Raw genomic sequence first — 57,671 nt, 5'->3', positions numbered from 1 at the left:
CTTTAACGTACTCTTGGTAGATTTGCGCGGGCACGGTAAATCCAATACCTTGTTCCAAGATATCATCAGTAAGCGTTATACCTTTGAGTCAGTGACCAAAGATATTTTGCACGTTTTGGATCATCTTAAAATCAAATCCGCACACTTTGTGGGAATGTCTTTAGGCACCATTATTGTACGCACATTGGCAGAGCTTGCCTCAGAGCGTGTTAAGTCTATGGTGCTTGGCGGCGCTGTGACGCGCTTTAATACGCGTTCGCAAATCTTAGTGAAAATGGGCGATTTGTGTAAGAATATTATCCCGTACATGTGGTTATATAGTTTGTTTGCTTGGATTGTGATGCCGCAAAAAGGGCAAGTTGAATCTCGGTTGATGTTTGTACGAGAAGCCAGAAAGTTATGTCAAAAAGAGTTCAAACGTTGGTTTAAGCTGGCAGCCGATGTTAACCCGCTAATGCGCTACTTTAGAGACAAAGAGCTTGATATTCCGACTCTATATTTAATGGGTGACAAGGACTACATGTTCATCAAGCCGGTAAAAGAGATGGTCTCGGTTCACCAAAATAGCCAGTTGGTAGAAATAGAAAATTGTGGCCATGTGTGTAACGTGGAAAAGCCTCAAGAGTTCAATGACAAATCTATCGAATTTATTCGTTCACAAAGCTAGATGTCGCAAAGTTAGAGGTATCAAAGTTAGAGGTATCAAAGCTAAATATTGTACTCAATAATTAGAATACTAAACCAATATCGCTTCATCAGTGGTGCTAGCGCCACATTGCCAGCATAAGGCAAACTGCCCCTCATTTATTTCCCCACAATCATCACAGCGCCAATTTGAGCTGTGATTGTGTCTATCTTCAAATTCTGCAATCAGGGCTTTGGCTTGTTGTTGCTTGTGCTCGTCGACTAACCACAAATAGGGCAGGCTAGAGTCATCCATTGGCAGTTCTCCTTGCAGGCCAAACAACCCTTCTCCGCGCACTTCTACCTGAATGCGATGACTACGCAAAAGCTCACATAAAATATGAGCTTGAGGCGGATTTTGCGCAACGTATAACTTCATGAATATCCTTTATATTGCGATGATGGATTAAGCAGGGCTAGAGCCGTTTTGTGGTCGAATCTTACCCATGATCCATTTAGCAATGAGCGGGAATAAACCTAACAGAGCAAAAGAGGCCAATACGGTAGGCGAAACAATGCCGGATAAGCTGTCTATTTCTGCCAGTTGCGTCCCGGCGTTTAGATACACCATAGTCCCTGCTAGCATGCCAAGTTGGCTAAATACATAGTATTTCACAACCGAGATAGGGGTTAGCCCCATTAATAGGTTAATCAGGAAAAACGGAAATACGGGTATTAAACGCAATGAGAATAGATAAAAGGCGCCGTCACGCTCTACGCCTTTGTTAATGGCATCAAGTTTAGCTCCAAACTTAGCTTGTACCCAGTCACGCAGAAGGTAGCGACTACTTAAAAAGGCTAAGGTTGCGCCAATGGTGCTGGCAAATGAGACCAATAGTAAGCTCGTCCAGAAGCCAAACAGTGCCGCGCCAAGTAAAGTCACCACAGCAGCGCCAGGAATGGAAAAGGCCGTAACAAATACGTAGCCAATAAAGTAGATAGCCGCTGACAATACGAAATTATTTTCAATATGCGTATTGAGCGCTAATTGCTGAGCTTTGGCGTTTTCTAAAGTGAAGTACTGACCGAAGTTGATGCCGAGTAATACAATCGCTGCAACTAAAATTAGCCCGATTATCAATTTCTTATTCATGAGTGCGTCCTTATCATCCTGAGTAAGTATAGAGACAGGATCAATAATAGGAAACTTTCATCACTTGCGTATTTTATTTGATTTATTCTCAGCAGGTACAAATAAAAAAGGCTAGAAATCATTAAGATATCTAGCCTTATTCAATTAAATGGTCATGTTAACTAGCGTTTAGGTTTCTCACGCTTGAGCGCTCTACCAACTCTGGGTGCATTTCAAAAATGCGGCGGTCATGCTCTTTGTTTTTAATGCGCTCTAGCAAGATCTCAAAGGCGGTTTTACCCACGCGACGTTTTGGCTGATGTATCGTGGTAAGAGGCGGCGCAAAATAGCCGGCTAAATCGATATTATCGTAACCAATTACAGAGATATCTTCTGGAACGGCAATGCCATGTTGAGTCAGACGGCTAATTAAACCCAGCGCCATGATATCGTTAAAGCAGAAAATAGCCGTGGGGCGTTCACTTTCTGCAAGAGCGACCAGTTTATCAGCTGTTTCAACTGCGGTATCACATTCAAAGTTACCTTCAAAAATGAAATCGTCGTTGTATGGGATATTAGCTTGAGCCAATGCTCTTTTATAGCCAGACATACGCTCAATACAAGCAAGCTTTTCAGTTTGACCAGTTAAACAGCCAATTTTCGTATGTCCATTTTCAACCAGATATTTAGTGGCAAGGTAGCCACCTTCTTCTGAGTTATCAATGATCTTGTCTGCAGAGGAGGACTCGGGGCCCCAATCCATCACCACTTTAGGAATGCCTGGGTGAGAATCTAGCATTTCACGTAGCTCTTCGGTTAAGTCAGAGCACATTACTAATATTCCATCTACGCGCTTTTCGGCAAGCATACGAATGTAATCGCGCTGCTTTTCGTACAGTCCGCCAGTGTTACATAAGATCAACGTATAGCCTTGACGGTAACAGTAACTTTCTACGCCATCGACCACTTCCGCAAAGAAGGGGTTAGTGGATTGAGTTACCAACATGCCAATGGTTCTAGTGGTGTTGCATTTTAAGCTACGAGCAACCGCACTTGGCGCATAGTTGAGCTCTTTTACAGCTTCCATAACACGTTCTTGTGTTGTTTCAGCCACAAAACGTGTTTTATTGATAACGTGTGAAACTGTAGTGGTGGAGACACCAGCCAGTTTTGCGACGTCTTTTATGGTTGCCATAGGAGACCTTGTAAATATAAGTAATGATTATAAAATGCGTTGAATTATTGAGTAATTTGCACTCAAAATCACATTGCAAACGATTGCGGGGGAGTCTAGCCATAAATGATGAAACTGACAACGCATTTATGACGATAATGTGAATCTATTTTCGGTAACTGAGCTATTTTTCATTACTGAGATAACGACAATCAATTTCACAAAATTTAACTAACAGTTCAGCGACCGCAGAATAGAAACCAAATTCATCATATTTAGTGCAGTTTGCCGAAAATTGTGGAATCCAATTCAGTAAATGTTGCTCAATGAATGACTTCTGTTCACTAAGGGCCGCTTCTAGATGTGATTCCATTTCTAGCGCGTTTGAGCGCATGATTAGATTGCCAATAAAGTCGAGTTCAACAGCCAGATGATCGGCAGGCTCGTTAAAGCATTTATCCACTTCAATGCCATGCTCTAACATAACTTGCGTCATCTGCTGAGCAGGGGTGCCATTAAGCGCCTTGTTTTCGTCAATATAAACAGAGGCGCAGGGCTGGGCAGTTTGTTTGTCAGAGGCTAAAAATAAGTCGTAGAAATTAGCGGATAATTCAAGCTGAGCATTCGGGCGCAGTTGCAGTCGCTCAAGAGCACCCAGTAAGCGTTTAGCGGCTGTGGCTAGGGTTTCATTTTCGGCTAGACCATTAATGAAACCCCTCACTTCAGGGGTTTGATAGGCAATCAGTTCGTCTTGGGTCAGCTCTTTAGAAAATAAGCTGGAAAACCACCAATAAATTTCTGCCCGCTGTTCATTAAACTGCTTGAGCTCTTGCATTGTTTAACCCATAACTCGTTAGCAAACTACAACACCAGCTTCTAAGTTGGCGAAAATATAGACGTTCACTAAATTATGAGTCACTTATTTGCTACTGACAAGATCTCGTATGTTTTTCCACCACTTACCCATGGTTTCATGCCAGTAGCGCTCTGTTTGCTCTAGGTATCGTGCTTGCGGGGTGTACTTTTGCCACGCTTGATTAATATTGGATTGGGCTAAGTAATTGGTTGGGGCAGGAGTAGGGTTTAGACCGGCGCTGTGAAACTCGCGTAGGGCGCGTTCCATATGGCTGGCCGAAGTAACCAGTGACATATGCTTTTCACCGACAAAGCCCGCAGCTTGTCTGGCTTCTTCCCAAGTATCTTGCGCCGTTTCTAATAAAATAATATCTGACTTAGCCACGCCTAACGCTAATGCCACCGTCGCCATCATTCGTGCTTGGCTCATTTCTGAGCCGCCATCATAGCCAGATAAAATCAATTTTGCGCCGGGATACATGCGCAATATACGAATGCCTTCACTAAGGCGCATTAACGCGGTGCGACTTAATTCAGAGGTTGGCGGAATTTGCGGATCAATCACATGCCCACTGCCTAGCACCATGACATAGTCTAAGCTTTCTGCTGGTGGTAAAAAGGCCGTGTATTTGCGCTCTAATGGTTTGAGCAACGAGGTAGATACAGGCTGGAATGAAATAGCAAAAATGGACGCTAATGAAATAAAAATAAAGATACAGCCAGACTTATGCTTGCGGGTAAACATCACCAGCGCTAGGCCAAAGAAACCGATAAGTAGCATTGCAGGCAGTGGCATAAGGAAGGCAGTAATGATTTTTTTCAATTCAAACATATTGGGTTAAACCATTTCCTAAGTTCTGTAGGGTAAATTGGTGTCACGAGTTAAAATGTCGTGTTTTTGGTCGGTTTTTTAGTCGATCGGAGGGGCAAATCGACAACCGCTCTTTATTCTTGACGTCCTTGTGACACAATACGAAACTCACTCAAATAACATCATACATTAATTAAAAGTGACACAAGATCGTAATTTCGACGACATTGCCCACAAATTTGCCGAAAATATTTATGGCTCAGACAAAGGCAACATCCGTCAGACTATCGTCTGGGAAGATTTGCAGCAAATCATAACCCAAATAGCAGGCCATGCAAAACCTCTCACCATTCTGGATGCGGGAGGGGGCTTAGCACAAATGTCGCAAAAGTTGGCCGAGCTTGGTCACAATATTATATTGTGTGATGTCTCTAGCGAAATGCTCTCTTTAGCTAAGCAAGAGATTGCACAACAAGATTTGCTAGAGCAGTATCAGTTTATTCATGCGCCAATTCAAGAACTGGATCAGCATCTTAAACAGCCAGTGGATCTGGTTTTGTTTCATGCGGTCATGGAATGGCTAGCAGATCCTAAAGACGTATTAGAAAAGTTGATGCAACATGTGCGCCCCGGCGGCATGGCGTCAATCATGTTTTATAACCACCATGGATTGGTAATGAAAAACGTAATATGTGGCAACATCCCACATGTATTGCAGGGAATGCCCCATCGTAAACGATTTAAGTTGCAGCCGCAGAAAGGGTTATTACCCGAAGACGTTTATCGCTGGTTAGAAGAATGCGACTTACGCATTTGTGGAAAATCAGGGATTCGCTGCTTTCATGACTATATTGGATTTACCCAATATGTGGGCGATTATAGTCAAGAAGAACTGATGCAGCTTGAACGACAATTATGTAGAACCGAACCTTATCTTTCTCTAGGAAGATACATACACGTATGGGTTCAAAAAGAAATGACAGTAGGGAACTGAATGAGTCAACTCTCCCAAGAAGGGCAACATGACGATCAAGTCACAGTCGATGAACTGGTCGGGTGGGTTAAACAGCACGATTTCTCCCTTAACCTCAATAGTGAACATCTGAGTTTTTTAGTTGCGATAGCGCTACTCAGTCGTGAACGTTTTGATGAAGAGTTAGGAGAAGGCGAATTGCATGATGCATTTGCTATTGTCCAACGAGAATTTAATGGCGATGCGAGCGTCAGCAACATCGCGTTTAAAGCCAACAATGCCATCAACAGTTTAGTTGCGCAGAGATTACTGAGTCGATTTACCAGTGAAGGACAAGACGGAAGCAGCATTTATCGCCTTTCGCCCCTTGCGGTAGGTATCTCTGAGTATTACTTGCGCCATCGCCAATTTTCAAAATTGAAATTGTCTATCCAACTGACTTTAGCCGGTAAAGAGCTGGCAAATGTAGTGGCAACCGCTGAGCAGACGCCAACCGATGAAGGTTGGCGCAGAGACATATACGGCACATTGAAGTTTTCAGTTGCGGAAATTTTTGACCAAATTGATTTAAACCAAAGGGTCATGGATGAAGAGCAGCATCAAGTTAAAGCTGAGATTGCCGAGCTATTAAACCAAGATTGGCGTGAAGCGATCATCCACTGTGAAGACTTGCTTTCTGCTACCTCAAATACCTTAACTGAGCTGCAATCTTCCTTGCAAGCGGCAGGTGACGAGTTGCAATCTCAATTATTGACCTTACAACAATTGGTGTATGGCAAAGAAGATTTAGATTACATCGATGCGGTGTTATTTAGCCTGCAAGTTAAGCTCGATCGCATCATCAGTTGGGGGCAACAATCAATAGATTTATGGATAGGCTATGACCGTCACGTGCATAAATTTATCCGTACTGCGATTGATATGGATAAGAATCGAGCGTTCAGTCAACGACTGCGTCAATCTATTCAAGATTTTGGTTCCAATTCTTGGCTACTGACCTTTGCCGATGCGGAGCGTTTACGAGATCTAAGAGATGAATCTCTGGTTCTGAAAAACGATGAAGCCTTGGGGCAATTACCGCCAGAAGTGGAATATCAAGAAATGCAACAGGTCAGCAATGAGTTGGCCGAACAAGTCACAGCCATGTTGAAACGTCATAAAGATCAAGGGGCTAAAATCGACCTTGGTGAAGTGCTGCGTAACTATCTCGCCACTCACGCACAGGCAAGTCACTTTGATCTGGCTCGATTAGTGGTAGACCAAGCGGTGCGCTTGGGTTACTCAGAGCAAGACTACGCAGCAATACAGCCGGATTGGCAATCAATTAACGAATATGGCGCAAAGGTACAAGCGAATGTCATCAATAAATTCTGATACATATATGCCAGAGAATCTGGTTCGAGCGATAGCAAATCCGCTGTTTCCAGCGTTAGATAGCTTACTTCGCTCTGGTCGTCATATTACTCAAGACGACATGGATAATCATGCACTGCTGTGCGACTTTGAAACAGACTTGATGCTGTTCTACCAAAGATACAACACCGAATTGGTGCGCGCGCCAGAAGGTTTCTTCTACTTGCGTCCACGTTCAACCACCTTAATTAGCCGCAGCGTCCTCTCTGAGTTAGATATGCTGGTGGGCAAAGTATTGTGTTTCCTTTATCTAAGCCCTGAGCGTCTGGCGCAAGAAGGCATATTCAGCAACCAAGAAATGTTTGATGAACTGCTTTCTATTGCCGACCATCGCACTTTGATGAAGTTTGTTACTAACAAAGCGACTGGTACCGATTTAGATAAAGAAAAACTGTACGACAAAGTGCGCACTTCTCTGCGCAGATTGAAACGTCTGGGCATGCTATTGCCAATAGGTGAAGGCGAAAAATTCCGCATCAGCGAAGCGGTATTTCGCTTTGGCGCTGATGTTCGAGTCGGTGATGATGTGCAGCAAGCGCAAATACGCTTAATTAGAGACGGTGAAGCGATCCCTTCAGAAGAAGTACAACAAGGCAGTTTGCTTGATGAGCCTAGCTACAATGAAACAAGCTCTGATGAGCACGCTGGTGATGAGCAAAGCCATAATGAGTCAAATAATGAGGAACAAGCATGATTGAACGCGGTAAATATCAATCACTGACTATGGTCAACTGGAACGGTTTTTTTGCACGTACCTTTGATATCGATGGTCTTGTTACTACATTGTCTGGCGGTAATGGTGCGGGTAAATCCACCACTATGGCGGCATTTATTACCACATTGATTCCCGATCAAAGCCTACTGCACTTTAGAAACACCACCGAAGCGGGAAGCTCGCAAGCCTCTCGTGATAAAGGTTTGTACGGTAAGTTGCAACCGGGCGTGTGTTACGCCGCGCTAGAAGTGGTCAACTCACGTAACCAACGTTTGGTATTTGCGGTTAAACTGCAACAAATCGCCGGTCGTGATAAGAAAGTAGATATTAAGCCTTTCTTAATTCAAGGTCTGCCAAGCTCGATTAAAGCGGCAAATCTGTTCATTGAAACCATCAATGATACGCAAGCCAAAGTGTGTCAGCTCAATGAAGTCAAAGAGCGAGTGGCGGAAATCGAAGGGGCGCAATTTAAAGCCTTTAATTCTATTACTGATTACCACGCGCAAATGTTTGATTTTGGCGTAGTGCCGAAAAAACTGCGTAACTCTAGCGACCGCTCTAAGTTTTATCGCTTAATTGAAGCTTCTTTATACGGCGGTATCTCAAGCACCATTACTCGTTCATTGCGCGATTACTTATTGCCACAAAATGGCGGAGTGAAAAAAGCCTTTCAGGATATGGAAGCGGCGCTACGTGAAAACCGCACTACCTTGGAAGCGATTAAAAATACCCAAGCGGATCGTGATCTGTTTAAGCACCTGTTAACTGAGTCAACCAACTACGTTGCCGCCGACTACATGCGTCACGCTAATCAGCGCCGCTCGAAATTAGAAAGCACGCTGGCTATGCGCGCAGAGCTATTTGGCAATCGTCAGCAGATCATTGATAACAATGCACTGCTTAACTCAACGCAGCAGCAATTAGAAGCGGTTGTCGAAGAGTACTCAGCGCTAGAGCAAGACCATCAATCTGCGGTCGATTATGTTCAGCTAGTGCAAAATGCACTGCAGCAACAACAAAAAATCGCTCGCTATGAAGATGATTTAGTTGAGCTAAGTGAACGCCTTGAAGAACAAATCATGGTGGTCGAAGAGGCGCAAGAGCTATTAATTGCCGCCGAAGAGCAAAGCACCCTAACCGAAGAAGAGGTAGACAGCCTTAAATCTCAGCTCGCAGACTATCAGCAAGCGCTGGATGTTCAACAAACTCGCGCATTGCAATATCAGCAAGCCATAAAAGCCTTTGCTGAGGCGCGTGAACTGTGCGGTTTAGACATTGATTCAGTGGACGAGATCCCAGCTATTGTCAGCGAACTTACCGAGCAGCAACAAAGTCAAACTCAGCAAATCTTATCGCTAAAACACAAATTAGACATCAATTCAGCGGGCGTTGAGCAGTTCAACCATGCCTTTGAGTTGGTGAAAAAGCTCGATGACACTTGCTCTCGTCAGCAAGCGGCTAGTTTTGCCAAAAGCGCACTGGCTAAAGCGGTATCGGCCAACAACGATGTGTCTCAATTGCCACATTGGCAGTCACAAAAACAAGCATTAAGCAGCGCACTGGCAAAACAAAAAGCGGTGTGTGCGTTGGTCACTGAATACCAACAGCAATTTGCCTCGCAGTTAGCCGATGAAGCAGACTTAGAAATTGAGCACGAGCGTCAAGCTCTGGCTATCGAAACGGCTGAACAAAACATTGAGTCAGGCCGTGATAACTTAATTGAGATGCGTCGTAATGAACAGCAAATCAATTCTGAGATTGCCCGTTTTGAATCCATTGCGCCAAGCTGGATTAAAGCCAATGACACCTTGATGAAAATTGCCGAGCAAACCGATGCTGAGCTAATCGATGCTCAATCGGTAATGGCGTCTATGCAGCAAGTGCTAGAAACAGAGAAAGCCCTGTTATCGAGCAAAGATGCGATTGCCATTCGTCGCACTCAAGTCGATAAAGAGATCGAAGCCTTAGGCGCACCGGGCGGGGCAAATGATGCTCGTCTGAAAGCGTTAGCGGATAGCTTAGGCGGGGTGCTTCTTTCTGAAATATACGATGACATCACCTTAGATGACGCGCCTTACTTTAGCGCCATGTACGGCCCTGCGCGTCACGCGATTGTCGTGTCTGACATGAGCGGCATTAAAGAGCGATTGGTCGAATTTGATGATTGCCCTGATGATGTTTACCTTTTAGAAGGTGACGTTGATGCCTTTGATGATAGCCAATTTGAAGTAGAAGAATTTGAAGGCGCAGTGTGCGTTCAAGTCAGCGACAAACAACTGCGTTTCTCTCGCTTCCCGAAAGTGCCATTATTTGGACGCGCCGCGCGTGAATCTCGCCTCGATACCTTGCGTGAAGAGCGCGACCAATTAATCGAAGATTACGCAAAAGCCTCATTTGATGCGCAAAAAGCGCAGCGTTTGTACCAAGCGTTTAATGACTTTGTGGCAAATCACGCACAAGTGGCCTTTGAAGACGATCCAGAAGATAGCATTCGCGAATTACGCAGTCAGCGCAGTGCGTTGACAGAGCAGTTATCAAAACTGCAAGCATCAGAAAGTGAGCACAAAATCACTTTAGCCAAAGCGAAAAAAGCGCTCTCGGCATTAGATAAAATTTCGCCATCGTTACATCTCCTTGAAGACATTAGCCTTGCTGAGCGTCTAGAAGAAGTTGAGCATAAGTTAGAAGCGCTCACTGAAAGTAAGCGCTACCTTGATAAGTGTGGCAAAACCCTGCAACAGCTTGAGCCTATTGTGGATGCCCTTGATGCCGACCCTGAGCAATTTGATGCGATTCAAGCCGAATACGAAGCTCTTGATAAGGCTTTACAACAAAACAAAACCAAGAGCTTTGCGCTGTCGAACGTATTAGGACGTAAAGCGCACTTTGCCTACCAAGATTCAGTGCAATTGCTGGATAAAAGTAATGAGCTGAGCGATCAGCTGAAACTTAAACTAGTAAGCGCAGAAGCGGCGAAAGAGCGCGCCAAAGAAGGCTTAAAACAGGCGCAAAAGCAGTTCCAACAATATAACCAATTGTTGGCGACGCTAAAAAGCTCTCATCAAGCGAAGTCTGAAACTGTACAAGAGTTCCGCCAAGAGCTTAGCGATGCCGGTGTTACCTTAGATGATGGTATTTTAGAGCGCGCGCAATCGCGCAAAGAAAACCTGCATCAGCGCATTGAAACCTCGCGCACCGCGCAATCTCAAATGCAGAAAACCTTAACCGCGACTGAGATGGAGCTTCGCACCGCTACTAAAGCGCTGAAGAAGCAGCAAAAAGAGTACAACGAACTGCGCACCTTTGTAGTAACGGCAAAAGCCGGCTGGTGCTCAGTATTGAAACTGGCTCGAGAGCACGATGTAGAGCGTCGCTTGCATAAGCGTGAGTTGGCTTACCTTTCAGAAGGTGAGTTGCGCTCCATGTCGGATAAATCGTTAGGGGCATTGCGCCTTGCAGTAGCCAATGAAGACGATTTACGTGATTCACTGCGCGCTTCTGAAGATACTGCGTATCCTGAGCGTAAGGTGCTGTTCTACATTGCAGTGTATCAATATCTGCGTGAGCGTATTCGCCAAGATATTATTCGCACCGACGATCCGGTGGAAGCCATCGAAGAGATGGAAGTGGAGCTGGCGCGTCTAACCGAAGAGCTTAATCAACGTGAAACTCGTCTGGCAATCAGCTCAGAGTCTGTTTCTAGCATCATTAAGAAGACCATTCAGCGTGAGCAAAACCGCATCCGCATCTTGAACCAAGGGTTGTCGAACATCCACTTTGGTCAGGTGAAAGGGGTTCGTTTGAATGTGCAAATTCGCGAAAGCCATCAAGTGCTGTTAGATAGCCTAGCAAGCCCTGATAAAGCGCATCAACAACTGTTTGATAATTCAAGACTGACCTTCTCAGAAGCGATGGCGAAGTTGTTCCAACGCGTTAACCCACACATTGATATGGGTCAGCGTTCGCCGCAAGTGTTGGGTGAAGAGCTACTGGATTACCGAAACTACCTAGAAATGGGCGTGGAAGTTAACCGTGGTTCAGAAGGTTGGTTACAAGCCGAGTCTGGTGCACTGTCAACGGGTGAAGCTATTGGTACGGGTCAATCCATTCTATTAATGGTGGTACAAAGCTGGGAAGAAGAGTCTCGCCGTTTGCGTAGCAAAGACATTGTTCCTTGTCGTTTATTGTTCTTGGATGAAGCGGCGCGTTTGGATGCCAAATCCATTGCCACCTTGTTTGAGCTGTGTGATCGCTTAAACATGCAATTGTTGATTGCCGCTCCAGAAAACATCAGCCCAGAAAAAGGGACGACTTACAAACTGGTGCGTAAAGTGTTTAAAGATCATGAACACGTACATGTGGTAGGTCTGCGCGGTTTTGGTCAAAAATCGTTAGACAGCCAACAAATTGATGAAGCGGAAGTGATCTAGATTTTCTCTTTATTAATCCAGACAAAAACCACCTGCCATGATTCATGACAGGTGGTTTTTTTATGTCCAATTTAATCGATAAACGAAGCCGGGGATTAGAGTAAATCCAAAGTGTGCTGATAACGATATTGATAGCCGAGCTTTTGTGACAGGGTACTGTCGATTCTTTTATCAGGCGTATCGATGATTTCTGGAAGCGCAATATCCAGTTGTCGAGCGGCAATAGCGGCTTGATAAAACTGCGCCTTATCACAGGTGTCTGGGGTAGAGGCATTCAGTACTCGGTTCGTGACCTTATTGAGCGTAAATTCGATAACCCCAATGGCATCGTCTTTATGCAACATGTTGGCCGGCGCGTGACGACTGACTGAGCGTAAACGTGTGGCAAAGCGAGAAGGGTGGCGATGTTGATCAATGAGCCCGCTGCAACGAATAACGGCATAATCCAATCCACTATCAAGCACTTGTTGCTCTGCTTTTAACAGCGCTCGGCTCTTTTCGGAAAATTGGTTATCGACAATAGATTGCGCAAAATCAGCATCGCTTTCTTGCATAGACTTAGCCACGGCAGGATAGACCGCTGTTGAGCTGATCATGATGATCTTATTGATTTTCGCTTGTTTGGCGCTTTGACAGATTTGCTGCCAGTTTTGTGCGTAGCTGTCCCAATTTGGCGTTGCTGTGCGACGAAATCCGGGCGTAAAACAGCCAATAATGGTATCGATATTTAATTGTTGTAACAGATCTGTGAGCGAATGAGATGCATTTAACGGTAGTGATAAATGATGAGCGTGTAAGCCTTCTGCTAAGCTTTGCTTGACGGTATCTAATTGAGAATTGGTGACATGAACTTGATGATGAGAAGCGCTAAGCTGCTTGGCTAAAGGACGACCAAGCCAACCTGCGCCTATTATTAGAACGGGAGCCATATTAGTGGCTAAGCGCCCTTAGAATTTTGTCTGCCGATTCAGCGATTTCTACGCCTTGATCAGTCAGGTAACCACCATCACTGAGTGTACATAAGCCTTTTTCAAATAAGCTTTTAATTGCTACTTGAGTAGCTTCACAAGCATCACTGCGAACCTTAATACCTGTAGCCGCACTATCTAAGTTGAATTGCATTAGCAAGTTCAGTTCATCGACCAATAATTGATTAAATTTCATGCTCTTTCCTTTTTGATTCCTTTCAACACATTAGAACTGGAATGCGAGTGAATCAACAACAAACAGTGAAAAACGTTACCTCTATCGGGTGCGCGCTTATTTGTTAGCCAGTTTTGGCTTTGGCAATGTGCAAATATGATTAATGTCATGAGCATGTAAAAAAACGAAGTTTTTTATTGACTCTCCGCTATCCCAGACGAGGCAAGTCTTTACGCTTTTTATCCACAATTATTGTGGATAACCGCATTCTCGATTTTTAAAAACGAGACGTGCGTTTACTAAGATTAAAAGTTTATAAATGAGTCAGTTATGGCAAATCGCTTGAAAATGTAATACAAGGCGCGCCAACAAATTATCCCCATCTTAATACCCGTAGAATTGATGTGAGATCAATGTCACATCAATTCGCTAAGTTGAGTTAAGTTAAGTTGGGTATACAAACTAAATGAGTCCTTTTTAAAGAGAAAACTCAAAGCCGGTTTCTTGCTCAGACAGTGCCCATAAACGTTGTGCACTCGCTTGGTCTTTGACAAAAGACTCTATTTGGCGCTGATCAACCGCACCCACCCAATAATTAAATCCAGTGGGCCCATAGTAGGCTTGTTCAGATAAGTTATCTTGTGTCGCGCACATCAGTTCAGGGTATGCGCCTTTCTCTGCCGATTGCACAATCGGCGTCATTGCCATTAGTGAGAATGCAATGCGGGTAATGCCATTTGCTTTGTTGTTAATGAGCGAAGTTTTTGATGCGCCCGGATGACAAACATACACCTGCACATTTTTGTTTGCCTGCTTGATTCTGTTTTGCAGTTCATAGCCAAACATCATTTGCGCCAATTTACTGTGGCAGTAGGTGTTGTTCGGGTGATAATTGTTATCCCAGTTCATGTCATCAAATTGAATTTTCTGAATGCCCATTTTATAGCCTTCACTGCCGACAACCACGATTCTTCCGTGAGAGGCGTCAATGCGCTCAAACAACATGCCGCACAGTAAGAAGTGACCATAGTGATTGACACCTAACTGGCTTTCAAAGCCATCAGCGGTAAATTCTTGCTTCGCCACTTGCGCGATCGCGCCATTACAAATAAGCGCATCAATTTGAGGAACGCTTTCGAGAATTTGCGCTGCGGCTTTGCGCACCGAATCCAGTTTAGAAAGATCTAGGGTAATAAAGCTCACTTTTGCATCTGCGCCGAGCTGTGCTTTTAATGCCTCTATCGCCGCAACAGATTTGCTAGGGTTTCGATTCAACATCACCACTTGAGCGCCTTTAGACAGCAGAATACGTGAAGCTTCAAACCCTGCGCCAGTGTTAGCCCCAGTGATCAAATAGGTTTTACCCTTTAAAGAGTGCATCAGTTCTGGAGTCCAACCTTTAGGGCCAAATTGTTTTGTTGTCATTGTTAAAAACCTTATTCGCTATATTCACTATGCGTTTTGCAAACAGTCTGTAAAAGAAGATTTGCTAATCGCTGTTTGCAGTAGTAACCTTTTCTGGAAAAGAACTATAACTCTCACGGTGATAGTTAAATAGGCGATATAGTCTCTAAAATATGCCTATTTGTATCTTTTGTGTCGGTTTAGGTGTTAGGTGTTAGGTGTTAGGTGTTGGGGTGGTTGAGTAATGACGAAGAACAAAATAAAAACGCTACTAGAAAAGCAACTTAGTGAAGACGGCTTGCATGAAACGGGAATAAACGGCGTGCGACTGTTTAAGGTGTCAGAGTCCATTCAGTGCGCACCTGCGGTGTATGAACCGACAGTGATTGCTATTGTCAGTGGCACTAAAGAAGCAATATTAGATGGCAATAAACACCTTTACGACAACGCCAAATACATGTGCTGCACTATGTCGTTACCTGTAGAAGCAGGCACCCCGAATGCGTCACCTGAAAACCCATTGCTCGGAGTCTCGATTACCTTAGACAGTAAAGTAATGACTGAGCTGGCACTGGAGATGGAAAACGTGGCAGGTTCTGTTAAAGCGCCAAGGGGAGCCGAATTACCTAAAGGACTCTCTTTTGCCACGTGGGATGATGCATTTTGCGATGCGCTATTGCGCTTATTGCAACTGGGAGACAACTCAGTAGACAGTGCAATATTGGGAGAAAGCCGCTTGCGTGAGTTGTATTATGCGGTATTAAAAGGCGAAGCGGGCGCTTCAGTAAGGCGCTCTTTTGGCGTAGGCAATGAAATCGCTCGTTCTATCGAATATTTATCACATCGCCTTGATCAAAGCGTAACCATTGATGAGCTAGCCTCTAAAGTAGGAATGAGTCGCGCGGTGTTTCATCGAAAGTTTAAGCAAGCAACCTCACTGTCACCCATCCAATTTATGAAATCGATGCGTTTAAATAACGCGGCAATGAATATCGCAACAGGAATGAATGTTAATGAAGCGGCAATGAGTGTTGGCTATGTCAGTTCATCCCAGTTCAGCCGTGAATTTAAACGTTTGTATGGACAGTCACCGAAGCAGTGGGTGTCTTCTCAAGGGCGTTTAGGAATGATGGCGTAAAGGTGGAATTAAAGCGCATGACGAAAAAAAAGCCGACCACGAAAAAACGTGCGATCGGCTTGTATTCTTGTGAACAAGTACAACGTTCACTAACAACGTCAGTTGGCTAGGTGATCCTTGGCTTAAAAGGATCAGTCTCCTAATGCATTATGCGTGCCAACTTTGAAATGTGTATGCCAACCCTTTGTTATATAAAGCGAATAGTAAAAAAACAAATGTGTTTCGCATTATGCAGTTGCAAAACGCAATAAAACTTTGATATTTGCATGTGTGTTTCTTTGCATAGTTGAATTCAATTCTCGTATTAATCTGATTTCAGATAGAGTGATAGGTATCAAGTTTGCATGCATTGAGTATCAAACTGGAGGCGCTTTTCAGGAAAGGGTAATACGAAAATAGAGGGAGCTAAATCAAGTCTAGAAATATTAAGGGTTGAAATATTAAGGGCAAAAATAAAGCAGGTGAGCCCATCATAAGAGTTAACCTGCGATAAAAAGTTTGAGTTAGAGCGTTTGGCTCAAATTACTTAATAGCGAACATAGAACCAAAGTTAAAGCACTGGAACCACACTTCACTGCTACTAAAGCCAATATCAGCAAAACGTTTTTTATGAGTGTCGATTTTATCGGGCAACATCACATGTTCAATGGCACTGCGTTTTTGGCTGATTTCCAACTCGCTATAACCATTGGCACGTTTAAAGTCGTGATGAAGGTCGATAAGCAATTCGTGTGAAGTCTGGTCTTCAAAGATGAATTTTTCCGACAGAATCAAAATACCGCCGGGTAACAAGCCTTGATAGATTTTCTCTAGTAGTTTTTGACGATCGTCAGGCGAGAGAAACTGCAAAGTGAAGTTAAGCACCACCACAGAGGCGTCGCGTATTTCTATTTCGCGAATATCGGCTTCACGAATATCGACCGGCGTTTTCGCTTTATAGGCATTGATGTGCAATTTGCATCGCTCCACCATCGCTGATGAATTATCAACAGCAATAATGTGGCAGTTATCAGCGGTAATGTTGCGGCGCATCGACAGTGTTGCCGCGCCCAACGAGCACCCAAGATCGTATAAATTGGAGCCTTCAGTGGCAAAACGTTCAGCCAGCATGCCAATGGCAGAGATGATATTGCTGTACCCAGGTACAGAACGTTGAATCATATCTGGGAACACTTCTGCTACGCGTTCATCGAAAGTAAAGTCGCCAATTTTTTCAATTGGAGCGGAAAAAATCTTATCTGTGCTCATGGGATCTTGCTGAGTAATTCATAACAGCGGTAAGTTTAGAGAAAAGTAGGGCAACTGTCATTAGCCGAGATCAGTGACCTTCACTGTTATGACTTTGCGCGTATTGTTTCTGCTGATGTTCCTTAAAAACGCTTATCTTGCTTAAAAACAGAGCAAAGCCGTCATTAACTGAATAAAAAAGTGCATTGAGTATCGATTTTACGGCTATTTCCGAGTATAAATATCGGTTAATTGCGTCGAGATCTTAGTCTCTCGACAGAACCTTATATAGTCATTAGAAAATAGTCGGGAAATTCAATATGCGTAGCCATTATTGTGGTCAACTGAACAAGTCCCTTGCAGGACAAACTGTAGAACTTTGCGGTTGGGTAAACCGTCGCCGTGATTTAGGCGGCCTTATTTTTATCGATATGCGAGATCGCGAAGGTATCGTTCAAGTCGTTGTTGACCCTGATATGGCGCAGGCACATGAAGTGGCAAGCCAACTGCGTAACGAATTTTGCATCAAGCTAACCGGTGAAGTGCGCGTTCGTCCAGACAGCCAAGTAAACAAAGACATGGCAACGGGTGAAGTTGAAGTGATCTGTAAAGGTCTAGAAATCATCAACCGCTCTGAAGTGCTACCACTTGATTTCAACCAAACTAACTCTGAAGAGCAACGTTTAAAATACCGTTACCTAGACTTGCGTCGCCCTGAGATGAGCGATCGCATCAAACTGCGTGCAAAAGCTTCTAGCTACGTGCGTCGTTTCCTTGATGACAACGGTTTCCTAGACATCGAAACACCGGTACTGACTAAAGCGACACCAGAAGGTGCACGAGACTACTTAGTCCCAAGTCGTGTACAAAAAGGCAGCTTCTACGCGCTTCCTCAATCACCACAGCTATTTAAACAGCTGCTGATGATGTCTGGTTTTGACCGTTACTACCAAATCGTAAAATGTTTCCGTGATGAAGATTTACGTGCTGACCGTCAACCTGAATTTACGCAAATTGATATCGAAACCTCATTTATGAGTGCTGACGAAGTTCGTGCTACTACCGAGAAAATGGTGCACGGCATGTGGCAAGAGCTGCTGAATGTTGACCTTGGTCAGTTCCCAGTGATGCCATTTAGCGAAGCGATTCGTCGTTTTGGTTCAGATAAGCCTGATCTACGTAACCCACTTGAGCTTGTTGACGTTGCTGACATTTTAAAAGACGTTGAATTTAAAGTCTTTGCTGGCCCTGCTAACGATGAAAAAGGCCGCGTTGCTGTTATTCGTGTACCGGGTGGCGCTAAGCTAACTCGTAAACAAATTGATGGCTATGCTGAATTTGTTGGTATCTACGGCGCGAAAGGTTTGGCATGGATGAAAGTGAATGACCGTGCTGCAGGCATGGAAGGCATTCAGTCTCCAGTAGCTAAGTTCTTAAATGAAGAAGTGATCAACGGCATTCTTGAGCGCACTGGCGCAGAGTCTGGCGATATCATTCTATTTGGCGCAGATAAAGCCAACGTTGTTGCTGAAGCGATGGGCGCACTGCGTCTGAAAGTAGGTGTTGATCTTGAAATCACCGACCTATCAGCATGGAAACCACTATGGGTTGTTGATTTCCCTATGTTTGAAGAAGATGGCGAAGGTAACTTGCACGCAATGCACCACCCATTCACTTCTCCTCTGGGCATCACAGCGCAACAGCTAAAAGAAAATCCAGCTAACGTTAACTCTAACGCTTACGATATGGTTATCAATGGCTACGAAGTGGGTGGCGGCTCTGTTCGTATTCACAATGCAGAAATGCAAGCTGCGGTATTTGATATTCTTGGTATTGATGCGCAAGAGCAACAACTTAAATTTGGTTTCTTACTAGAAGCGCTTAAATACGGTACACCACCTCACGCCGGTCTTGCGTTTGGTCTTGACCGTCTAGTGATGTTGCTATGTGGCACTGAAAACATTCGTGACGTAATTGCGTTCCCTAAAACAACTAATGCTTCTTGTCTACTGACAGATGCACCAAGTCTGGCAAACCCTGCCGCACTTGAAGAGTTAGCGATTGCAGTTAAACTTGCGAAAAAAGACAGTGAATAACTGTAGCTATTAATTAGTCTAAACTCCCGCTATGTTGCGGGAGTTTTTGTTTGAGGGAGAGAAAACATTAATGACGATTATTTTAGGCATTGATCCGGGTTCAAGAATTACCGGCTACGGAGTGATTCGTCAAAATGGCCGTCACCTACATTATTTAGGCAGTGGTTGTATCCGCATGTCAGAAAAAGAGTTGCCGGGACGTTTAAAGCAAATTTACGCAGGGGTGAGTGAAATCATCACTCAGTTCAAGCCCGATGTATTTGCCATTGAACAGGTCTTTATGTCTAAAAATGCCGATTCAGCTCTAAAGCTAGGTCAAGCCAGAGGCAGTGCGATTGTTGCCGCGGTCAATGCTGATCTTGAAGTGTATGAATACGCGGCAAGGTTGATCAAACAAGCGGTAGTAGGTACGGGTGGCGCCGACAAAGCGCAAGTACAACACATGGTTCAACAAATGCTCAAACTTCCAGCAAAGCCGCAAGCCGATGCTGCCGATGCTTTAGGGGTGGCGATTTGTCATGCAAACACCAATAAAACGCTCATCGCCTTAGCCGGCAAAGCCACTTCGGCAAGACGTGGACGATATCGTTAATTCTATTGTTAATGGTATTATCCAAAAGCTAACCTCTATTTTATCTCAGCCTTACTGCATCCAATTAAAAAGCATAATCATTATGCGCTATTGATGTTGAGTACTGGCTATCCGTCCAGTTATTTATTATTATCAATAACATTGCAAACAGCTATTGGAATCAGACCGTGATTGGACGTCTACGTGGAACCCTTATTGAGAAACAACCTCCTGAGTTATTGATTGAAGTGGGGGGCGTTGGCTATGAAGTACAAATGCCAATGAGCTGTTTCTATGAGTTACCAGAGATTGGTCAAGAAGCCATTATTTATACTCATTTTGTGGTGCGCGAAGATGCGCAGCTGCTTTATGGTTTCAACAGTGTCAGTGAACGTGCGCTGTTCCGTGAAGTGATTAAAGCCAATGGTGTTGGCCCTAAATTGGGGCTTGGCATCTTATCTGGCATGACTGCAAGTCAATTTGTCAGCTGTGTTGAGCACGAAGATATTTCAACTTTAGTCAAGTTGCCGGGCGTGGGTAAGAAAACCGCTGAGCGTCTGGTGGTTGAAATGAAAGACCGACTCAAAGGCTGGGGCGCGGGTGACTTATTTACTCCTGCAACGGATGCGGCGCCAATGGACAACAATATGTCTAGCGATCAAAGTGCGGTTGATGAAGCGGTAAGTGCATTATTGGCTCTGGGCTACAAGCCGCAAATGGCTTCCAAAGCGATTTCACAAATTGCTAAACCTGATATGACCAGCGAGTCATTGATTAAAGAAGCTCTGCGAGCTATGGTGTAATTGATGATTGAAGCAGACCGACTGATCGCGCCTGATAACCCAACGTTTAAAGACGAAGAGGCGGTCGATAGAGCGATTCGCCCTAAAAAATTAGAAGACTATCAAGGTCAAGATCACGTACGTGGACAGATGGAAATATTCATCAAAGCGGCGCAAATGCGTAACGAAGCCCTAGATCATCTTCTTATTTTTGGTCCTCCAGGTTTAGGCAAAACCACGCTGGCCAATATTGTGGCAAACGAAATGGATGTGAATATTCGCACCACTTCAGGCCCTGTGCTAGAAAAAGCGGGCGATTTGGCCGCGCTATTGACCAACCTTGAAGAGAATGACGTATTGTTCATTGATGAGATACACCGCCTTAGCCCTATGGTGGAAGAAGTGCTGTATCCGGCAATGGAAGATTATCAACTAGATATCATGATAGGAGAGGGGCCTGCCGCTCGTTCTATCAAGATCGATCTACCGCCGTTTACCTTAATAGGCGCAACCACTCGCGCAGGTTCACTAACTTCTCCGCTTCGAGACCGTTTTGGTATTACTCAGCGCCTTGAATACTACAAGGTTGAAGATCTGCAACACATTGTGCAGCGCAGTTCTGATTGCTTAAATTTGTCGATGGAGTCGCAAGGCGCATTGGAAATTGCAAGACGCGCTCGCGGTACGCCACGTATTGCAAACCGACTATTACGACGCGTGCGCGACTATGCGGAAGTGAAAAGCGATGGTCATATTGATTCAGACATCGCTGATAAAGCGCTGGACATGCTCGATGTCGATAGCCTTGGTTTTGACTATATGGACAGAAAGCTTCTGCTTGCCATTATAGAGAAATTTAATGGTGGTCCGGTTGGACTCGACAATATGGCCGCTGCCATAGGTGAAGAAAAAGACACCATTGAAGATGTATTAGAGCCTTATTTAATTCAGCAAGGATATTTACAAAGAACCCCAAGAGGGCGAATTGTAACAGACCGCGCTTATTTACACTTTGGATTTGATCTAAAAGATTAATATAAGGTTAAGGGGGTGTTACCCCCTTTTATTTGTACGACAATACTCCCGCCAAACTGTTAACTTTGCTTACAAAATACACCGACTATGTTTAATAAAAACGCTTTATCAATTCATCCTCTTTGATTTATATCAATGTAATTTTCTTAAATAAAGCCTTTGAAACCAACAAGCTAAACCTATACTATAGCGCCTGGATATATTAGAGGATGCTTAACAAATGTTTAATTATTAATTATCAGTGAATTAATAATTAACTCAGTTATTTAACATCTCTTGTTTAATTTTAACTTTTGCGCTTTATGCTAATCCGAATAAGTTATGATTCAGATTATTGCTTAGTTAAAGTTGCCTAATAATTGTTCTTGAAATAGATATTTAATTATTTTTTGAACGCAGCATGGATTGCCGCTAGAAATTTCTTCTATCAACTACTCCACAGTGCTGTTTAGGTAATTTAGCTCTCAATGATGAGTCACTATTTATCTGGACTGGTATTGGATTGAACCTGTGTCTAGGAAGACACCCCAAGGAGTTCTTATGATAGATGTCGTTGATCTGTCGCGACTGCAATTCGCGTTGACAGCAATGTACCACTTCCTATTTGTACCACTTACTTTAGGTCTAGCCTTCCTGCTTGCAATCATGGAATCCGTTTACGTGATGACAGGTAAGCAGATTTATAAGGATATGACTAAATTTTGGGGTAAGTTATTTGGTATTAACTTTGCCCTCGGTGTTGCAACCGGCCTGACCATGGAGTTCCAGTTCGGAACTAACTGGGCATACTATTCTCACTATGTCGGCGATATTTTTGGCGCACCTCTTGCCATTGAAGCCCTAGTAGCCTTTTTCTTAGAATCCACTTTCGTTGGTCTATTCTTCTTCGGTTGGGAACGTCTATCTAAACGCCAGCACTTAGTAGTGACTTGGCTAGTAGCATTAGGTTCTAATTTCTCTGCACTGTGGATTTTGATTGCCAACGGTTGGATGCAACATCCAGTGGGCGCAGAATTTAACTTTGAAACCATGCGTATGGAAATGGTGAGCTTTGCTGATGTTGTATTCAACCCAGTAGCTCAAGTTAAGTTTGTCCATACTGTGGCGTCAGGTTACACCACAGGTGCAATGTTTGTTCTTGGTATCAGTTCTTACTACCTATTGAAAGGCCGTGATGTGGCGTTTGCTCGTCGTTCATTTGCTATCGCAGCCTCTTTTGGTATGGCTGCCATCCTTTCAGTAATCGTACTTGGCGATGAGTCTGGTTACGAGTTAGGTGACGTGCAGAAAGTGAAGTTGGCCGCAATTGAAGCTGAATGGCACACTGAGCCAGCACCAGCTGCCTTTACTGCATTTGGTATTCCAAACCAAGAAACCATGGAAACCGATTACGCGCTTAAGATCCCATACGTAATGGGTATCGTGGCAACTCGTTCAACGGACACTCAGGTAACGGGTTTACGCGATCTTCGCGAACAGCACGTTGATCGTATTCGTAACGGTATGTACGCCTATGAACTGCTTGAAAAACTGCGCGCAGGGGATCGCTCTGCTGAAAACAAAGCTGCATTTGACGAAGTAAAACATGACTTGGGTTATGGTTTATTGCTGAAACGCTACACCGATAAAGTGGTGGATGCGACCGAAACTCAAATCCAAGCGGCTGCAGATGATTCAATCCCAACAGTTTGGCCTCTATTCTGGTCATTCCGTCTAATGGTCGGTTGTGGATTCATCATGCTGTTCGTCTTTGGCATGTCTTTCTTGCAAACTTGCCGTCAAAAAATCGAACAAAAACCTTGGTTACTTAAAGCCGCTCTATGGAGTATTCCACTGCCGTGGATTGCCATTGAAGCCGGTTGGTTTGTGGCTGAATTTGGACGTCAGCCTTGGGCGGTAGGTGAAATCTTGCCTGTTCACGTGGCAGCGTCATCACTCACAATTGGTCAATTATGGGCATCGCTAGCCGCTATCTTAGCGCTGTACACTGTGTTCTTGATTGCCGAAGTGTATCTGATGGTGAAATTCTCTCGTAAGGGACCAAGTAGCTTGAAAACAGGTCGTTATCACTTTGAACAACAAGACAATGATGAAGCGAAAGCAAAAATCGATCGTCAAGTTGAAGCATAATAAGGGAGCGAAATTATGTTTGAATATGAAGTTTTAAGATTTATATGGTGGTTGCTAGTTGGCATATTGTTTGTTGGCTTTGCTGTGACTGATGGATTTGACCTAGGGGTAGGCGCATTAGTGCCTATCATCGGTAAATCAGACAGCGAACGTCGCGTGATGATCAACAGTATTGCGCCGCACTGGGATGGCAACCAAGTTTGGTTGGTTACCGCTGGTGGCGCTCTATTTGCGGCATGGCCAACAGTGTACGCTACGTCATTCTCTGGCTTTTATTTTGCGATGATCTTGACCCTAGCGGCATTGTGGCTTCGTCCACTGGGCTTGGATTACCGTTCAAAGATTGAAGATCCAAAGTGGCGCAGCAGCTGGGATATTGCTATCTCCATCAGTGGTTTTGTACCGCCAATTATCTTCGGTGTAGCGTTTGGTAACCTATTACAAGGACTGCCATTCCAGCTAAACGAATTTATGATGTCTAGCTACCACGGTTCATTCTTTGGTCTGTTAAACCCATTTGCACTGCTTTGTGGTTTAGTCAGCTTGTCGATGATCATTTTGCAAGGCGCAACATGGCTACAGATGAAAACCACTACCGAAGTACATGCTCGCTCACGTAAAGTGGCGCAACTAACCGGTATTACTACTGCGTTGCTGTTTGTCATCGCTGGTTACTTCATCCATGGTATGGACGGCTATGTCATTACTAGCCAAATGGACCACAACGCTGCATCTAACCCTCTTAATAAAGAAGTGGTGCTAGAGGCGGGTGCTTGGTTGAACAACTTTGCTGAATACCCAGCATTATGGGCTGCGCCAATTATCGGTGTATTGATGCCGTTACTGGCTGTGATTGCTTCGCGCTGTGAAAAAGGCTTTGTGGCGTTCTTGTGCTCAAGCTTGGCTTGTGCGGGCATTATCTTTACCGCAGGCTTGTCTATGTTCCCGTTCATCATGCCTTCAAGCTTGAATCCTTCACAGAGCTTAACTATGTGGGATTCAACTTCAAGTGAACTGACAATGAATATTATGACGGCGGTTGCCTTTGTCATGGTGCCAGTGATTTTGGCTTACACCAGCTGGACTTACTACAAAATGTTTGGTCGCATCGATGCTAAATTCATCGAAGAAAACAAGAACTCACTTTACTAAGAAGGGATAAAGTATGTGGTATTTTGCTTGGATATTGGGTGTGTTGCTAGCGTGTGCTTTCGGCATCATCAATGCTCTATGGCTAGAGCACACAGAAATGATGGATAAAGACAAGCAAGACTAAGTCTTTACCGTTTCTAAAGAAGGTCAGAGTTGGGTTTTCCACTCTGACCTTTTTTGTATAATTTTATTACTAGGCGCAATAAACATCCCTAGTAGGAATGGATGCCTGTATAATTGGGCGTCATTATTTTATGGGTGATTAGTTGGGCGCAAAGGCACAAGTTCAGATTGAAAATTGAACTTTCTATATCGGAAACACTCTGAATTGGTTAAATAATATGGCAGACCAGTCAATTTTTGCTCAGTTAGACCGCGAAATTGCTGCATGTATCAAAAAAAGAGTGTTGCATAAAAAATAAAGCGATACATTGTGTATATTACAGGCGAGAAAATCAGGGACCTAGACGATGCCAACAGCCGAAAAAACGCTATTTCGCTGGCCGATACGAATTTACTACGAAGATACTGATGCAGGTGGGATAGTCTACCACTCAAATTATCTGAAGTACTTTGAGCGGGCACGCACCGAAATGTTACGAGTGATTGGTGTGTCGCAAGAGGTTCTTTTACAACAGGAATTGGGTTTTGTTGTTCGACATATGGATATCGATTTTTTGCAAGGCGCAAAACTCGACCAAGAGTTGACAGTACTAACACATATTTCTCAAATTAAGCGTGCTTCTCTCGATTTTTGTCAAGAGATAGTCAATCTAGAAGGCAGAGTATTGTGCAAAGCTACGGTTAAGGTAGCATGTATCAATACCGCTAAAATGAGGCCTCAGGCCATACCCAGTTTCATGATCACGGAGTTATCGTAAAGTGTCCGCAGAAATCAATTTTATTGATCTTATTCTAGAAGCAAGCCTGCTGGTTCAGTTGGTTATGCTAACTTTGGTTGGTATGTCGATAGCCTCTTGGGCGATGATTATCAGTCGTAGCAAGGTTATCTCTGCCGCTTATGCTCACACCGAGCGTTTTGAAGATAAGTTTTGGTCTGGTAAAGATCTTGGCAAGCTTTATCACGAAGTGAAAGCGCGCAAAGGCAGTTTATCTGGCATTGAAGAGATTTTTTACTCAGGCTTTACTGAGTTTGCTCGTCTGCGCCGCACTAACGCTAACTCTCCAGACTTCATTATGGAAGGGACTGGCCGAGCTATGCGCGTATCGGTGGCAAGAGAAGTCGACAACCTAGAAACAAACTTGCCATTTTTGGCCACGGTCGGCTCTATCAGCCCATACATCGGTTTGTTTGGTACGGTATGGGGCATCATGCATGCCTTTATTGCTCTTGGTCAGGTAAAGCAAGCGACGCTTGCCATGGTTGCACCGGGTATTGCAGAAGCATTGATAGCAACGGCTATGGGTCTATTTGCAGCGATTCCAGCGGTAATGTTTTATAACCGTTTAAGTAATCGCGTGGGTAAACTTGAGCATTCATACGCAACTTTCTCTGAAGAGTTCCATGCTATTTTGCACCGTCAAGCAATGAGCGAAAGGGACTAATTAATGGCGGGTTATCAACCTAAAAAACGTAAGATGACTGCCGAGATCAACGTGGTACCTTATATCGACGTGATGTTGGTACTGCTGATTATCTTTATGGTGACTTCTCCATTTGTCACGCAAGGTGTCGATGTTGATCTGCCTAAGACGCATAGCGCCACGCCAGCCTCAGAGCTTGCTGGAGACAGTGAAGACAGTTTTATCATTATTGAGATAAATTCTAAAGGCGAGCTTGGTTTGAGTGTTAACGACCAAGAGATGCAACGCGGCATGAGTCTGCAAGATATTGTGGTGCGAGTAAAAGCAGAAAGAGCACTTTCTCCAAACTCTCCAGTTGCAGTGGGTGGCGATGCCGCTACTCCATACTCAGATGTGGTTCTAGTTCTCGATGAATTAAGCCAAGCAGGTATTGCGAAAGTTGGCCTGTTAACGGATATCAAGGAATAGAATCCAGTAGCCGATGAAACAAGATAAGAAGTTCATTAAATCACTTGTCATATCACTAGCAATTCACTTATTGCTAGTGATTGCTTTGATTTGGGGCACAAAATTTAATATGTCAAAGCCTGAGCCTAAACCGAATATGGTTGAGGCGGTGGTGATTGACCCTAATGTGATTCACCAGCAAGCGCGACAAATTCGTCAGCAGCGAGAAGCGGCGGAAAAAGCCGAGCAGCAGCGCATTCGTAAGTTGCGTGAGCAAAGTGAACAATTGGAAAAAAATCGCAAAGCAGAAGAGAAACGTATTCGTCGCTTAGCGGAGCAAAAAGCGCAAGCGGAAAAGAAAGCCCGCGAAGCGGAAAAACAGCGTCAACTTAAAGAGCGTCAGCGCAAAGAAGAAGAGCAACGTGCGAAAGTGGCTAAAGCTGAGCGTTTAAAGAAAGAGCAAGCGGCTAAAAAGGCTGAAGCAGAGCGAGCTGCAAAAGTAAAAGCGGCCGCCGAAGCGAAAAAGAAAGCCGCCAAAGCCGAAGCTGATCGCCTTGCCAAAGAGAAAGCGGCTAAGGCTGCTGCGGAAAAAGCGCGTCAAGCCGAGCAGAAAAAAATAGCTCAGCAGAAAGCGGCCAAAGAAGCAGCGGAAAAGGCGAAAAAAGAGAAAGCACGTTTAGCGCAACTTGAGAAAGAGCGTAAAGAGAAAGAAGCAGCGCTAAATGATATTTTCTCTGGTCTTGAAGCGGAAGCGGCGAGTAACTCTAGCGCTCGTAGTCGCGCCATTACCGATGAAGTTTCGCGTATGGGCGAAGTGTACAAACAGATGATTCAACGAGAGTTGTTGTTAGATGACTCTTTTAAAGGCAAAGAGTGTAAGGTCAATTTACGCTTGATCCAAGCCGGTAGCACCTTCATGGTTAGCGACCTTAAAACGCTTTCGGGTGACTCAAGCTTATGTCGAGCGGCAAAAACAGCCGTATCAAAAGTGGCTAGCTTTCCGCTACCAAAAGATAAAGCGGCCATTGATAAACTCAAGAATATTAACTTAACCGTTGCACCTGAATAAGGAAACCCCGGTGATTAAACGATTATTAGTAAGTTTAGTAATGATGTGCAGTTTGGGCGTATCGGTTGCCCATGCTTCACTTGAATTGGTGATTACAGAGGGCGTGAACTCTGCGCGTCCCATTGGCATAGTGCCATTTAAATGGGCTGGGCCGGGTAAACTTCCACACGATGTTTCGGCTGTGATTGTCTCCGATCTACAGCGCAGTGGCAAATTTAGCCCAATCCCAACTAACCAAATGCCACAAACCCCTTATCAAGATAAGGATGTGGATTATTCGGCATGGACAGCAATGGGTGTGGATGCGCTGTTAACCGGCACAATTACTGACGCAGGGGATGGCAAATACCGCGTACAGTACAAACTGATTGATGTAGTGCGCGGCGCACTAACCAATGGTCAGTCTAAATCACTGCAAGACGGCAAATTAGTGCTTTCGAAAGATCACATCTTATTTAATAAGCAAGCCACAGTGCCAGGGCCACGTTTACGCGAGTACGCTCACAGAATTTCAGATTTAGTCTATGAGCAGTTAACGGGCGATCGCGGCGCATTTTTAACTCGCATCGCTTATGTAGTGGTTAATGATAAAGACAGCTACCCGTATCAGCTTAGAATCGCAGACTACGACGGCTACAACGAACGCTTAGTGTTACGTTCTAAACAGCCACTAATGTCCCCATCTTGGTCACCAGATGGTAGACAACTTGCTTATGTCAGTTTTCAAAGCGGACACTCAGAAATTTACTTAATGAATATCTATACTGGCAAAAGAGAGAAGCTAACGTCATTCCCTCGTCACAATGGTGCGCCAGTATTCTCCCCTGATGGGAAGTCTTTGGCTTTAACACTCTCTAAAACCGGTAGTCTGCAAGTGTATACAATGGACTTGGCGACTAAAAAGCTAAAACAAATTACTCGTGGTCGCGCAAATAATACTGAACCATTTTGGCACCCAGATGGTAAATCGCTAATATTCACTTCTGACAGGGGTGGTAAGCCTCAGATTTATCAAGTAAATTTAGCGAGCGGCGCAAGTAAGAGGTTGACTTGGCAAGGTAACCAAAACTTGGGTGGTCAAATTACGCCAGATGGACGTTTCATGATTATGGTGAATCAATCTCGTTCAGGCTTTAATTTGGCAAAACAAGATTTGGAGACTGGCGCAGTTCAAGTGTTAACAAAAACACTACTAGACGAGTCTCCGAGCATAGCTCCGAATGGAGGAATGGTGATATACAGCTCGATGTATAACGAAAATAATGTACTATCAATGGTTTCTATTGATGGGCGTTTTAAAGCCAGACTACCAGCAACCAATGGGCGTGTAAGAGCACCCGCTTGGTCACCGTTTTTGTAATCGTTTCGCAACAACGTTACTTTTTATACAATAAGGAAAATTTATAATGCAACTTAATAAAGTTTTGAAAGGACTGCTAATCGCACTTCCTGTACTGGCTGTTACAGCTTGTAGTTCATCTGATGATGCTACGGATGCATCAGATGCACAACAAACAACTAACCAAGAAACTCAACAAGCTACGCCAGCAGAAACTACAGATACTACAGTAGTATCTCCAATGACTGATGAGCAAAAATTAGCTGAAGAACGTGAAGTTACCGAAAAAGCACTACGTGAAAACAGCACTCTTTACTTCGCATACGATAACTCTGCAATCAGCTCTGAGTACGAAGAAATGCTTTCAGCTCATGCTAAATTCCTAAGCGAAAACCCAGATGTTAAAGTGTCTATCGAAGGTCACGCTGATGAGCGTGGTACTCCTGAGTACAACATCGCACTAGGCGAGCGTCGTGCTAACGCTGTATCTAACTACCTACAAGCTTCTGGCGTTCAAGCTGACCAAATCTCTATCGTAAGCTACGGTGAAGAGAAGCCACTAAAACTAGGTCAAACTGAAGAAGCGTACGCGGAAAACCGTCGTGCGGTTATAGTTTACCAATCTTAGGAAGACGTAAACATGATCAGTAACTATAAGCGAGCAGTTGCGCTTACGTTACTAGCAAGTGCGGCGAGTGTTTCATTCGCCGCACCAGCCCCCGTTTCTGATCTCAACTCTAGCAGTGTCTCGACGTCAAAATCTTCCACTGCCTCTAAAGAAACTGAGACACAACGTCTGGAGCGTTTGCTTAGAAACAGCAACCGAGTTCAAGCTAATTTGCAACAACAAGTCGACGGTTTGTCGATGGATTTAAGCCAATTACACGGTGAACTTGAAAGAAGCACGCACGAAAGAGAACAACTTGTCGAAAGACAAAAAGAATTGTTTATTGAGTTAGACCGTATTCGCACCGAATTAGTCGAACTTAAAAAAGCCCCAGCTCAGCCAGCTCAAGCTGCGCCAGAAGGAAAGTACTCTTCTAACCAAGGTGAACAGCAGGCTTATCAAAGCGCCGTGGATCTTATTCTAAAAAATAAAGACTATGACGCCGCCACCGTTGCCCTAGAACAGTTCAAGAAAGACTTCCCTGAATCGGTTTATTCGGCCAACGCTAGCTATTGGCTAGGACAGCTCTACTTCTCGAAAAAGAATGACGTAGAGTCAGCCAAAGCATTTGCTGCCGTGGTTGCACACGAGAAGTCGAACAAACGTGCTGATGCACTGGTTAAGCTTGGTGATATTGCCACGCGTAATAACAGCGCTAGCGCCGCGAAGAAATACTATCAACAAGCGATTGATGAGTATCCAAACACCGCGTCCGCCAGTTCAGCTCAGCAAAAATTGTCGAAGCTGAAATAATCATAAATTGATTAGTAAAAGCTCAACTTTTTAGTTGGGCTTTTTTGCTTTTGGCAACCAGACTCAAAGCAGTGTACAATGCCCTGAGTTAGAGGAAGTTGCCCGAGCATTGCAATGAGCCAAATATTAGAAACAGCACCAACAATATACCCATTCCCTCCAAAACCTGTTCCATTGAGCGAAGATCAAAAGCAGGCTTATAAGGAGAGCATCAAAACGCTTCTTAAAGAAAAAGACGCGGTCTTGATTGCCCATTACTATACCGATCCAGAGATCCAAGCCCTAGCAGAAGAAACCGGCGGTTTTGTCGGCGACTCACTAGAGATGGCTAAATTTGGTAATCGTCACTCTGCAAAAACTTTGATTATTGCAGGCGTACGTTTCATGGGAGAGTCTGCCAAGATCTTAACCCCAGAAAAAACCATCTTGATGCCAACCCTAAAAGCAGAATGTTCTCTTGATCTAGGTTGTCCTGAAGATGCATTTACCCAGTTTTGTGATGAACACCCTGACCATACGGTTGTGGTTTACGCAAACACCTCAGCGGCGGTTAAAGCGCGCGCTGATTGGGTAGTAACGTCCAGTATTGCTTTAGAAATCGTCGAGCACTTGGATGCAGAAGGTACGCCAATCATTTGGGGCCCAGACCGTCACTTAGGCTCTTACATCGCCAATCAAACTGGCGCAGAGATGCTACTGTGGAACGGTGAATGTGTGGTTCATGATGAGTTTTCTGCCAAAGCACTGAGAGACATGAAAGCGGTTTACTCTGACGCGGCAATTCTTGTGCACCCTGAGTCACCTGCTAGCGTAGTTGCACTTGCCGATGCTGTCGGTTCAACCAGCCAGCTGATCAAAGCGGCCAAAGAGCTTCCACAAAAGCAATTAATCGTTGCTACCGATAAAGGCATCTTCTTTAAGATGCAACAACTTGTGCCAGAGAAAGAGCTGATCGAAGCGCCAACTGCAGGCGCAGGTGCAACCTGTCGTAGCTGTGCGCATTGCCCGTGGATGGCGATGAACGGCCTAAAAGCCATTGAATCAGCACTTAAATTTGGCGGCGCTGATCACGAGATCTTTGTCGACGAAGAAGTTCGCGTTAAATCACTGATTCCGCTTAACCGCATGCTAGATTTTGCTGAGCAGCTGAACATTAAGGTGAAAGGTAACGCATAGTAGCTACTACGCTTACTGGCACTGAATACAAAAAACCTCGACGCACAGCGCCGAGGTTTCTTATTTATATAAGTTTTGATGTAGGGCTTAGAAATTACTGCTCAGAAGCCAGTACAGCGCCGCGCTGAGTTAATCCACACAACATCATAGGCACAGCATTAAAGATCTCTACAAACTGATCTAAGCCGTTCATACCTTCTTCTGACAAGGTTGCCAGTGAAGTCTCTGGATCGTACAGCATACTAATAGAAAGCAATACACCACCAAGCAAAGCATTATCTTGGCTATTCTCAGGCATCAGCGTTTGCCAATCGTCCTGCGCCAACTGCCAGCCTTGTAGTAGACCTTCACAAAACTCTTTAGTCGCCTCAGTCACGATCTCTTGATCGTTCAAGCCACACTCAATAGGCCACTGCCAAGAGTCGTCAAACAGAGCAGGGCGGGTAGCATTCCAAGAACCCACTACCGCTTCTAAATACGCCTCTAACTGCTCACCATCGCTAAAAGGTGCCGTTTCTTCGCCACCCCATAAATACGCCACCCACTGCGAGGGATCAAGCACATGAGGTGCAGCCGCAACAGCAGTAATAAACCCAAGAGTTTGATGATAAGGAAGAAGGCGGTCTTCCAGCTCAGGTTGAGCAATAATCTGTGCTAAATCCAAAATATTCGTCCAAATAAAGGTTTTCGCCATTGTATCAAGCCTTAGCCAACAACTGGAACGCTAATTAGTAGCAAAAGCATCAATTTCCAACGAACTAGACAATAATTGTCCAAACAGACCAAAACTAAGCAAAAACACCTCAAATCTACTTGACCAACCGCCCACAAATCATTAAATTAGCGCCTCGTTGACTGACACAGTCAACCCAATCAAATTCGGTGAGTTGTCCGAGTGGCTGAAGGAGCACGCCTGGAAAGCGTGTATACGGCAACGTATCGAGAGTTCGAATCTCTCACTCACCGCCACATTCTTGAAGAAAGACGTCCTAGGACGTCTTTTTTATGTCTAAATTCCTTTAAATCAACAGCTTAGTCTCCTGATTGGTCTAGATTGAAATCATATAATCAATCGTGCGAAGTAATTTGATTTAAAAAGATATTACTTTTCCTTTTTCAAATAGGTAACCGTGAATGTCTGCTTCACTATGGTGTATTCAAGAAAGCTATGTGACAGAACTTTTGAGATGTCGTCACCAAAAGAGCATGAATCCATCTCAATGGAAAAGAAAGGTTACCTTAAGTCGGCGTTCATTTTTCTATTTCACGTGCGTTCTGATTACAAAATCCTTCTGCAAACTGAATAAATCAAATCAGACAAATCATTAATCGTAGCGCAGTCGTTATAGTTGCCAAACTCATCATCCATTGCCTCAAATGTCGCGTCGACTGCATTGTCCACTTCCTTAATGCCAACAAGGTCGGAAAAGTCGAGCATAAACATCATCGCAATAATTATGCCTCGATCTTCCATACCGCCTACGGCATTACCATCTTCATCTCGACTACAAAATATCCGCCCATAGGTGACGTTCTCAAAAGATACACCGAGTTCCCGTGCCCATACCATGCGTTCAATATCATCGACGAGGTCGCTGTCTGGTTTGATCTTATCTTGTGGCAGTTCGAAATAATAGGCGAACAGTTCAATTAAAAATGTTGTGATATGTTCATGGCTAGTGGTTGCGGATAAGTGAATGGTCGGGCACTTTGTAAGTAGCAGTCGCTCTTCCTTTTCTGATAAGTCATCATCCAACATTTGAGGTAATACGGGGGAGGTAGGTACAATTTTGATGTACATTGGTTTTACTTCTTTGTTGATTTTGTCTAATTCTTGTAAGGTGTTGAGCTCTTCCTGTCTAGCCGGTTGTTCTGGGTAATTCATATTGATCCTTAGTTACGATTTGATGAGTTCTGCTTGCGGTACTTTTACTGGATCAACGTTGCAATCTGTTTTTCAATGTTCGATTGCTGTTGCAACAGCTTATTAAGTTGAACGTATTTATTATCAAGTTCGCTTGCGTGATACAGATCTAGCTGCGGAATTTGAAGTTTATAAATCTGTCTAGGCGTAAGACGGATTTGTGCCAGCTTATTAACAGAAAAGTCTCGGAAGCTGTACTCAAGTAGTGTTTGACCTGCAAGCGAGGTAAGGAAAAGAAAGAGTCGTTTGCCATCCCAATGGCCATTACCTTTGGCTCGTATCACAGTGAACAATTCGGAGCACAAATGCTCATGTTGATCTTCAATGGAATAGTATGCGACTTTGACGGTTTTTCGGTCTGCACTTTTATAAAGTAATACATCGCCAGGGTTCACTGGGCAATATCGTTGAATCTGTTGTGCTTTTCGGTGTGTTGTTTCAATCTGGTTCAGCTTAACTAGACCAAATTTGTTGATGGATTGATGAGTGATACGTTGAATCTTAACCTCTTCTGACGAGCTCGGCTGTGGTTCATCAAATTGGCATTGTCGAGCAGGTCTTATTAGATCAAAAGATCTATCAATATCGCTCCACTCTGAGGATGAGATAGAGTACTTGGATTCAATCTTTCGTTTTAGTTCGCTTAGGTTATGTTCAAAGGCTAGCTCATGCATTGTGTTGCGAAAATAGCGCTGGACGAGAGTGTGCCAAGGCGCACAAAGCGATTCAATCGCATTGATGTCGGTGGCGATAGCTATGTTTATTGGCGACTTGTCCTCATTTTCAATAAAGGCAACGCACTGGCTGAAGTCATTCCATACATTCAGTAGCTGGTTTGATCCGTCACTACTAATAAATATATCTATCTCATTACGAGTATCTTCGATTCGGAACTTTAATTTATGTCTAAAAAGCCTAGCTTTCACTTTAAAATCAACGTGAGTTTGGTTTCTGATTGAAATTTTTCCCATGATGTCAGACTGATATAAAGGGTAATCAATAGTGAAGTGGTCCCAGTTCCCTAGTGCTTGCTTTAGTCTGTTAAAGTTTTCAGGGTTGATGAAGATTTGTTGACAATGCTCAACAAAAAATAATCCTCCTAGGGCTGTGAGTTGTATGAAGTTGGTTGTTGTAGTGGTAAATTCACGTTGCGTTAAAATACCTAGGTCATAAAAGTAGGGTAGAGTAGCATCAAGTTTCTCAAGTGCTTCTTCTAGCGCAAAACACCCTTGTTCCTTTTGCTTTGTGATAAATCGGTCACGTTGTTCAAACCATTCTTTGTTTATGCTCATTCCTTATACTCCTAGGAAGTCATTTTTACGTTGCGTATATTGATTGAAAATTGCCTGCGCTATTTTGCCTGCACCTTTTTTTGAAGGTTCGATAGGTGACGCAGGAGCATAATCATCTGGTTCATTGCAAATGATGCGTAAATCAAGAACGGGGAATCGACGCTTGGTGGCTTCTCTTAAAATTACTTCGTTAAATATCCCAAGAGAGATTCTTTCCGCGTTTGATAGTGTTGGTATCCCATCATAAACGGTGCAAACAGTGAGCTTAGGAAATTTTCTACCCGCAAGGGCTAAGACGTGTTGGTAGTTTTGACGAAATTGTTCTCTTACCTGGTGCAAAGAATCTAATGCATCACCAACGTTTTTGGCTTTAACCTCGAGTAAACCTGAAACGGCGTAACTGAGTAAATCATTGCCGCCAAAAGAGAGATAAGCACATTGCAAATTGAAATGTGTTTTTGAGCAAGCTAGTGCTATTTGTCTTGGGACATCGGCTAAGACATGTCCATCTACGGCGAGCAGTTCGACTTGGGAGGTAGTCGAGTCTTTAGTTTGGATTAAGCTGGCCAGTTGCTCTGAGACTGACTCACCAGCACTAACATAAGGTGCATTGTCAAAGATCGAATCGCCTAATAAAACTATTTGGTCGGGTAAATACTTTGCTGTCGGTTCATTGATTCCAGTGTTCATGATTTGTACCTGTATTCGCGTTGTATCCTTACTGTACTAACTGGGTTGGCGATGCGTAAGTGTCGAAAAATGGTACATGCTTCATTTTGACGGTCTCTTATTCACGTTTGAGAAGCCCTTTATCATTAAGGATATTGAGTAGTTCGTCGTTGTTTTTAATACAAATTTGCTGATGGCTAGGATCTTTTTTATGGTGACTGAGGCTGAGTCCTAAACCATCCATAAGGTAGTTTATTTGTGACAACCGACTTGGTAAGACAAGCTCCCCATCACACATTCCATAGTCCCTTTCAATGAGTGATGCCTGATGGTGATTAAGTCGAGGGTCTGCTTGCAGCACAAGATCTATTGGTGTGTTCCAGTGAGTGTCTTCCTCTATGGGGTTGGGGGAGACGTCCAATACTTCTGGGTCACCAATAAAACGACTCAACACAAAATCGCGATAGGCTCTGTTTTTTTCACAGTACGCTCTAACATGCCAGCGCAAAGGGGTTTCTACCAAAGAATGCGGCGCAATAATCCGAGCTTCGGGCTCTGTCGAGTTCATCGATAAGTATTCTATTTCTAACCTTCGTCCTTTGCTGATCGCTCTTACAAGTGCACGCATTATAACGGGATCAATAGCCCTTGTAGGGGGCATCACTGATGTGACTTCTCGAAACCCGAGTGCAGAATGATTGCTTTTTGACACGAGGCGATCGTTAAGAGCTAGTAAGTTAAGATATTCGTCGATACTCCCTCGGGTAAAAATTGGTTGAAAGGCTTTCGACGCTTTATAACCCGCGAGCTGCATGTCGTATTCGAGGTTGTCCGGTGCATGTTCTCCTAAATAGGTATTAATTTCTCGAGAGGCTTGTTGTCGTCCAATATCGAAACAATTACACAGGTGTTTTGTGGTGACTCGCCCCTCCCAATAGGCAATGATTTCGATGACTTGGTAGCGTAGTCGTGTTTTTTTATTTATTTTTGTGTTTGGTGTACGTGCTTGATGTGTCATTTGAGTACTGCGTGTTTTTGAATATGGATTAACAGTGCAATAAAAAGGTCAGCAGGTGTTAAGAGGTAGGTCAAGAATCTGGAAATAATATATAAATACTCATCATGTACCAAAATAGGACACTTACGCTATCGTCTTGATTTAGTTAAGCTACTTTCAGTTTCATTGGTGGGATAAACATACATGAGCAGTATTGAAAGTAATAGGGAAGTAGAACAAACCATGTTAGACAGAGCGCAAGGTGCTATGGTCGGCTTGGCTTTGGGAGATGCATTAGGTACAACACTTGAGTTTAGTCCTAAGGATAGCTATTCACCATTGAATGATATGATCGGTGGTGGCCCTTTTCGTTTGAATGCTGGTGAATGGACTGACGATACCTCAATGATGCTGTGTTTAGCTGATAGTTTGTTAGCAAAGGGAGGGCATGATGCAAATGATCAGATGATGCGCTACTCCGCCTGGTGGAAGCAAGGGTATAACTCCGTCAACGGTACGTGTTTCGACATAGGCAATACTGTTGTGACAGCCCTCGAATCTTTTCAATGCACTAAGGTTGCTAATGCGGGCTCAACGGACGAGTTTACTGCGGGTAATGGTAGCTTGATGAGACTGGCTCCAATTCCTATATTTTACTCCCTCTTCAGATCAGCAACAGAGCAAGAGGTTATTCACGCAGCAACATCGAGCTCGATAACCACCCATGCAGAGCGTAGAGCAATAGAAGCCTGTCAGATAATGGCTTGGTTACTTTACCGTATATTTCAAAACACTACTCAAACACTAAGCAAGGACGATTTGTTTACTCAGCTCTCAAATTATTGGAGTGCCGTTGATATTCATAGTGATTTACTGCAAATTGTTCAAGGTTCGTTTTTGATTAAAGAGAGAAAAGAAATACGTGGGACGGGTTTTGTCGTTCACTCAATTGAAGCTGCACTATGGTCTTTTGCTCATAGCAATAATTTCAAAGAAGGAGCCTTACTGGCTGCTAACCTAGGTGAGGATTCCGATACAACTGCAGCTATCTATGGGCAATTGGCAGGTGCGTATTACGGGCATCATCAATTACCTTCTGATTGGCTCGATAAGCTTGCGTGGCATAAACATATTAAAGAACAAGCCACAATGCTATCAACAGTCCCCTCTATCAAAAGTATCGAGGAGATGCTTGCTAGGGTTAATGGAGCTGTTCAACAAGTAAAAGGTGATCTTCTCTACCAGCTTCTATATGAGTATGACTGTATTTTACGGGAGTATCGTTGGATGGATTTCTGTCATCGAGATTTAGTGTCTACAGATCTTGGTGCTTCTACTTCTGATGGTATTTATCCTAAACGTCAGTTTCTGGAGAACATGAGTTATTTGGAAGGCTTCCAATTTATTACTGCTGTTGTAAGGGGTGACAGGTTTTGTGATGGCTTGTGGCGTAATTTTACTGAAGATGGCTCGCTACAGGTTTGGTTAGAGCAAATGGCAACATTCGTGAAGAACAATAATAAATAAAGAGGGAATGATGGAACAACAGGTTCAAAGCTTATACGCAAATATTACATTAAATGATGTTCAGTTAGCTGCAATTTATTATCCAATTTTAATAAATATTGCTCGACATAAACATTGCCTAACTTACGGCGAATTAGTGACTCAAGCGAAAGAGTTGAACCCTGATGTTGAGTATGTACAACGTGCGATCCCTGTGTCGGCAGGTCGTAAGCTTGACGTCGTGCGTTTGTTTACTTCTGAGCGTGGCTTACCTGATGTAACCTCTCTTATTATCAACAAGACGATGGGCGAGTGCGGCAACGGCGTTTCTGAACACTTTAATCCAGTTAAGTTAAGAGAAGAAGTATTTGCGTATGATTGGACTTCTGTCTCTGAAGATTTCGATATGTACATTGAAACGGCGGAACAAAAGGCTACTCCTCCTATTAGGCTTTCACGTAATGACGCGAAGACTATGACGCTGGACTTTTTTAAAGCCAACAAAGCAAGTCTTCCGACAGCTATTTCCCAACACAGAGACGATATCATCAACTTGATCCTTGATGGGTATAAAACTGAAGAGGCGTTTAAGCTGGTTGGCGATAGCCTATAAATTGGTTTTTATTGGCGAGGTGAGATGAATCAATCAGATAGTTTGGGGAAAATGCGATGACGAACGAAAACTCAATAGTGTGTGTCGCGAAGCAGTTTTGTGATGGGTTGTGGGAGAACTACACTAGGCAATATCCAGAATTCGTTGTTCGTATTAACCCCATATTTGTGCACTTAGCGATTTATCAGCACCTTGTGAGTCATCGCTCTATTAAAGGTAGTAAAGGACGACGACGTCAGCAAGAGTTAGTTGACTCTTTTGAACAGTGGTATGAGGGAATAGAGCATGCTCGTTCAATAGATTGGATAAACTTATACAACGATGTTCTGGATACCATTCAGGGGGAGACTGGCGACTATAACTATGGCTTTGACGGGAGTTTCATTAGAGACTATGAACTTCAACAGGCTTGGGAAAGCAGTATTAACCATCAGCTCTTTCAGACATTGCCAACGTCGAACTCGCTTGTTGAAGAAAGTAACCTTAATCTAGAGGTTGTAAGGCAAATAGAGATCGTATTAGAGGACTTTGTACCTTCTCCAATTATTACATCTATACCCGGTGAGCAGGAATTGTTTTCGTTAATTGTTGATGATGTTTCACGCTTGCTGATTGGATCCCCGCGTGAAGCAGATGAATCCCATTTAGGTAGTTATTTATATTTGTTTCAATGTGCTGTATTCGGAAATGATAAATCGAAACAAGAGTGTGCTCAACTCGCGTCGCTGATTGAGACGAAAGTAAAAAGTATTCAAAGCGAGGGGGTTGCTCCTCACGCTATTGATTCGTTTTGGCAAATGGGATTGGGCTATTCCAATGAATTAGTAAAAGATTACAATCAACTGATTTCAATGTTAAGCGGTCAGGTGTTCACTGTGCATCGGGAGGACGTTGATGAGGGGGTTGAGCTAAGTATTTGGCGCTATCCAGAGAAAGATGAAACGTTAAAAAAGTTCATTCTGAGAGGTGATGGACGCTATGAGTTAACCGGAGAGCACACTCAACATTTTGATGATGCACGGGCAGTTGTAAAGCATTTGATGAGTAAGGCAGCAAATAAGTACTAAATAGATTATTTGGGAAGGAATAAGCCTGCACGTCAGGAGGATTTATATTTTTACTAGCGCTTAGCTATATCAGAATAGTCAATCAAAACATATACATTGCATAGATGGAGATTGTTTGGCAATAGCTTGCACTTTACAGTGTGATTAGATTCTCAGGCTCTAGTGTTCAGTAATCTAAAGGGGGATATGTAGTTGCACTTCTGATTATTGAACAGTAATCTAATAATAGTTACAATTTACATGGTGGTATAGGTGGCAATTGGATGGATTAAGTCAAGATTGGGTATTACTGATTTAGAACAAAGAGTTGATAACTTAGACTCAAAAATTGGTAATTTGGAGTCTCAAGTACAGGTGGGTCTTAAGCACTTTGGAAAATATAAAAGCAGAACCAAAGAAGAGTTAGTCTTAATTAGGGAACAAATCAATGACTTAATTGCAATTAGTAATGCAAATATGAATCAGCTAAATATTATGGAGGACAAGGAAAGGGCGAAGAAACTCCTTAAAAGACTCAAAAACCACAAAACGAGAGTTGATAAGCACATTAAACAAGTTGGGTGAAGTTTATGTCATTAAAGGAGCTTAGACAAAAAGCAGAAAAACAAGAACTCCAAGCATTTTATGAACTTATGGAGGTAGCACTTGAATGCTCAGAGGTTGTGAAAGGACTGTCTCCAACTAAGCGAAGGGCTTGGTTGACTGAGGTTTTGGAAGAAATGCTAGTAATCCAAGCATCCAAATGTGCTTTGTGTAAGACAGATATTGAATTTGGCTCATTTGAAGTTGACCATATTATCCCTCATTCTAGAGGTGGTGGAAATGAACGTACCAACCTCCAACTTCTTTGTAAGCTATGTAATAGAAAGAAGGGATCTTCAGTTGCTCCTCAAGATTTACTCCGATATTTAGAAAGCCGTTATATGAATCTTTAGGTATCTAGGAGAGGCTGTAACAGATTCTGTGTAATTGCCATTTAGTTAATGTGCTTTTCGAGACGTTCCTCGAACTCGATAATAAACCGACTCATAGCCTGACGCCAGTTTTGAATGGGCATTGTCCATTTCTTGCTGGCGTTTTTGAATGCTAGGTATACCATTTTCGTTGCTGCCTCATCTTCTGTAGTTGAGCGGTACACACGCTTTAGGTCAGCTGTGACGGCCTTAGAATCTTTTCATGACACATACTTTAATTAGTTTCGTACCATATGGACGATACACAGCTGAATATGAGTTTGAGGGGAAACCGTGTGTTGATGGCATCGGGAAACCCCTTTAATCCATCCACACAAGCAATAAGAATGTCTTCAACACTACGTTGATTAAGCTCAGTTAAAACACTCAACCAAAATTTAGCCCCTCGTTTTCTGCTATTCACATGCCCATGAGTTCTTTCTAACCATCAGTGTTAATATCTAGAGCAAGGAAGAGCGACTTATTGATAATACGCTTGTCTTGGTGGATCTTGACCACAATACAATCGAGATAAACGATGGGATAAATGGCATCAAGTGGCCTAGATTACTACTCAACTATTTCTTCTATCATCGCATTTGTCACTCATGATACGAGGTTAGGTGATATATCTGCGCTCCTACCTTGGAACTTCAAACATTAACAATATCGTTCCGTGGGTTCATGGAGCGCATGCGACGCAGCTTTTACCCGCCATAAAAAGAATGCCTATGTGAGGGGCGAGCTCACTCAAACGGTAGAAAATATTGAACGCATTGTTTAGAACTCACCTTGAGATACACGGCTCTAGAATGTTGGATTTATTATCTGAAAGTCTGACTAGTTAAGCCAATAAGTGTTTTATAAACCTATAAATATAGATAGTGGGAGGCTGTAGTGAAAAGAGTTTGTTCCCAAACAAATAAGCGACGCCCTAGGGCGTCGCTTCCATTCTAGTCTATCTTAGAATCAACAAATTATATGTTGGTTAGAACAGACGTATCATCTAACTGAGCATCGCTGTCAGTGCGAGGCATAGTCTCTAAGATAGTTTGCAAACGAGTTAGCTTAGCGTCAAGGACAGCTTGTTCTGCTGCAACTTTATTCTGCGCTCTTGCCATAAATGTTTGGATATATCCATTTAACAATACCAAACCTAAGCGGTTGTTCTCTTTAAGAACGAACTTACTATTTGAGTTAGGAAGACGAACAATTAAGCTTTGAGCTGTTGCTGTATGGTGTAATAACTTCGAAAAGTCATCAGCTGCACTAGCAAAGGTTGTTGTATCGTTAAAATCAAACGTGATAGGTGTTTCATAAGAATAAATTGCATCTTCTGTGTAAACACTTGCAAACTCACGGTAACCTTTACTTGCCGCTTGTAGACCAAGATCTGTGTTTTTGGTGGTTGAACCAAGCACAAACTGGTTAAGCATAGCGCGCAAAATACTGATATTTCCTGAAATAGGAAGGTTGAAGTATTGTGCTGCATCGTAAGCGAACGTTGGCATAGTTTCTATGTTCGTTGTTGCCCAGTCAGCCGATACGTTGTAATTGATATTTTGTGCCGCGTAGCCAGTCACTACTGCGGTAATTGCGTCATTATCCATTACACCATTGGTTGCAACTGAACCGCTATTATAAATATCACCGCTAAGTACTTGGTAACATTGCGCTTCGTTAGGATCATTAGAGTTACCAAATGTATTACCTAATGCTTGACGACAAATACCCATTTTTAAGATTTCGCCGGCAAAGTTACTATCTGCTAGTGCAGCTGTTGTACTTGACGTTTTTAAACGTGGGTGGAAACGACCTAGTAGTGTTCTCACCGCCAGTAGTTTGTCTGGCCATACACCCAATACATCACGATCGTTAATGTATGGATGGTTAGGATCAGCAATGTCTGCAGTTAAACTATTTAATGAGTGTCCAGTAAATTCTACACCTTTAGGCGTAATATCAATACTTTGTCCATCAAGTGTATAATGCTTGCTAGGTCCTTTAGGTAGTAAACGGTTGTTTGGACCTAATTGATCTAGTGCACTTTGCACCATTTTGTTTAATAGCTCTTGATGAGTATCGCCATCAACAATCACTTCACCTGGTTCAAGGTCTAACGGACCGTGTGCTTTAACATACTCTGACTTAACGAGATCAAATGGAAGATTCAAAAGACCTGGAGTCGGAACGGTAGCACCTGATGAATCAGTAGTCTCGCTTTCATAGTAGGCTGAAATGTTACGATTCACTTGCGATAGGGCAGTAGTCAATAAGAATTGACGTGCGTTATCGGTACCTGCAACTAGGTCACATACTAACGATGCGATATGTTCATCGTTGTAGGTAGCCATCAACATAGATAGGTTGCTTGGATCGTATTTACCAGTATCAGGATCTTGAGTGCGACACTGCGTAATAATACTGTGAATAATATTTTGGTGATCAAGACTCACAGAATCTTCACCAGAGCCTAATAGATCGTGTGAATCTTCAATAAACGCGTGTAGCGAGTTGAAGGTATTCATTCGACCTAGTATGTAAGACGTTAGGTAAGCCATACCATAGTCTTCTTGGCCATTACGGGTATTGTTTCTGGTGTAGCTAGCTTCGTAATCGTCAATTTTGTTGTGCACAATTTGTGCGCTGGTGAAGCCTGCGTCAAAGCGGTTACAAGTGTTGCCTAAGAAAACATTCTCATCTGTACAGAATTGGAAGCTCTTAAGTACTTTCTTCAGTTTAGCGTCAGTAACACCACGTGAGTAATGACCATAGCCTTCACCGCGACCGTCTAGATCGGCAATTTCAGCACGACGTTTTTGATCGCGTGGTTTAAGGGAGATGTAGTTCCCTTCAATTGGCGTGTCTTCTAGTCCTGCGTTTTTCGCACCTTTATATGCGGTTAGTGCAGCACTTGAAAGTTCAACTTTACGCGCATAACCAAAGCGTAGTGCCGCCATATCATAAGGGCCGTAACCGGTAGAGTAAGCGTCTAGGCTGTATTCCATACGGCTACTAGAGTTTGAATGCGGTTCAATGTTTGGATAACCCACAGAGGCCAGTTTTTGCTTCAATTTAGCCATTTGCGCATCATTGAAGTTGTAGTTCTCTGCGTCCACACTACCTAAGAAGTTGTGACGTAGGCCTAGGCTGTGTCCCATTTCGTGAGTTAGTGTACTTGCAAAAATTGCCGCTGATAGTTTCACTTTTAGATCTTGCTGATCTGCAACAGTCAAATCTTTGAAGTTTTTCAGCTTAGTATGGGTAGCATCGGTGTAGTAATTATCGCTGTTCCAGTTGATGCGATACTTGTTTGCCGCCTCACCTGGTAATTCACGTACGCCTTGTGGAAGGGTGCGGTAATCGCCGTTGCCAAATGCCGTATGTTCAAGCGCTTGAACGCTCAACATGTTGTTACGGCCAAGAGTGTACATGTCTTCTTGTTTAGCTTGTGCTTGACGTTCTAGGGATACTGTTTCGCCCATTTCACGGTCAGCAATGATATCGCTTTGTGTTTTGTGGCGAGCTAATTCCATCACTTGACTGTTAGACAGTGCGTCAAAACCGCCTGCAAGTACGTTTGCTAAATGGTTTAACTTCTCACCGAATAAGTAGCTACCGTTCGAGCCAGGCAGTACAGGGGTGATAACATAACGAGCTTGGTTAGCCGTTAAGCCAGATTTAGTCGCTTTGTATTTAATTGGATTAGCTACTAGCTCATCAAATTGTTCTTGCGACATTTTGCCGTGGTTGTATGCACGACGCAGACGTTGCCAGTACGGCGGAACCACATTGATTGCATTACCACTGTATTGGTTAACCACACCAGAAATAATTTCGCCGGTGAGTGGGTTTACGGCACTTGGCGCGTAACCTAATAGACCATTTGCTAATGGTTCATCGGCAAGTTCGATGATTGCATAGCGTAAATCACCAGATTGACGATCGCCTGCTGGAGCCAATTCAATTTGAGGAACGCCAGTGTTAAATACTTCGTTTTCTGCGTTGATTAAGGCAATACCTTGAGTTGCTGCCGCTAGATACGGTGCGTTCTTCGCTTCATAGAAGTTATTTGATAGATAGTAATGCAGTTTCGCTTTTTCAGGGTTCCAACGATTTAGGTATTGACGGAACTGACCATTTTGGTCGTCTTCGTTAAAGGTATCGTTGTGATCAATGCGAGTTTTAAAGAAGCCAAATGTAGAGGTTTCTTGCTCTGCGTAAGGAACAGGTTTGTAGTTTTCAGAAACTAGAGTGCGCGAATGAGCGTCGCCATCTTTACGAGGAGAATCAAGTGCAACAATCGAAACAAAGCTAGTTACTGTCAGAGAGTAGTTGTCTAGGCTGTCTTGTGGCGAGAAGTCTGCACAGGCAGCAGATGTACTTGCCGTGTAATCTTGTGCGATTTCTAAGTTGATCACGCCATTTTTTAGATCGATTTCATGACCGTTCCAAGTGACCTTTTTGCCGTCTGCTGTTTTTTCTGTGCGGTGAACAATACGTGGTGCACCCGCTTCAGTTAGACAGCGGCTGATATCCATGTCATTGAAACCAAGGTCTTTAACAGTGATGTTAGCTAAGTCAGGAACAAAGTATTTTTTCTGATCCCATTTTACATCGGCATCAGTGTTTTCTTCTTCTTGGTTAGTACACTTATTGTAGCTGTCAGTGGCACATTTATAGTCAATGTAGCTACCGTTGATGGTCACTAATGGACGAAGGTTTTCAGGGTTATCATATGGAGAGTATTCTTGTCCGTCACCGATAGCACCTTTATCTTCTTGTAGCACTTCAATGCCGTTTTCTGAACGGTGCAAAGTGACAAGTTTAGTATCGTTGTACCATGTGTTGCTGCCTAAAGACGCAAAATAACGCGGAGCTTTACGAATAGTACGTAGATAAAGATAGCGACGAGCATGATCTAGACCATCATCAGCTTTCACTGTTTGCTCGATATCAGCGCTCGCGATCATATCGGGATCTTTCGCAACCGTGTCATAAGACTCATCTCCAGGGCCGCAACCGAAAAGGCTGGCGGACACGAGTATTAGGCTGCAATGCAACAGACTTTTTCTCATATTTTGTTCCTATTTAAACTTGCCATAAGTGCTACACCACTTAGATGTACATCTCTATACAAGAGTCTGCGAAAGGGTGTTATTTGCGGCAAAACGGCTTCGCCTTGCAACAACATCACTTGCATGTGGGCAGTATGGGTGCACTCAACGTTACATAATTCTTAGTTGTCTTTTAAAAGACGGCTCAAAAAGCGGCCGTTATAAGTAGTGATAAAGCGTATTTTGCTGTTTATCGCTACCTATAATCTCGATTTTCTTAAAATGTGGGATAGCACTTTGCATAGACAAAGCGATATAGCAGTAAAATCGTGACAGGCTATGTTAGCGCATTACATGTGTTGCATTTCAAATCGATAAATAAGATTACGAAATTCGCTTGAACTTGAAGTGTTGTTTTACAGTGGTATGACAAACTAAAAATCGACGTTTTTTGCGAGTGAATCAGGTCTCTTTGTAGGAGAGTAGCAAGGGGGGGACAGAAATATGGGCAAAAGGGGATATAAAAGTTAGGTAAAAAAGCGACACCAAAAATGGTGCCGCTAGCATGCTTAGTCCATCAACAGAGCATTTACTGTGTCGCGATCTAAACGTTTCACAAGTTCAGTGATAAGTTTAGTAGTCGCGATGTAATCTTGTTTATGGATCATCGAAGTATGAGAGTGGATATAACGTGATGGAATACCGATTGAAATAGACGGTGCACCATTACCCGATACGTGCATCATACCTGCATCAGTACCGCCACCGTTTAATACTTGGTATTGGAACGGAATATCTAGCTCTTCACAAATAGTAATGCACAGTTCGCGCAGACCTTTGTGACCGACCATTGATGCGTCTTTTAATGTCAGTTGTGGACCTTTACCCATTACGCCTTTGTTGTCACATCCTGGAGTATCATCGGCAATACCCACATCGACCGCAATTGCGATTTCTGGTTGAACCAAGTTAGATGCAGTGCGCGCGCCGCGTAGGCCCACTTCTTCTTGCACTGTACCGACAGAGAACAATTGGTTTGGATGAGCAACGTCTTTTAGGTTGTCCATAACATCCAGAGCAATAGCACAACCAATGCGGTTATCAAATGCTTTACCTAGTAGGTAGTCTTTGTTCGCCATTTCACGAAATTCGATATATGGAGTGATCATATCGCCAGGTTTAATACCTAGAGCTTCGGCTTCTTCTTTTGTCGCAACGCCGATATCGATGAACATAGCGTCAATTTCAACAGGCTTAGCACGCTCTGCAGGTTTAAGGATGTGCGGTGGTTTGCTACCAATAACGCCGTGGATATGTTCGCCAGCACCAGTGGTGATTGTCAGTTGTTGCGCCAACATGACTTGGTTCCACCAACCACCAAGTGGCGTGAATTTAACAAAACCGTCTTTGTTGATTTCAGTGACCATGAAGCCCACTTCATCCATGTGGCCTGCAAGCATAATGCGAGGGCCATTTTCTGCGCCCACTTTTTTACCAATAATGCTGCCAATATTGTCTAATACAACGTCGTCTGCAACGCCTTCAAAGCGTTGCGCCATGTATTTGCGACACTCACCTTCGTTGCCTGGTACGGCGTTTAGCTCGGTCAGTTTTTTAAGTTCTAGAATTTTATTTTCCATCGATTTCTAACTCATTTGGGTTAAAAAAATAAAGTCGCCCAAAGGCGACTTTGTTATATATATCAGCGAGGTTTATTCAACAACAGGAAGTTGTTCCAACGCTTTTTGATCACGAGCTGAACGCTGTGCCAATACTTTGTATGCAGCAAATTTCGTTGCATCTGTATGACTTGCAGTGTCAGCAGCAAATGCATGAATTTTCTTAGTAACTAATTCTTGGTCTTGTAGCAAACTAGCCGCAAGAATGTTTTCAGGAGTTACTGTATACAATTTACCATTAAGGGTCATTGGGGTTCCTTGCACGTAATCAGAGGCTAAGTGAATGCCTACAAATTCACGCAATAGACGTGCATCATCCTTACTATTGGTATCACTGTCTGTTGAATATAGTGCTACTTGGTTAAGTAGAGCGTGGAACAGATTTGTTTCACCTTTGGTTACGCCGTTGTTACGGTCAAAACCAAAACCAAGCACAGCACTAGTGACATCTGGGCTTAGTGCTTCGATGTTTTGGTATACCACATCGTCATACGCAGGGTAGAAATCATCAACACTTGAGATACCTTCCCACTTCCAATGAGTCGTTGGAGTTTCCCCTGTAGTCAGGTCAAAGTCAGTTGGCAGTTGTGGGTATGAATTAGTGATTTGATCAATCGCCAATGCATTACAGTTTGCTTCAGGGCCAACTACTTTAGCGATGTCAGAACCATCGATGTCAGACATTGCTTTAGCATAGGTGCCATCAACATCAGCCATTGCCATACGACATAACATGCCTTTGAACAATCTATTGATTGGCGCAAAGTCAACCATAGCTTGGTGAGTCAAAGAACTAGTATTACGGTCAGTATGACGAGTAACGAGTTGTTGAATTGCAATTAAGCGATCAGGCCAGATACCCAGTTTATCCACTTCGTTAGAGTATGGATGTTCAGGATCGGCTACTTTAGCACTTGAGCTGTTTAGGCTACGACCAACAAATTTAATTACAGGCGTAAACTGGGAGTATTTATCCCAATACTCTTTTTTGATACCAACTTGAACAGCCATAAGGTCAAGCAATTTAGGGGCATCTGAGTATTGACTAATAACTTGTCCAGGTTGCAATTTATCGGCGTCATCTAAACTTGATAGGTCAAGGTCGTCGTATTTGCTCAGTAGGTAACTTAGGTTACTGACACTAGGCTTAGACCAAACAAGGTTGCCGTTGCTGTCTTTGAAGTTAATCAATACAGCAGCATCTGGCTGACTTGCTACTTGTAACAAGAACTTCGCAATGCGGTTCTTAGCATTTACGCGGTCACAATACCAAGCAGAGCTATCATTCGCACACCAAGTATCTAGTGAGTTATCGCGAAGATTGATGCGTTTTTCAAGCCCACCAACATCTTCGATGAACTCGTGCATTCTAGAAAAGCCACTTTTACGAGAACTAATGTACGCATTGTAGTTAGTGTCAAAGTAATTAGCGCGATCTGAACGAGTGTTACGTAGTGTGTAGTAGTTCAGGTAACGTTCAACGTAGTACTGAGCAATTTCGTCATAGTTAAAGCCAATATCGAAACGGTTACAGTCGCTGTTTAAATCAACGTGACCATCGGTACAGTATTTCCAACCAAAGAAGTTGCTGTAGCCATTGTCGTCAGATTTGCTATTCACTTTACCTGCTAGCTGTTCACTTAATAAGTTCACAGAGCCGGTGCGAGTTTTACCATTGTTGATATCTTGCGCCCACTCATCACGACGTTTTTGGTCAAGATCTTTTAGTGAGTGCCAGTAGCTTGCTTTATCCCAGTCATCAACAGTTGTAGCACGGTTGTCTTGGATTTCACGGCGGTAGCCAAAGCGGATTGCCGCTAAATCGTATGGACCAAAGCCCATGCCAAACATGTCATTCATGTACTCCATTTGAGTACTGGTTGACGTTGAAAGGCTTACATTTGGATAACCCAGTTTAGCCAGCGCTGCTTTTTGTTTAGCAATAGCTGTTTTGGTGTAGAAGTGTTTGTAATCCGTAGAGCCTTTGAAGTTATGGCGAAGACCAATACTGTGACCAAACTCATGGATAATAGTACCTACAAAACCAACCGCAGCGGTTTTAACAACCATGTCGTGACGAAGATCTTTAGGCAATTGTTTCAGTTGCTTAAGTTTGCCACCCACAATGCCGTCAACCCAAAGTTCAGGTTGTTTCCAATCAATTGCATAGCCTTTAACGCCTTTCGGTAGCACGCCATAGTTACCGCCAAGATTCATTGCGTCAGCAGTTAAAATATTGTGCTGAGAGTTGTAGTCCATACGGTCGTTATACAATTTAAGTATATTGTTGGCGTGTGCTACTGCTTGTTGGTTTGATTGGATATTGCTAGTGTCAGCATTTACTTTCTCTGATAGATCTTGCAATTCACTAAACTTAAGTGGCTGTTGAGCAACTCGAGTCATTGTGTCTTCCATCACTGGCAGTAGATTTGAACCGTTTTGCAGTGCAGCAGCCAATCGTGCGTCAGCTTCTTTAATCAAATCATCTTGATTACGTGGCTTAGCCGCCGTGTCAATTGCATTTGCAATATCAGCAGGAGCTTGAGCGGCATTTGCTGTGATACTTGCTTCAGTGTTGGTAGCGTGGGTGTAATCCGTTACGCCTTCCAACTTAGTATTTTGTAGCGGAGCATCAGGGTAGGTTGCACCAGTTGCTTCTTTTACAGAATCCGGGTTTAAACGACCAAGGTTATAGTCACGTACGAAAATATCGTAAGAGAAGGCAGCATTGCCTAGGAAGTTACCACTAAATTGGTTAAAGCCAGCACTTACGATTTCACCTGTGAGTGGATCGTCACTGCTGTTTGCTACACCCAATAGACCATTGTCTAGAGGTTGGTCAAATAGTCTTAGGAAGCTATAACGTAAATCACCGTAGCGTTTGTCTTTAGCTTGTACAAAGTTGATGTGAGGCAACCCTGTGTGGTACATGCTGTTTTGGGTGTTGATGATAGCTTCCGCTTCTTTAGCCGCGGCAAGGAATACGGCGTTATCTTCATCCCAGAAGCTGTTAGATAAGTAGTAATTTACTTCTTCTTTATTCGGATCAAAGCGGTTTAGATATGTGCGTTTGTAGCCAGTTTGATCTGATTGGTATTCGTTATCACGGTATGTGTGTGAAGTGGTAAAGAAACCAAAGGTGTTACCGTCTTCTTCTTGGTATGGGATCGCTTTGTAGTCTTTAGAAACGATCTTATCACGCTCAACCATTGAGAAGTATTCAGTGGTTTCAAAGCTGAGCTTATCCACATCCCAATCGCTGGCGAATTTAGGGATACAGCTTGCGCTCGGTACAGAGTAAACCGATTTCAACTCAAAGTTGATTACGCCATTTTTAAGGTCAAGAAGGTAGCCCTTCCACTGTTCAGCAGGTACTTTTGCCAATACAGAGCTGACAGGGTTTACCGCACAGCTTAGAGAGAACAAGTCGTTGTAATCTTGCTCAGCAATGCTGACATTAGAGAAGTCAGGTACGAAGTAATGTTTTTGGTCCCAAGTTAATGACTCACTTGAATCCACTTCTTCTTTGTTAGTACATTTATCGTAGCTGTCTTCAGAACATTTGTAGTCTACGTATTTACCGCCAATGGTCAGAATTGGGCGATAGTTGTTTTCTGTGTCAAAACGACCACTGTGTCCGTCACCTACATTGTCGGTGTCGAGTTGTACAACTTGAAGTCCGTTTTCAGTCATACGGAATTTTACTAACTTGACGTCATTAGGCACTTTACCACGTACTGCAGTAAGGTAACGTGGTGTTTCGCCTAGCATACGACGGTATAGAAAGGTCTTCGCTGATAGTGTATTGAGATCTGAAACTTTCAGCTCGTAAGGGGAGCGATCAACCTTGTCATACGCCTCATCCTTGGGACCACAGCCTACAAGTCCTATGGTTGCAGCAAGTATACTGCAACCTAATAAGCTCTTATTCATTATTATATCCTGGTAATAATTATACTAAATGACATGCTACTTTGTGCTCGTCGCAACTTAGGGTAGGGGAACGTTCAAAGCATCCTTTTTCAGCAAGACGGCACCTTGTTGAAAACGCGCACCCTTTTGGTGGATTCATTGGAGAAGGAATGTCACCATCTAAAATTATTCGGTCTTTCTTAGCCCATGGATCAGGCTGAGGAATGGCAGAAATTAGTGCTTCGGTGTAAGGATGTTTAGGTGTGTTGAAGACTTCTTCAGCGTTACCTATTTCTACAAACTTTCCTAAGTACATCACGGCAATTACGTCCGAAACATGTCGGACTACAGAAAGATCATGCGCAATAAAAATTAATGCGATGTTCATTTCCTTTTGTAAGTCAAGAAGCAGGTTTACGATTTGCGCCTGCACAGAAACGTCTAAGGCTGATACGGATTCGTCACATACGATCAGTTTTGGCTTAAGCGCAATGGCACGCGCGATCCCGATGCGTTGACGTTGGCCACCAGAGAATTCATGTGGGAAACGTGAAGCGGCATTAGGTCGCAATCCTACTTTGACTAACAATTCTGAAACCCATTGGTCTCGCTCTTTTGCTGTGCCTATGCCATGGATCTCGAAGGGTTCTTTGATGATGTCCCCGACAGTATGGCGTTGGTTTAGGCTCTCAAGAGGGTCTTGTAATATGATCTGCATTTCTTTACGAAGTGAAGTCATCTCTTTGGCATTTAAGTTCGTGATGTCACGACCTTCAAAGAAGATGCTCCCTGCAGTTGGCTCGTACAATTTAAGTAAGGTACGTCCTACGGTGCTTTTACCACACCCAGATTCGCCCACAAGACCAATGGTTTGGCCGGGATAGAGGTCAAAAGAGACGCCATCCACGGCATATACGTATTTTTTGGGTTGAAACAGTTTGTTGGAGACCAAAAAGTGCTGTTTCAAATCTTTAATTTGGAGTAAAGGAGTCGCTTGAGTCATTACATAACCTCTTTAACAGCAAGACAAGAAACAAGGTGGCCAGGTTCAACCAGTGCCGGCTCTGGTCTAGTGCTATGACAATGATCCATTGCTTTAGTACAACGGTTGACGAAGCGACAACCAGACGGCATATCTTTTAATTGTGGTACGCTGCCCTCAATGGTAGTGAGCTGCGTTTTTGGTACCGAAGAAACAGTTGGCATGGAAGCCAACAGCCCCTGTGTATAAGGGTGGGTAGGTTTACCAAAGATTTGATAAACGTCGCCTTGTTCAACGACATTACCGGCATACATAACCGCAACGTCATCACAAATTTCAGCCACGACACCTAAATCGTGGGTAATGAACAAAATTGCCATTCCCAACTCTTCTTGCATGCGTTTCATCAGCTCAAGAATTTGCGCTTGAATGGTCACATCCAATGCCGTAGTAGGTTCATCAGCGATCAATACTTTGGGCTCACAGGCGAGCGCCATCGCAATCATGACACGTTGACGCATACCACCTGAAAGCTCATGCGGGTAAACATCTAAACGTTTTTCCGGCTCAGAAATGCCCACTTTTTTGAACATTTCTAGGGCGGCCTGACGGCGGGTAGCGTCTGTGGTGTATTTCGTGCTATGCAGTTCATACACTTCTTCCACTTGCTTGCCGACACGCACTACTGGGTTTAGCGCTGTCATCGGATCTTGGAAGATCATTGAAATATCATGACCACGAAGTTTGCAGCGCTCGGCTTCGTTAAGTTTGGTGATATCACGACCTTCAAACAGTATTTCACCTTCAGTCACGCGACCGTAAGGTTGGGGTAGTAGGTTCATGATTGATGCTGCAGTGATACTTTTACCACAGCCAGATTCACCAACGATGCCAAGGGTACGACCTTTGATAACATCAAATGTCACGCCGTTTAGCGCGGTAATATCACCTTCATCGGTATTGAACTTAGTGGTCACGTTGTGCAGTGACAGCAATGCTTTATTTGACATACTTAGACCTTATTGACCGATGACTTGAGTGCTTAAATGCGTCATTTTAGGGAAGGTTTTGCCTTCACTTTTTGCTTGTAGAACTTCATGTTTTAGATCGGTGTCGATCCACATTAATCCCTGATCAAGACTATTTTCGTCGAATAAGAATCGAGATTGTGCAGAACCTACTTTGTCTGGCAGGCGAACATAACGCCAATGCGCCGCGCGAGTAAATTGCGACACAGTCCCAGGGATAAAGCAGTTGGATGCCATTACCATGCGTTGGATTTTGTTCGATTGTTTTACTTGCTCAGCGACCGTAGACGCCTGATCAAATTTGGCAATCAACTTGTCCATTTCTGGATTGGCAAAACTGAAAAAGTTGTTGGTTTGCGGAACAATATTGCTGGAATGGAAATACTGTCGGTACGCAGGGTATAAGCCTGATGACATAGACAAGTAAGCCATTTGGAATTTCTTCTCTAATAGCGATTTAAACCCAGTTGAGCCATCAACCAGTTTCAACTCAAGATCCAAACCTGCTTTTTTAGCTTGTTCTTTTAGGATAATCACGTCGGCGGTATTGCGCGCACTTAGGTAAGTCAAGGTCACTTGTAGTGAATTACCTTGCTTGTTGTACAGCAGTCCATCCGAACCTAACGTGCTATAGCCCGCTTTGGCAAAGTGTTTTTTCGCTTCGACAGGGGAGAAGGGCTTAACACCTATATCTTTTGGCGTGGCATAAGCGCCGACTAACGTACCAAAGCCATTTTGTCGTGTCGATTCACCATGACGGACGTGCTTGATAACAGATTCAAAGTCGATGGCGTATGCAACACCTGCGCGAAGTTCGCTGTTTTTAAGCAGTGGATCGACCATGTTAAGCCACAGGCCAGAAGCACCTACAGACACTTCGTTATTAAGCATTGATTTAACAATGTAACCCTTTTGGAAAGGTTCAGAACTGGTTTTATCAAACCATAATTTCTGCGAGTTGATGTTGAACACATCCAACTCACCTTTCTCAAAGTAGCGATAGGCTAAATCTGGGTCGCGAATGACGGAGAAACGAATCTTATCTACGTTAAAGCGATTTTTAAGATAGCGGTTATGGTAGCCCCACCAATCTTTAACGTGTGACATCTCAATCGTACGGCCTTTTTTAAGTGCCGAAACGTAGTACGCACCTGTTGTTGGCTCTGCTTTCCAGTTGTATTCACGGATGTAGTTTTTACCAATACCATTTTTGAAAAAGTGTCTTGGTTTCGGTTGCAAGTTAATGCGGTCGATAAGCAGATCTTCCGGTAACGCATCAGACGATTGTAACGAAATAGTGTATTTATCGTAGATGGTTAGATTAACGATTTTTTCGGTGTAGTAGTTGCTATAAAACGGTGCGTGTACGTTCTTGTTTTTTACGTATTCAAATAGAAACGCATAGTCATCTGCGGTGATTGGTACACCATCAGACCAAGTCGCTTTTGGATCTAAACGGAAATACATGGTTTTGCCGTCTTTACCAAATGCCCATTGCTCAGCCAGCTCAGGATAAGGTTGTAGCGTGTTTGGATGGATGCCTACTAGGTTTGGATGGCCATCCATTAAGTATGAACGAAACGAGGTATTCGAGTCTGGACCGATAGTACGCATAGTCAATGGGTATGACGGAACATACAAGTTAAGCGTGCCACCACGTTTGGCCTGTTCACTGGCAAACAATGGCAGATCCGGATTTGATATCCATTTTAAGTCTTTAGGCAGTTGCGGAGCTTGTTTTGCCTGTTGAGTCGTTGCTGGCGCTGATGTAGCTGGCGCGGCATTGGCGTAAACAGGCGCTAATAGTGTTGTTCCTAATAGCGCAACCAATAACGTTGATAGTTTTAGTGTATTTAGATTCATGATATTAGCTGTACTTAGTTTGTTTCTTAGGATCGAAGGCTTCACGAATCGCTTCACCGATGAAAGTAATCATGGTGAGAATTCCCACAATCGAGAACACAACGGAACTCATGATCCACCATGCATCAAGGTTGGATTTACCTTGTTGCAATAAATCACCCCAGCTTGGGGTAGGGGGAGTTAAGCCTAAACCTAAATAGTCGAGTGCAGTCAAGGTAGAAATGTTGGCAACAATGGTAAACGGCGCCAAAGTGACAATCATTACTAGCGTGTTCGGTAGGATGTGCTTGGTGATGATGCGCCATGTGCCAGCACCTTGTGCTCTGGCCGCCAGTACGTATTCACGTGCTCGCTCTTTGTAAGAAATGGAACGCATGTACCAAGTGATTGGAATCCAACCAAACAGGACGTTGATAAAGACAAACAGGGCAAAGTTCGGCTTCATTATCGAGACTAATATCATGATCACGTACAGCATGGGTAACATGGACCAGATTTCAATAATACGTTGCATAATGAGGTCAAACTTACCGCCTAAGTAGCCCATAGCACTGCCGACGATAACCCCAATGAAGTAACAGATGGCGAGTGTAATAAAGGCGTAGAAAATGGCGATACGGAAGCCGTAGATCAATCGCGCTAACACATCTCGACCTGAGTTATCAGTACCAAGATAATGCTGAGAGTGCGCGTTAGGCGCGCTAGGTGGGAAGCCGTTAGAGTAGTCTTGCTCTAGTGGATTCCAAGGTACGATAGGCATGATGACCCAGTCGCCCTGATCTTGTTTTTCAAACTTAGCTTGTAGTTCGCGATAGTTCGCTTCGTAGCCGTATTGCTCACCAAAATCATTACCAGTACGCATTTTCGAATACGTTGGGAAGTACAGGTGACCTTGGTAAGAAACCACCAAGGCTTTACTGTTGACCAGTGCCTCTGAAAACAGTGACAGCACGACCAGCAGTACTAAAAATATAAGAGAAAAGTAGCCTCGTTTAATTGAACGAAAGCGTGCAATTTTCTTTTTAGTTAATTCATCAAAGTTAAACATTATTTACCAAACTTAACGCGAGGATCAACGGCTGCTACACACAGATCCGATATGATATTACCGAACATAAGCAGCAGTGCAGAAAGAGACAGAATACCCATTACAACAGGGTAATCCCTTTGAATAATAGCTTCGTAGCCAAGCAGTCCAATACCGTCGATATTGAATACCACTTCAATTAAGAATGAGCCCGCTAGGAAGACACTGATCACTGAACCAAAGTGGCTCGCAATCGGAATGAGACTATTTCTAAGAGCGTGTTTGTAGACTGAATCTTTGTAAGTTAAGCCTTTGCTTACCGCTGTTTTGATGTAATCCGAGGATAGGTTCTCAAGTAAGTTGTTTTTCATCGTCATGGTTAAGATGGCGACGTCGGCAATGGTGTAACAGATCACCGGTAAGATGGCGTGAGTAAACAGATCCTGCACTTTGCCCAATAAGGTGAGTTCTTCAAAATTATTGCTGGTGAATCCCCCGAGAGGTAACACGTCAAAATAGAAGGCAAGTAAGGAAAGCAATAGCACCCCTAGCACATAGTTTGGCATTGAATAGCCAATAAAAATGATGACCGAGCTGATATTGTCGCCTTTGCTACCATGGTGAATCGCTTTGTATATCCCCAGAGGAATTGCGATACCGTAGCTAAGAATTAACGCTATAACACCGTAGAATAAAGACACCGGCATACGCTCTTTAATCATGCTCCAAACCGGATCATAGTAACGGGTTGATACGCCAAGGTTGAGGTGAACCAAGTCTTTCAACCAGTCTGAGTATGCGATATAGACGGGTTTATCCATGCCGTACAGTGCTTTTAACTCGTTGATTTCACTTTCAGAAAGGGTCTGAGAGGCTGTTTTAGCCCCACCGCTCATTTGCATTTGTGAGATCATTCGTTCAACAGGGCCACCTGGAACAAAACGAGTCAAACAAAAGATCAGTACTGTTATTCCTAAAAAGGTAGGAATAATCAGTAAAAGTCTCTTAATAAAATAACCTAGCAATTTAATTTCCTTACTTTGTATTGACTGCCTAGAACGAATAGTAGGTTGTTAGGTAGAAATGAGGGTCTTTATCATCGAACAGCTCTGACACAGGGCTTGGACCGTGTTCTGGGTCGTAGTACTGCGCGCTGTTGGTGTAACCGACACCCACGTAAATATTGTCGGTAGCTTGATAGCCCAACTCTTCAGTATGGCTGATGGTTGGATAAGTGGTAGAACCTTGGTAGGTGATGTAGTTGTAGTCATCTAAGCTGACAGTGAAGTAAAACTTGTCAG

49 protein-coding genes, 1 tRNA gene and 1 pseudogene (2 of these 51 only partly in view) are annotated in these 57,671 nt (G+C 43.5%); 27 read left to right on the top strand and 24 right to left on the bottom strand.

The genetic code is table 11. From position 1 onward, the window contains the following. Positions 1-667 carry the 3' portion of an alpha/beta fold hydrolase gene (locus OCU38_RS07685; RefSeq protein ID WP_152819753.1) on the top strand. Its footprint begins 143 nt before the window's first position, so only the last 667 of its 810 coding nucleotides appear in the window; its start codon lies off the left edge, out of view; the stop codon is at positions 665-667. 69 nt (positions 668-736) lie between these two features. Here the strand turns inward: OCU38_RS07685 and OCU38_RS07680 are convergent, their stop codons facing one another. The 5 genes from OCU38_RS07680 to elyC form a co-directional block, all read right to left on the bottom strand. Beyond that, entirely contained in the window at positions 737-1,063 is a 327-nt protein-coding gene (locus OCU38_RS07680) for a putative signal transducing protein (RefSeq protein ID WP_261822624.1), read from the bottom strand. A 27-nt stretch (positions 1,064-1,090) separates the two neighbouring features. Then, positions 1,091-1,777, bottom strand: coding sequence for a TVP38/TMEM64 family protein (locus tag OCU38_RS07675; protein ID WP_261822623.1), 687 nt, complete (start codon positions 1,775-1,777; stop codon positions 1,091-1,093). A 157-nt stretch (positions 1,778-1,934) separates the two neighbouring features. After that, entirely contained in the window at positions 1,935-2,951 is a 1,017-nt protein-coding gene (gene purR / locus OCU38_RS07670; protein WP_152819756.1) for an HTH-type transcriptional repressor PurR, read from the bottom strand. A 163-nt stretch (positions 2,952-3,114) separates the two neighbouring features. Then, the gene (gene torD, locus OCU38_RS07665; protein ID WP_261822622.1) at positions 3,115-3,765 is read right to left on the bottom strand and encodes a molecular chaperone TorD; all 651 of its coding nucleotides are present in this window, start codon (positions 3,763-3,765) and stop codon (positions 3,115-3,117) included. Between the two features lie 84 nt (positions 3,766-3,849). Continuing rightward, a complete protein-coding gene (gene elyC / locus OCU38_RS07660) occupies positions 3,850-4,617 on the bottom strand; it encodes an envelope biogenesis factor ElyC (protein ID WP_152819758.1) in 768 nt (255 codons plus the stop codon). Positions 4,618-4,795: 178 nt separating this feature from the next. Between elyC and cmoM the strand changes: the two genes are divergently transcribed. The 4 genes from cmoM to mukB are packed head-to-tail and all read left to right on the top strand — an operon-like array spanning position 4,796 to position 12,127. Next, positions 4,796-5,590 (top strand): tRNA uridine 5-oxyacetic acid(34) methyltransferase CmoM, encoded by a 795-nt coding sequence (cmoM, locus tag OCU38_RS07655; protein ID WP_261822621.1) that lies wholly within the window; start codon positions 4,796-4,798, stop codon positions 5,588-5,590. Beyond that, a complete protein-coding gene (gene mukF, locus OCU38_RS07650; protein WP_261822620.1) occupies positions 5,591-6,943 on the top strand; it encodes a chromosome partition protein MukF in 1,353 nt (450 codons plus the stop codon). It begins immediately after the preceding gene. Further along, the gene (gene mukE, locus OCU38_RS07645) at positions 6,924-7,676 is read left to right on the top strand and encodes a chromosome partition protein MukE (RefSeq protein WP_261822619.1); all 753 of its coding nucleotides are present in this window, start codon (positions 6,924-6,926) and stop codon (positions 7,674-7,676) included. The genes mukF and mukE overlap by 20 nt, the downstream gene beginning before the upstream one ends. Beyond that, complete coding sequence (gene mukB, locus OCU38_RS07640) at positions 7,673-12,127, top strand: chromosome partition protein MukB (RefSeq protein WP_261822618.1); 4,455 nt, start codon at positions 7,673-7,675, stop codon at positions 12,125-12,127. The genes mukE and mukB overlap by 4 nt, the downstream gene beginning before the upstream one ends. Positions 12,128-12,222: 95 nt before the next feature. On the opposite strand, the gene OCU38_RS07635 is transcribed toward mukB, so the two are convergent. The 3 genes from OCU38_RS07635 to OCU38_RS07625 form a co-directional block, all read right to left on the bottom strand. After that, complete coding sequence (locus tag OCU38_RS07635; protein ID WP_261822617.1) at positions 12,223-13,056, bottom strand: NAD-dependent epimerase/dehydratase family protein; 834 nt, start codon at positions 13,054-13,056, stop codon at positions 12,223-12,225. A gap of 1 nt (position 13,057) precedes the next feature. Beyond that, the gene (locus OCU38_RS07630) at positions 13,058-13,291 is read right to left on the bottom strand and encodes a TIGR02647 family protein (protein WP_021712717.1); all 234 of its coding nucleotides are present in this window, start codon (positions 13,289-13,291) and stop codon (positions 13,058-13,060) included. A 456-nt stretch (positions 13,292-13,747) separates the two neighbouring features. Then, entirely contained in the window at positions 13,748-14,695 is a 948-nt protein-coding gene (locus OCU38_RS07625; RefSeq protein WP_152819761.1) for an SDR family oxidoreductase, read from the bottom strand. Positions 14,696-14,918: 223 nt separating this feature from the next. Here OCU38_RS07625 and OCU38_RS07620 point away from each other — a divergent pair, with 223 nt between their 5' ends. Next, positions 14,919-15,812, top strand: coding sequence for an AraC family transcriptional regulator (locus OCU38_RS07620; RefSeq protein ID WP_261822616.1), 894 nt, complete (start codon positions 14,919-14,921; stop codon positions 15,810-15,812). Between the two features lie 522 nt (positions 15,813-16,334). Here the strand turns inward: OCU38_RS07620 and cmoA are convergent. Further along, positions 16,335-17,060: a carboxy-S-adenosyl-L-methionine synthase CmoA gene (cmoA, locus tag OCU38_RS07615; RefSeq protein WP_152819763.1), complete on the bottom strand. Its 726-nt coding sequence runs from the start codon at positions 17,058-17,060 to the stop codon at positions 16,335-16,337. Between the two features lie 299 nt (positions 17,061-17,359). Here cmoA and aspS point away from each other — a divergent pair, with 299 nt between their 5' ends. From aspS to nadA, 15 genes are all read left to right on the top strand, one after another. Beyond that, positions 17,360-19,135 (top strand): aspartate--tRNA ligase, encoded by a 1,776-nt coding sequence (gene aspS, locus OCU38_RS07610; RefSeq protein WP_261822615.1) that lies wholly within the window; start codon positions 17,360-17,362, stop codon positions 19,133-19,135. Positions 19,136-19,205: 70 nt separating this feature from the next. Continuing rightward, positions 19,206-19,727 (top strand): crossover junction endodeoxyribonuclease RuvC, encoded by a 522-nt coding sequence (ruvC, locus tag OCU38_RS07605; protein ID WP_261822614.1) that lies wholly within the window; start codon positions 19,206-19,208, stop codon positions 19,725-19,727. Positions 19,728-19,894: 167 nt separating this feature from the next. Next, positions 19,895-20,509: a Holliday junction branch migration protein RuvA gene (ruvA, locus tag OCU38_RS07600; protein ID WP_261822613.1), complete on the top strand. Its 615-nt coding sequence runs from the start codon at positions 19,895-19,897 to the stop codon at positions 20,507-20,509. Positions 20,510-20,512: 3 nt separating this feature from the next. Further along, complete coding sequence (gene ruvB, locus OCU38_RS07595) at positions 20,513-21,523, top strand: Holliday junction branch migration DNA helicase RuvB (protein ID WP_021712731.1); 1,011 nt, start codon at positions 20,513-20,515, stop codon at positions 21,521-21,523. Positions 21,524-22,063: 540 nt separating this feature from the next. Further along, positions 22,064-23,653, top strand: coding sequence for a cytochrome ubiquinol oxidase subunit I (cydA, locus tag OCU38_RS07590; RefSeq protein ID WP_023403635.1), 1,590 nt, complete (start codon positions 22,064-22,066; stop codon positions 23,651-23,653). A gap of 15 nt (positions 23,654-23,668) precedes the next feature. Beyond that, positions 23,669-24,805: a cytochrome d ubiquinol oxidase subunit II gene (cydB, locus tag OCU38_RS07585; protein ID WP_023403636.1), complete on the top strand. Its 1,137-nt coding sequence runs from the start codon at positions 23,669-23,671 to the stop codon at positions 24,803-24,805. Positions 24,806-24,818: 13 nt separating this feature from the next. After that, positions 24,819-24,929 (top strand): cytochrome bd-I oxidase subunit CydX, encoded by a 111-nt coding sequence (gene cydX, locus OCU38_RS07580; RefSeq protein WP_017032438.1) that lies wholly within the window; start codon positions 24,819-24,821, stop codon positions 24,927-24,929. A gap of 346 nt (positions 24,930-25,275) precedes the next feature. Beyond that, positions 25,276-25,686 carry a tol-pal system-associated acyl-CoA thioesterase gene (ybgC, locus tag OCU38_RS07575; protein ID WP_152819765.1) on the top strand — a complete coding sequence of 137 codons (411 nt, stop codon included), beginning with the start codon at positions 25,276-25,278 and terminating at the stop codon, positions 25,684-25,686. A gap of 1 nt (position 25,687) precedes the next feature. After that, the gene (gene tolQ, locus OCU38_RS07570; RefSeq protein ID WP_023403638.1) at positions 25,688-26,371 is read left to right on the top strand and encodes a protein TolQ; all 684 of its coding nucleotides are present in this window, start codon (positions 25,688-25,690) and stop codon (positions 26,369-26,371) included. A gap of 3 nt (positions 26,372-26,374) precedes the next feature. Next, the gene (gene tolR / locus OCU38_RS07565; protein WP_261822612.1) at positions 26,375-26,818 is read left to right on the top strand and encodes a protein TolR; all 444 of its coding nucleotides are present in this window, start codon (positions 26,375-26,377) and stop codon (positions 26,816-26,818) included. Positions 26,819-26,831: 13 nt separating this feature from the next. After that, a complete protein-coding gene (gene tolA, locus OCU38_RS07560) occupies positions 26,832-27,866 on the top strand; it encodes a cell envelope integrity protein TolA (protein ID WP_261822611.1) in 1,035 nt (344 codons plus the stop codon). A 10-nt stretch (positions 27,867-27,876) separates the two neighbouring features. Then, positions 27,877-29,226 (top strand): Tol-Pal system beta propeller repeat protein TolB, encoded by a 1,350-nt coding sequence (tolB, locus tag OCU38_RS07555; RefSeq protein ID WP_261822610.1) that lies wholly within the window; start codon positions 27,877-27,879, stop codon positions 29,224-29,226. Between the two features lie 46 nt (positions 29,227-29,272). Further along, on the top strand, positions 29,273-29,833 hold the full coding sequence (gene pal / locus OCU38_RS07550; protein ID WP_261822609.1) for a peptidoglycan-associated lipoprotein Pal: 561 nt from the start codon (positions 29,273-29,275) through the stop codon (positions 29,831-29,833). A 12-nt stretch (positions 29,834-29,845) separates the two neighbouring features. Continuing rightward, a complete protein-coding gene (ybgF, locus tag OCU38_RS07545; protein ID WP_261822608.1) occupies positions 29,846-30,625 on the top strand; it encodes a tol-pal system protein YbgF in 780 nt (259 codons plus the stop codon). A 114-nt stretch (positions 30,626-30,739) separates the two neighbouring features. After that, positions 30,740-31,801 (top strand): quinolinate synthase NadA, encoded by a 1,062-nt coding sequence (nadA, locus tag OCU38_RS07540; protein WP_023403644.1) that lies wholly within the window; start codon positions 30,740-30,742, stop codon positions 31,799-31,801. Between the two features lie 94 nt (positions 31,802-31,895). Here nadA and OCU38_RS07535 read toward each other — a convergent pair whose 3' ends face one another. Continuing rightward, positions 31,896-32,495, bottom strand: coding sequence for a UPF0149 family protein (locus OCU38_RS07535; RefSeq protein WP_390625215.1), 600 nt, complete (start codon positions 32,493-32,495; stop codon positions 31,896-31,898). A gap of 187 nt (positions 32,496-32,682) precedes the next feature. On the opposite strand from OCU38_RS07535, the gene OCU38_RS07530 reads away from it, so the two are divergent. After that, positions 32,683-32,770 (top strand) — tRNA-Ser (locus OCU38_RS07530). Between the two features lie 310 nt (positions 32,771-33,080). Here OCU38_RS07530 and OCU38_RS07525 read toward each other — a convergent pair. The 4 genes from OCU38_RS07525 to OCU38_RS07510 all read right to left on the bottom strand — a co-directional run bounded on the left by OCU38_RS07525 (position 33,081) and on the right by OCU38_RS07510 (position 36,704). After that, entirely contained in the window at positions 33,081-33,686 is a 606-nt protein-coding gene (locus tag OCU38_RS07525; protein ID WP_261822607.1) for a hypothetical protein, read from the bottom strand. 44 nt (positions 33,687-33,730) lie between these two features. Next, positions 33,731-35,017, bottom strand: coding sequence for a hypothetical protein (locus OCU38_RS07520; protein WP_261822606.1), 1,287 nt, complete (start codon positions 35,015-35,017; stop codon positions 33,731-33,733). A 3-nt stretch (positions 35,018-35,020) separates the two neighbouring features. Then, entirely contained in the window at positions 35,021-35,707 is a 687-nt protein-coding gene (locus tag OCU38_RS07515) for an SGNH/GDSL hydrolase family protein (RefSeq protein WP_261822605.1), read from the bottom strand. A gap of 97 nt (positions 35,708-35,804) precedes the next feature. Next, a complete protein-coding gene (locus OCU38_RS07510; RefSeq protein ID WP_261822604.1) occupies positions 35,805-36,704 on the bottom strand; it encodes a helix-turn-helix transcriptional regulator in 900 nt (299 codons plus the stop codon). 183 nt (positions 36,705-36,887) lie between these two features. Here OCU38_RS07510 and OCU38_RS07505 point away from each other — a divergent pair, with 183 nt between their 5' ends. The 5 genes from OCU38_RS07505 to OCU38_RS07485 all read left to right on the top strand — a co-directional run bounded on the left by OCU38_RS07505 (position 36,888) and on the right by OCU38_RS07485 (position 40,804). After that, a complete protein-coding gene (locus OCU38_RS07505; protein WP_261822603.1) occupies positions 36,888-38,210 on the top strand; it encodes an ADP-ribosylglycohydrolase family protein in 1,323 nt (440 codons plus the stop codon). A gap of 7 nt (positions 38,211-38,217) precedes the next feature. After that, entirely contained in the window at positions 38,218-38,802 is a 585-nt protein-coding gene (locus OCU38_RS07500; RefSeq protein ID WP_261822602.1) for a hypothetical protein, read from the top strand. Between the two features lie 56 nt (positions 38,803-38,858). Next, positions 38,859-39,869, top strand: coding sequence for a hypothetical protein (locus OCU38_RS07495; protein ID WP_261822601.1), 1,011 nt, complete (start codon positions 38,859-38,861; stop codon positions 39,867-39,869). 252 nt (positions 39,870-40,121) lie between these two features. Further along, positions 40,122-40,433: a hypothetical protein gene (locus OCU38_RS07490; RefSeq protein ID WP_261822600.1), complete on the top strand. Its 312-nt coding sequence runs from the start codon at positions 40,122-40,124 to the stop codon at positions 40,431-40,433. Positions 40,434-40,438: 5 nt separating this feature from the next. Next, a complete protein-coding gene (locus OCU38_RS07485) occupies positions 40,439-40,804 on the top strand; it encodes an HNH endonuclease (protein WP_261822599.1) in 366 nt (121 codons plus the stop codon). 41 nt (positions 40,805-40,845) lie between these two features. Here OCU38_RS07485 and OCU38_RS07480 read toward each other — a convergent pair. The 10 genes and pseudogenes from OCU38_RS07480 to OCU38_RS07435 all read right to left on the bottom strand — a co-directional run. Continuing rightward, positions 40,846-41,389, bottom strand: a pseudogene (locus tag OCU38_RS07480) (IS256 family transposase); the annotation flags it as partial. Between the two features lie 410 nt (positions 41,390-41,799). Further along, positions 41,800-45,900 carry a zinc-dependent metalloprotease gene (locus OCU38_RS07475; RefSeq protein WP_261822598.1) on the bottom strand — a complete coding sequence of 1,367 codons (4,101 nt, stop codon included), beginning with the start codon at positions 45,898-45,900 and terminating at the stop codon, positions 41,800-41,802. Positions 45,901-46,448: 548 nt separating this feature from the next. Beyond that, on the bottom strand, positions 46,449-47,519 hold the full coding sequence (locus OCU38_RS07470) for a M42 family metallopeptidase (RefSeq protein WP_261822597.1): 1,071 nt from the start codon (positions 47,517-47,519) through the stop codon (positions 46,449-46,451). 72 nt (positions 47,520-47,591) lie between these two features. Further along, positions 47,592-51,491, bottom strand: coding sequence for a zinc-dependent metalloprotease (locus OCU38_RS07465; RefSeq protein WP_261822596.1), 3,900 nt, complete (start codon positions 51,489-51,491; stop codon positions 47,592-47,594). Between the two features lie 19 nt (positions 51,492-51,510). After that, on the bottom strand, positions 51,511-52,473 hold the full coding sequence (locus OCU38_RS07460; RefSeq protein WP_261822595.1) for an ABC transporter ATP-binding protein: 963 nt from the start codon (positions 52,471-52,473) through the stop codon (positions 51,511-51,513). Further along, on the bottom strand, positions 52,473-53,462 hold the full coding sequence (locus OCU38_RS07455; RefSeq protein ID WP_261822594.1) for an ABC transporter ATP-binding protein: 990 nt from the start codon (positions 53,460-53,462) through the stop codon (positions 52,473-52,475). The genes OCU38_RS07460 and OCU38_RS07455 overlap by 1 nt, the downstream gene beginning before the upstream one ends. A 9-nt stretch (positions 53,463-53,471) precedes the next feature. Further along, the gene (locus OCU38_RS07450; protein WP_261822593.1) at positions 53,472-55,343 is read right to left on the bottom strand and encodes an extracellular solute-binding protein; all 1,872 of its coding nucleotides are present in this window, start codon (positions 55,341-55,343) and stop codon (positions 53,472-53,474) included. A gap of 4 nt (positions 55,344-55,347) precedes the next feature. Further along, positions 55,348-56,391, bottom strand: a complete 1,044-nt coding sequence (locus OCU38_RS07445; protein ID WP_261822592.1) for an ABC transporter permease — start codon at positions 56,389-56,391, stop codon at positions 55,348-55,350. Beyond that, positions 56,391-57,395, bottom strand: coding sequence for an ABC transporter permease subunit (locus OCU38_RS07440; protein WP_261822591.1), 1,005 nt, complete (start codon positions 57,393-57,395; stop codon positions 56,391-56,393). Before OCU38_RS07440 ends, OCU38_RS07445 begins: the two co-directional genes overlap by 1 nt. 28 nt (positions 57,396-57,423) lie before the next feature. Further along, on the bottom strand, positions 57,424-57,671 hold the final stretch of the coding sequence (locus OCU38_RS07435; RefSeq protein WP_261822590.1) for a hypothetical protein. 634 nt of this gene lie beyond the right edge of the window; the window shows 248 of its 882 coding nt (coding positions 635-882); its start codon lies off the right edge, out of view; the stop codon is at positions 57,424-57,426.

It is taken from the genome of Vibrio neonatus (assembly GCF_024346975.1).
Taxonomy (GTDB): Bacteria; Pseudomonadota; Gammaproteobacteria; order Enterobacterales; family Vibrionaceae; genus Vibrio; species Vibrio neonatus.
The sequence above is the reverse complement of the archived record's forward strand: the minus strand, read 5'-3'. Positions and strand labels throughout refer to the sequence as shown.

Bases quoted from the DNA above. Each gene is read 5' to 3' on its own strand.
- OCU38_RS07525 (WP_261822607.1), bottom strand. From the start codon at position 33,686: ATGAATTACCCAGAACAACCGGCTAGACAGGAAGAGCTCAACACCTTA.
- OCU38_RS07535 (WP_390625215.1), bottom strand. From the start codon at position 32,495: ATGGCGAAAACCTTTATTTGGACGAATATTTTGGATTTAGCACAGATT.
- mukE (WP_261822619.1), top strand. From the start codon at position 6,924: ATGTCATCAATAAATTCTGATACATATATGCCAGAGAATCTGGTTCGA.
- OCU38_RS07680 (WP_261822624.1), bottom strand. From the start codon at position 1,063: ATGAAGTTATACGTTGCGCAAAATCCGCCTCAAGCTCATATTTTATGT.
- OCU38_RS07470 (WP_261822597.1), bottom strand. From the start codon at position 47,519: ATGGAAAATAAAATTCTAGAACTTAAAAAACTGACCGAGCTAAACGCC.
- torD (WP_261822622.1), bottom strand. From the start codon at position 3,765: ATGCAAGAGCTCAAGCAGTTTAATGAACAGCGGGCAGAAATTTATTGG.
- OCU38_RS07620 (WP_261822616.1), top strand. From the start codon at position 14,919: ATGACGAAGAACAAAATAAAAACGCTACTAGAAAAGCAACTTAGTGAA.
- ybgF (WP_261822608.1), top strand. From the start codon at position 29,846: ATGATCAGTAACTATAAGCGAGCAGTTGCGCTTACGTTACTAGCAAGT.
- OCU38_RS07515 (WP_261822605.1), bottom strand. From the start codon at position 35,707: ATGAACACTGGAATCAATGAACCGACAGCAAAGTATTTACCCGACCAA.
- OCU38_RS07450 (WP_261822593.1), bottom strand. From the start codon at position 55,343: ATGAATCTAAATACACTAAAACTATCAACGTTATTGGTTGCGCTATTA.
- ruvC (WP_261822614.1), top strand. From the start codon at position 19,206: ATGACGATTATTTTAGGCATTGATCCGGGTTCAAGAATTACCGGCTAC.
- OCU38_RS07485 (WP_261822599.1), top strand. From the start codon at position 40,439: ATGTCATTAAAGGAGCTTAGACAAAAAGCAGAAAAACAAGAACTCCAA.
- OCU38_RS07475 (WP_261822598.1), bottom strand. From the start codon at position 45,900: ATGAGAAAAAGTCTGTTGCATTGCAGCCTAATACTCGTGTCCGCCAGC.
- tolA (WP_261822611.1), top strand. From the start codon at position 26,832: ATGAAACAAGATAAGAAGTTCATTAAATCACTTGTCATATCACTAGCA.
- elyC (WP_152819758.1), bottom strand. From the start codon at position 4,617: ATGTTTGAATTGAAAAAAATCATTACTGCCTTCCTTATGCCACTGCCT.
- ruvB (WP_021712731.1), top strand. From the start codon at position 20,513: ATGATTGAAGCAGACCGACTGATCGCGCCTGATAACCCAACGTTTAAA.
- cydX (WP_017032438.1), top strand. From the start codon at position 24,819: ATGTGGTATTTTGCTTGGATATTGGGTGTGTTGCTAGCGTGTGCTTTC.
- pal (WP_261822609.1), top strand. From the start codon at position 29,273: ATGCAACTTAATAAAGTTTTGAAAGGACTGCTAATCGCACTTCCTGTA.
- mukF (WP_261822620.1), top strand. From the start codon at position 5,591: ATGAGTCAACTCTCCCAAGAAGGGCAACATGACGATCAAGTCACAGTC.
- OCU38_RS07520 (WP_261822606.1), bottom strand. From the start codon at position 35,017: ATGAGCATAAACAAAGAATGGTTTGAACAACGTGACCGATTTATCACA.
- OCU38_RS07635 (WP_261822617.1), bottom strand. From the start codon at position 13,056: ATGGCTCCCGTTCTAATAATAGGCGCAGGTTGGCTTGGTCGTCCTTTA.
- OCU38_RS07500 (WP_261822602.1), top strand. From the start codon at position 38,218: ATGATGGAACAACAGGTTCAAAGCTTATACGCAAATATTACATTAAAT.
- OCU38_RS07455 (WP_261822594.1), bottom strand. From the start codon at position 53,462: ATGTCAAATAAAGCATTGCTGTCACTGCACAACGTGACCACTAAGTTC.
- OCU38_RS07495 (WP_261822601.1), top strand. From the start codon at position 38,859: ATGACGAACGAAAACTCAATAGTGTGTGTCGCGAAGCAGTTTTGTGAT.
- aspS (WP_261822615.1), top strand. From the start codon at position 17,360: ATGCGTAGCCATTATTGTGGTCAACTGAACAAGTCCCTTGCAGGACAA.
- OCU38_RS07505 (WP_261822603.1), top strand. From the start codon at position 36,888: ATGAGCAGTATTGAAAGTAATAGGGAAGTAGAACAAACCATGTTAGAC.
- cydB (WP_023403636.1), top strand. From the start codon at position 23,669: ATGTTTGAATATGAAGTTTTAAGATTTATATGGTGGTTGCTAGTTGGC.
- nadA (WP_023403644.1), top strand. From the start codon at position 30,740: ATGAGCCAAATATTAGAAACAGCACCAACAATATACCCATTCCCTCCA.
- OCU38_RS07625 (WP_152819761.1), bottom strand. From the start codon at position 14,695: ATGACAACAAAACAATTTGGCCCTAAAGGTTGGACTCCAGAACTGATG.
- OCU38_RS07445 (WP_261822592.1), bottom strand. From the start codon at position 56,391: ATGTTTAACTTTGATGAATTAACTAAAAAGAAAATTGCACGCTTTCGT.
- OCU38_RS07630 (WP_021712717.1), bottom strand. From the start codon at position 13,291: ATGAAATTTAATCAATTATTGGTCGATGAACTGAACTTGCTAATGCAA.
- cmoA (WP_152819763.1), bottom strand. From the start codon at position 17,060: ATGAGCACAGATAAGATTTTTTCCGCTCCAATTGAAAAAATTGGCGAC.
- mukB (WP_261822618.1), top strand. From the start codon at position 7,673: ATGATTGAACGCGGTAAATATCAATCACTGACTATGGTCAACTGGAAC.
- OCU38_RS07465 (WP_261822596.1), bottom strand. From the start codon at position 51,491: ATGAATAAGAGCTTATTAGGTTGCAGTATACTTGCTGCAACCATAGGA.
- ybgC (WP_152819765.1), top strand. From the start codon at position 25,276: ATGCCAACAGCCGAAAAAACGCTATTTCGCTGGCCGATACGAATTTAC.
- tolR (WP_261822612.1), top strand. From the start codon at position 26,375: ATGGCGGGTTATCAACCTAAAAAACGTAAGATGACTGCCGAGATCAAC.
- OCU38_RS07460 (WP_261822595.1), bottom strand. From the start codon at position 52,473: ATGACTCAAGCGACTCCTTTACTCCAAATTAAAGATTTGAAACAGCAC.
- OCU38_RS07675 (WP_261822623.1), bottom strand. From the start codon at position 1,777: ATGAATAAGAAATTGATAATCGGGCTAATTTTAGTTGCAGCGATTGTA.
- purR (WP_152819756.1), bottom strand. From the start codon at position 2,951: ATGGCAACCATAAAAGACGTCGCAAAACTGGCTGGTGTCTCCACCACT.
- OCU38_RS07510 (WP_261822604.1), bottom strand. From the start codon at position 36,704: ATGACACATCAAGCACGTACACCAAACACAAAAATAAATAAAAAAACA.
- cydA (WP_023403635.1), top strand. From the start codon at position 22,064: ATGATAGATGTCGTTGATCTGTCGCGACTGCAATTCGCGTTGACAGCA.